This window comes from Mesorhizobium sp. M1406 (genome assembly GCF_040317555.1).
Lineage (GTDB): Bacteria > Pseudomonadota > Alphaproteobacteria > Rhizobiales > Rhizobiaceae > Mesorhizobium.
On the sequence record NZ_JAMYKW010000015.1, the window covers coordinates 1 to 57,333 of the forward strand.

A 57,333-nucleotide genomic window follows, 5' to 3' on the forward strand; every position below is an offset into this window, starting at 1 on the left:
CGGTTTTTCTCCTCCATTTCTAGCTCTCAATAACTCGCTCGGCCCGCCGCTCGCCCCCCCCCCGTTTCTTCCTGCCGTTGACTTGCTATCGCGCCATCAAGACCGGCAGCGACCGAACGTCGATCCTCGACTTGGCGACACCCCCGAAAATCCGCTCAGCGGCGAGCTTCAGATCGCCCTCGCCCTGGCTCGGTCCGGACGCCGCAAACTCCTCGTATCGCTGCGCAAGCGGAAGTGAGAAGGGCTGGTGGGTTCATTGCGCTGAATCAAACATCTTTGGTGCAGCGCCACTTGATCCGCATCAACGTGCTCGCGAACCAAGGTTGTAGGCTTCAGCCAATCAGTCGGGGAAACGCAGATGAAATTTTCGATCGCGCTGGCGCTCGCGGGTTTGGCTTTGAATGCGGCCGCCGCCCAGGAACTGGGCGATGGCGAGGCTGAATACATGAACTCATGTGCCGTCTGCCATGGTCCCGAGGGCAGCGGCGATGGACCGCTCGGCGACGAATTGGTGAAGCGCCCGGCTGACCTCACCCGTCTTTCGAAAGACAACGGCGGCGAGTTCCCCTACTGGCGCGTTTTCGCGGTGATCGATGGCCGCACCATGGTGCCGGAGCATGGCGATCGGGACATGCCGGTCTGGGGTCGCCAATTCCTCCCCGATGACGCCAGGAAATACGGCCCAAACGCTGGAGAGATCGTCACCACGGAACGGATTCATGAGCTGGCTGGTTATGTCCAGACATTGCAGCAATAGCACGCCGGATTGGAAACGCTTGCGCGCGACACCGGCACAAGGAGGCAGACATGATCGTTGAGAACCAGCAAGCCGCTGTCGCGTTTCTGCTCGATCCTGCTTCATATGGCACGACCGAGCCGGTCGAGGCGATCGAAACCCATATCTCGCGTATCTTTCTGATCGGCCGGCGGGCCTACAAGATGAAACGCGCGGTCAAGCTGCCCTATGTGGATTTCTCGGCGCCGGCGCTCAGGCTTGCCGCTTGCGAGAAAGAGGTGGAACTCAACGCGAAGACCGCACCCGGCCTGTATCTGGGGGTGCGTCGCATTACGCGCGAAGCCGACGGCAAACTGGCTTTCGATGGCACCGGCCAAATGGTCGACGCGGCGATCGAGATGGTCCGCTTCGACCAGTCGAAGCTTCTCGATCGTATGACAGCCGCCGGAGAATTGTCGCCGGCGCTGATGACCGCGGTTGCGCGCATGATCGTCGGCTACCACCGTACCGCCCCGACGATCCACCATGGCAGCGGCTCAACCAATCTGGCGAGTGTGCTGGACATCAATGAGGCCGGCTTTGCGACCAGCCATGTTTTCACAAAACCGGAGATCGAGACTTTTGCCGAGGCCTTCCGCACCGCCCTCGCCCGGCATTCCGGATTGCTCGACCGCCGGGAAGCAGCAGGTAAGATCCGCCGGTGCCATGGCGATCTGCATCTGCGCAACATCTGCCTTTTCGACGGCGAGCCCCGCCTCTTCGATTGCATCGAATTCAACGACCAGATTGCAACTGTCGACGTCCTCTACGACCTTGCCTTCCTGTTGATGGACCTTTGGCATCGCGGTTTTCCGCAGCTCGCCAATCTTGTGATGAATCGCTATCTCGATGAGGCTGACGACGAGGACGGGTTCATCCTGCTGCCTTTTTTCATGGCGGTGCGGGCTGCCGTGCGCGCCCATGTCACCGCGACGCAAGTCGAGGAAGGCAGTGTCGATTCCGACACGTTGACTGCCGAGGCGAGATCCTATTTCGACCTTGCCAGAAACTTCCTCCAGGAAGCACCGCCGCGGCTCGTTGCCATCGGCGGCCTCAGCGGTTCCGGCAAGACGACCGTTGCGGAGGCGCTCGCCGCCCATGTCGGCGCGCCGCCCGGCGCCCGCATTGTCGAAAGCGACCGTATCCGCAAGGCCATGCACGGAGTGCCGGCCGAGACCAGGCTGCCGGATAGAGCCTATCGACCAGAGGTCTCCGACCGCGTCTACCGCGAAATGGCGTGGCGGGCCGGCCTGATCCTCGCGGAGGGTGGATCGGTTGTCGCTGATGCCGTGTTTGACAGGCCTGCCGATCGTGACCGTATCGAGAAGGCGGCACGTGACAGGGGCGTGGCTGTCGCCGGATTCTGGCTGGAAGCCGATCCGCTTGTTCTCTGGCAACGGGTCAGCGAGCGCAAGGGGGGTCCTTCAGACGCCACCATCGATATCCTCTCGCGGCAATTGCAGCGAAATGCCACTCAATCTACCTGGCGAAAGGTCGACGCTGGTCGGGGGCCTACCGATATCGTCTCGGAGTTGAGAAGGTTTTCCGATAGCGGTACCTTCGAAACCCTGCGCACAGCCTCCTGACTGCAAGGTGATCGACCTCAACGGAGATCGAGCGTTGTGCCGGCCCGACTTGATCGCGATCACCGGCTTGACGCGTGCCGCCGCACGGGCGGCCGAGATGAATTTGCGCGGATTGGGAATTGCCCGTTGCCGGTGCGCTGCTTCAGGAGGGGATCGACGTAGCGGTCATCCTGAATGCGTTGCGCGCCCTTGGCGATGGACATCTCGGGCGCGCATAGTGGACGATATCAAAATCGGTGAATGGCCATGGCACAGCAGAATCTGGTGGTTTGCGGCAAATGCGGTGGGATCAACCGCCTGCCGCCGGCCCGCAATGCAATGGAGGCGAAATGCGGAAAGTGCGGGACCAGGCTATTTTCGGGGCACCCTGAAGACGTCGACGCCGCGACTTTCGATCGTCAGATCGCGCGCGGCAGCCTGCCCGTTGTCGTCGACGTCTGGGCACCCTGGTGCGGCCCCTGCAAGATGATGGCACCGGCCTATGAAGCGGCGGCAACTGAACTCGAGCCGCATGTTCGCCTGATCAAGCTCAATTCCGAAAATGAGCAGGCTGTCGCCGCAAGGCTCGGAATTCGCAGCATCCCGACCATGATCCTCTTTCATGGCGGGCGCGAAATCGCGCGCACATCCGGCGCAATGACAGCGGGCCAGATTGTCAGGTGGATTCGCGACCGCTTGCCGACGATCACCGCTTGAAAGTCGCCGCGCAATGGAGGGCTGGCAGCTCATTTCGGCGGCTGCGGCGTGCTGGCAAGTTCGGCGCTGGCAGGCATGTTCGATGTCGATATCTCGGTGCTCAGTGCGTTGCGGTGGTCAAGCAGTCGGTCCCCGTCGACACTATCGGTCAGGCCGGCGCTGGGGGCAAATGCGATCGGCCGGCTGTCGCTGGCGGCATTTGCCGGTCCAATCAGGTTCTGGTTGCCGCTGGCCGGCGCGACCCTGGTCGCCGCGCCCGCCGGCTACGGCGCCATGTTGTTGGTCAGCCCTTGATAGAAGCACGGTTGTCGAGCCTCCTTTGATACGGATCAAGGGCCAAGGCCCTCTACCGTTCTATGGGACTCCAATGAAAGGAGTTTGCCATGACAAGTTTGAAGGACCTCACCCCCAACTTCCGCCATGTTCGGTTGCTGCTCGCCCGCGAAAAAGGCCATCCGGAAGGTGATCGCGAGGAGGGCTACGATGTGCTCGCCCCATTGACTGGCGAAGGCCGGCTCGATGCGAAAGAGTGGAAATCGCACAAGGCTTCTTGCCGTGTTCGCCGGTTTCGCAATGGCGAGGAAGATCTGATCGGCCGGCTGAGGCGCAAGCCTGGCGGGCAATGGTATTTCGACTATGCCGAAGGCGATCGCGACGACGAGATCGGCTTTCATCTCGGCGATGAGCGGTTCGTGACCGGCGAATATGTGTCGATCGCGCGCAACGGCACCATGCACACCTACCAGGTGGCACAAGTGGAACGGCCTTGACCCGTTTGGGGCAAACTCCCTGGAGGTAAACCATGTCGCGACGCGTCCTCATCGTAGTCGGCCACCCCGATCCCGCCCCGGACCGACTCTGCCGCGGTCTTGCCCAGGCCTACGGCGAGGGCGCGGAACAGGCAGGACACGCCGTCCGCCGGGTCGATCTGGCAGCAATCGAATTTCCGATGCTGCGCACGATGCGGGATTTCGAACACGGCGTAATCCCGGAGAGCCTCAGGGATGCCGCCGAAGCGATCGTCTGGGCCGAGCACATTGTCTTTGTCTTCCCGCTATGGCTCGGAACGATGCCGGCCATGCTCAAGGCATTTCTGGAGCAGGTAATGCGACCAGGAACAGCCTTTGCGTACCCAGACAAGGGCAGCGGGTTCACCAGGACGCTGCTCCGCGGCCGCTCCGCGCGCGTCCTGGTGACGATGGGCATGCCTTCTGTTCTTTACCGCCTATGGTTCCTCGGACACGGCATCGCCGGCATGCGGCGAAGCATCCTGCATTTTGTCGGCATCAGTCCGGTGCGCGAGACCTTGTTCGGCATGGTCGCTGGCGCCAGCGATGCAAAGCGGGCGAAGTGGATCCGACAGATGCGCACGCTCGGCGAGCGAGCGCTTTAGGCCAGCGATCCTGATACCCGAGCAGCAACGCGACACCACCATTTGCTGCCAAAATCGATTTGACCCGCGTCAAGGCCGCCGGCTCTTTTCCCGGCTTCATTACCACCCATCAGAGCCTTCAAATTTTGGGAGAGCATCATGACTACGGCTGATTTCAACATCCCTGTTCGCAAAGTCGCGACCGCGGCGCCAACGAAACTTCGACTGGGTTCCCTGACCGCATTGGTGATCGGTTCGATGGTCGGCTCCGGCGTGTTCAGCCTGCCGCAGAATATGGCGGCAGGTGCTGGTCCCCTCGCAATCCTGATTGGCTGGGCCATCACCGCGGTCGGCATGCTGGCGCTGGTCTTCGTCTATCAATCGCTTGCAACCCGCAAGCCCGAGCTCGACGCCGGGCCTTACGCCTACGCCAAGGCCGGCTTCGGTCCCTTCATCGGCTTCACCAGCGCGTGGGGCTATTGGATCAGTGCCTGGGTCGGCAACGTCTCCTACGCGGTGATCGTGTTCAGCGCCCTGTCCTACTTCTTTCCCGCGTTCGGCGACGGAAACACCTGGCAGGCGGTGCTCGGCGCATCGATCCTTTTGTGGCTGATCCATATCCTGGTTCTCGCCGGCATCCGGCAGGCGGCGATCATCAACCTCATTGTAACGGTGGCGAAGATCGCTCCGATCGTCTTGTTCGCCGGGGTTGTTGCCGTTGCCTTCAAACTGCAAGTCTGGTCCCTCGACTTCACGGGTCTGGGCAACGCCAGTCTCGGCTCGATCACCGCACAGGTGAAAAGCACAATGCTGGTGACCCTGTGGGTGTTCATCGGCATCGAAGGCGCCAGCGTATTTTCCGGCCGGGCCGAGCGCCGCAAGGACATTGCCATGGCGACAATTCTCGGTTTCTTCACCTGCCTTGCGCTCTACGCTCTGGTGTCGCTGCTGTCGCTCGGCATCCTCAGCCAACCTGAACTCTCCGCGCTGAAGAACCCATCAATGGCGGGCGTATTGGAGGCGGTTGTCGGTCCCTGGGGCGCTATCCTCATCAACATCGCGCTTGTGGTGTCGGTGGTCGGCGCCTTCCTGAGCTGGACGTTGCTTGCAGCCGAAATTCCCCATGTCGCCGCCAAGGACGGGACAATGCCGAAATTCTTCGGCCGGGAAAGCGAGCGTGGCGTGCCCTCGATCTCCCTTCTGATTACCAATCTGCTCGTCCAGGCGTTCCTGCTGATCACACTTTTCGCACAAAGCACTTATCAAGCGCTGTTCTACATCGCGTCGGCCGCAATTCTGGTGCCCTACATCTTTTCCGGAGCCTACGCCGCCAAGCTCGCGCTGACCGGAGAAAGCTACGAGAGCAATGAACAACGCGCCGGTCCGCTTTTCGCGGGGTTGCTGGCAACGGTCTATGGTTTGTGGCTCGTGTACGCAGCGGGACCTGCATACCTGTTCATGTGCGCGATCCTTTATGCGCCCGGCATCATCTTCTACGTGTGGGCGCGCCGCGAAACCGATCAGCGTGTGTTCCATCCTGCCGAAGCAGCCCTCGCCGCAACCCTCATCGCTGTCGCCATCCTCGCCGTCTACGAGATGTGGACCGGCGCCGTCAGCCCGCTGTGAGAGAAGCGGCGCGATGACAAGCCTGGGTGTGCATTCCGAAGTCGGCCGTCTGCGCGAGGTGATGGTCCATCGCCCGGATCTCAGCCTGCGCAGGCTGACACCGGAGAACTGCAAGGCGCTGCTTTTCGACGATGTGCTGTGGGTCAAGCGGGCTCGCCAGGAGCACGATGTCTTCGTCGATGCGTTGCGTGAACGCGGCGTGCTGGTGCATTCCTTCGGGCAACTCCTGGCTGAGACGATGAGCCTGAACAAGGCCCGCGACTGGCTTCTCGACCGCCGGGTGCATCCCGGCGTCGTCGGGCTCGACATGGTCGACGAGATGCGCGGATGGCTCAACGAGATGCCGTCAGAGTTGCTCTCGTCTTACCTTGTCGGCGGCATTGCCCGGGCGGAGCTTCCTTTCGAGCCCAAAGGGCTGACCGGAAGAACGCTGGCCCCCCAGGATTTCGTACTGCCGCCGCTGCCGAACCAGCTTTTTACCCGCGACAGTTCCTGCTGGATCTACGGCTCGGTTTCCGTCAATTCCATGTACTGGCCCGCCAGGCGCCCGGAAGCGGCCAATGTCGAAGCCGTCTACCGCTTCCATCCCCGCTTCCGCGACGGCGGTATTCCTTTCGTCTCACCAGATCTGGGCACTGGTACCAGCCTGGAAGGCGGAGATGTCATGCCGATCGGTGGCGGAACGGTCCTCGTCGGCATGGGGGAGCGTACCACGCCGCAAGCCGTGGGTGACCTTGCGCGCAGCTTGTTCGCTGCCGGTGAAGCGACACGCGTGATTGCCGCCCTGATGCCGCGGGACCGCGGTTTCATGCATCTCGATACCGTCTTCACCTTCTGTGATCGTGACCTTGTCACCGTATACCCGCCGGTGGTGGACCGGTTGCGCACCTTCTCGCTGCGGCCAGGCGACGGAAAAGCGGCGGTCGAGGTCACGGATGAGACGAAACCGTTCACGGCTGTGGTTGCCGAAGCCCTTGGACTGAAGTCGCTGCGGATCATCGCCACCGGCGGCGACCGCTACGAAGCTGAGCGCGAGCAGTGGGATGACGGCAACAATGTCGTTGCGGTCGAGCCCGGCGTGGTCATCGGCTACGACCGCAACGTCTACACCAACACACTCCTGCGCCGCGCCGGAATTGAAGTGATCACGGTCGAAGGCGCCGAGCTTAGCCGCGGCCGCGGCGGCGGTCACTGCATGACCTGTCCGATTGTCCGCGACCCGATTTGACCCGAAAGGAAATCCCCATGGCGATCAATCTTCATGGCCGCTCCGTCCTGACCCTGGACGACCTCACGGCCGACGAGATCCGGTTTCTTCTCAAGCTCGCCGCCGATCTCAAAGCGGCCAAGCTCGCCGGGCACGAGATACCGCGGCTTGTCAGAAAGAATGTCGCCCTGATCTTCGAGAAGGATTCGACGCGCACACGCACGGGTTTCGAGGTGGCGGCCTACGATCAGGGCGCCCACGTCACTTACTTTGGCCCCACCGGCAGCCATATCGGCCACAAGGAATCCATGAAGGACACCGCCCGCGTGCTTGGCCGGATGTACGATGCGATCGAGTATCGCGGCTTTGGCCAGCACCAGGCCGAACTGCTTGCCGCGCACGCCGGCGTGCCGGTCTACAACGGTCTCACCGACGAGGCGCATCCGACGCAGATCCTCGCCGACCTCATGACCATGCGTGAATTCACGCACAAGCACCTGTCGGATATGACCGTCACCTTCGTCGGTGAAGGTCGGGACAATGTCGCGCTGTCGCTGGCACTCGGAGCAGCCAAGGTCGGCATCGACATGCGCATCGCATCGCCGAGGGAGCTTTGGCCGGACGAGGAATTCTGTGCCCATGTCCGGGACCTGGCAGACCGCGGCGGTGGCCGTTTCCGGCTCGACGAGGATGTGGCTGGCTGCGTCCAGGATGCCGATTTCATCTACACCGACGTTTGGATGTCGATGGGCGAGGACAAGTCGGGCTGGGCCGAGCGCATTCGCCTTCTGATGCCCTATCGTGTCACCAGCGAGGTTATGGCTGCCTCCGGCAATCAACACGTCAAGTTCATGCACTGCCTGCCGGCGTTCCACGACACCGATACCGAGATCGGTGCCTTCATTGCGAAGGAATACGGTATCGACTGCATGGAGGTCACCGACGAGGTGTTCGAGTCGGGTGCGTCGATCGTCTTCGACCAGGCCGAAAACCGCATGCACACGATCAAGGCCTTGCTCGTCGCCACGATCGGCAACTGAGATGCGGATCGTCGTTGCGCTCGGCGGAAACGCACTGCTGCGCCGTGGCGAACCCATGACGGCCGGGAACCAGCGTGCCAACATCGTGCGCGCTGCGGCTGTATTGGCGGATCTGATCGGCGAAGGGCACTCGATCATAATAACGCATGGCAACGGACCGCAGGTGGGACTTCTGGCCCTCCAGGCCGCAGCAACTTCAGATGGCCGCACATTTCCACTCGATGTGCTTGGCGCCGAAAGCGCAGGCATGATCGGCTACGTCATTGAGCAGGAACTCGGCAATCTCCTCAAAGAGAGGCTTTTCGCGACCCTGCTGACGCAGGTGAAGGTCGATCCGCACGATCCTGCTTTCGCTCACCCGACGAAGCCTATCGGCCCGGTCTACGACGAGGCAACGGCACGCAAGCTTGCCATCGAACGCCGCTGGCGGATTGCGCCCGATGGCGACAAATGGCGCCGTGTCGTGCCCTCGCCCAGGCCGCTGGAGATCTTGGAAGCTGCTGTGATCTCGTTCCTTGTCGAACGCGGTGTGATCGTCATCTGCACCGGCGGCGGCGGGGTTCCAGTGATAGCCCGGGTAGATGGCAGTCTTTGCGGCGTGGAGGCCGTCGTCGACAAGGATCTGGCAAGCTCGCTTCTTGCGCGTCAATTGAAGGCCGACATGCTGCTGTTGCTGACCGATGTCGACGCCGTCTATGTCGACTACGGAACGGCGACTGCTCGGGCGCTCCGGCGCGTGAGCCCCAAGGAACTATCCGGGAAGAATTTTCCGGCCGGCTCCATGGGACCGAAGGTCAGCGCTGCAATCGAATTCATTGAAGCGACAGGCAAGCCTGCGGCAATCGGCAAGCTTGATGACGCCGTAGAAATTGTGACGGGCGAACGCGGCACCTGGTTCGAAGCCGACGCTCTGCCCTCACCCATCGAGCCTCGGAGGTTTTAGGCAGCCACGACACCGACGACATAATTCTTGCCGTAGGCTTTGGCGCATTTCGGACATGTCGTGTAGAAGAAGTACACGTCACTTGGCTCGGTGTTTCGAGCACGCGCAATCTGCCGCATCTCCTCATCCCAGGTCCTCGCCTGGCTGAACGGGCCCTCGAACACCTTCGTTATGAGGTCTCCAGTCAGCGTAGTGATCTTCTCGCCGGGCACAGGCTTCGAAACCGCAAACAGATGCTCGCTGCTCCAGGGTGAGATGTCCCTGCTGAGCACAATGAACTGATCTTCGTCGGAGGCGCCGGCGTCGTCCATGTGCTTGTTAACGCGCGCGAACACGCTGCCCATATTCATCGGGATGTGCATGACGCTGTGGGTTGTGGCTTTGACAAACCGCTTGTCCTTGAAGTGCAGTTCCTGGCTGTCCCAACCCTCGGGATTGAACTTGGGGCAGCAACCGGTTGTGTTGACACTCGCGTCGTATCGAGGCGTTTCATTCGTCTTCATGGCTGCTCCTCATTTGAACAGCCATCTGACGGGCATTGAGCCCAGCCATCATTGATCCTTGTCAAGACGGCACTGAATCCCGATCGAAGCGCATCAAGGCGGCCACCGCCCTTGTTCCTCGACTACCTTCAATCGGACAACTGAAACCGAGCAAAGGGCCTGTGCAACGACTTTGGTCGAGACGCTGCCGAGGTGACGGCGGATTGCCGACGACGCTCGGGCTCCAACGACGATGTGTCCGACGTCATTGTGCTCGGCGTAGTTGAGGATCGCATCGGCGGGACTGACCGCCTCAAGCACGTGATAGCTGATGCGGTCTTCCGGCAAATGCAGTGGACGAGCCCACTCCTTCATCGCGACGAGCCGCTTCAGGTAAACCGAGCGCCCGGTCTCATCCGCTGCCGGCGTCCCGCCGATGATTTCGGTTTTCAGGACCGTCACGCAGGCCAACCAGGAATCCTCTCGCGAGGCAAGCACGCGGGCGGTTTCGTTGAGAACCTCGCCTGCCAGCGCATCGCCGCCATTGGCCAGATCGACCGCGGCAAGGACAATTGAAGGGCCGGCGTGTGTCCTCGACGAGGTCGACCTACCGACAAGCGATCTGTCATCGGTCTTGCGAAACAGCTTGGCGATGGCGGCCCACAGCCCCTCGTCCCGGGGCTTGCGCTTGGCAATCACCACCTGATCCGGGTTCTTCAGATCGGACAAAACATGCGCCGCCTCGGTATATCGTTGAGACCTGTCGACCTCCATGCATCGCAGGATGATGGCCTCCAGCCACCGCGGAACGGTTTCGTTGATGTCTCGCGGCGGCTTGGGCGCATGATAGAGCCTGCGCTTCATTCCCGCGAAAGTCGCCGGTCGCCCGAACGGCTCCTCGCCCGTAGCCAACTGATAAAGGATGCAACCCAGTGCGAACAAGTCGCTCGCGGGATCGGATCGTTCGCCAAGCACCTGTTCCGGCGCAATATAGGCGGCGGTGCCCATCGGCACCGAGCTTTCCGCGCCGAGAAGATCGGGAAGCTCTGCATGCCAGGCGAGCCCGAAGTCGAGAAGCACCGCGCCGCGCTTGGCGAGAATGATATTCTCGGGTTTGAGATCGAGGTGAACGACCTTCTGCCGGTGCAGGGCGGCGAGTGCCCTGGCGATCTCGGTGCCGATCGTTGCCACCTCGTCCACAGGCAGCGGTGCGTTGCCAACGATACCCGCCATGCCCGAACCGGCCACGAACTCCATGGCTATGTAGGGAACCCGCGCCAGGCTGCCGGATGCCGCGAAACGCGGCACATGCGGTCCCGACAGCCGTTTCAGGATCAGTTCCTCCGCCTCGAAACCGAGGATGACCGAAACATCCCCGCCCGGGTCGAGAAAGGGTATCTTCAGCACAAGCGGGAAATCATAGCGCGGATTGGTCACCCGCCACAGCGATGCCATTCCGCCGGATGGCAACTTTTCGACCAGCTCGAACCCATCGATGACTGTCCCCGCCTCAAATCGTTGCATCAAATATGTCTCCTCGAAGCCTAGCGGCCGATCCTCAGGCGCATGCCAAGCCATCCAGGCAGGCCGGCGGCCTGGATCTTGCGGCCTGTCTCTTCGTGATCATAGGGAACACGCACCATCGTGACCTCGCGCCGCTCCGTGTCGATGAGAACAAAGCATGCCGCCGGGTTGCCGTCGCGCGGTTGACCGACCGCCCCGGCAATCACAAGGTGCCGCCTCAGTTCGGACAATGGCGCCGCCACATTGTCGAGCGGCTGGAAATGCATCGGCCGGCGCACGGGCAGCGTGTAGTAGATGGCCGGAATGTGCGTATGGCCGCAGAAAATGAAACGAGCATCGGTTGAAGCCAGGCAGCGTTCCGCCGCATCCACGTCACGTATATAGGGCCATTTTCCTGGCCGTTCCGCGCTGGCGTGCACATAGAGCCGGTCTTCAGATTGCAGCGAAAGCGGCAACCGCGCCAGGAAATCGAAATGCGCCGGAGCAAGGCATTTGCGGGTCCACTGGACAGCAAACCGCGCATTCTCGGTCATGTCGCGTAGGTTCCGCGCCACCGCCTCATCGTGGTTGCCCATGATGCAGAGCGCGCCTTGCGCCGTCAGATCGGCAGCCCTCTCGACCACGTAGATGGGGTCGGGACCGTAGCCGACCAGATCGCCGAGCAATACCAACTCGTCTGAACCACGTTCGTGAACAACCTCCAGGACCGCGTCGAATGCCTCGCGATTGGCATGGATGTCAGACAGTATTGCAATGCGCATCCAACGTCATCCCAAGCACCGGCGAAACATAGTACGGCGAATACAGCGAGTGATTTGATCCTGCTCAAGGCCCGCGCGCAATCACCGGGAGGGCCTCCGACATAGTGGAATGTGACCTTCGACTGTGCGGACATCGGGTACTGGCGCCATATAATCTCTGCCGGAATATGATGCCAGCAAGGCAGGGCGCCGCGGATCAGAAGACGAGCATCTCCCTGGCCACGGCTTTCTTCATCCGCGGGGATGACAAGCACATCGATCCCTGAATTTCGGGCCTTTACTACTTGTTCGCCATGCAGGTTGCCATCAACATCGATCGCAACGGTGCGCGATCGTTTATTCAGTCGAAGAAATCGGCGTCCTCTTCCCTAAGATACTTCTTCGCGCCCGCGGCATCGATGTCGAGGCCCAATCCTGGAGCTTCGAGCAAGTCGATCATCGAATCCCTCACGATCCGCGTCGGCAGGCCGACAACGATATCCTCCCACCAAGGGTCGGAGGCGCTGGGATATTCGAAGGCGATGTAGTTGGCGGGCAGTGTGGCGCAGACATTGATCAGCGCGCCGAGGCCAAGGAGGCCATTCGCCGTGCCGTGTGGCGCCATCATAATCGAGTGCATGTAGGCATGCTCGGCCACCCATTTGAGCTCGGCTATGCCGCCGATATCGGCGGGGTCCGGACCGATGATGCGGACCGCCTGCGTCTCGATCAGTTCCTTGAAGTTATGACGCAGATAGATCTGCTCTCCCGTGTGGATGGGGGTGGACGTGGATGTCGTGAGTTCGCGGTAGGCCTGCGGATTGACCCAGGGCACGTAATCGCCCGTCAGCATGTCCTCCAGCCACATCAGATTGTATTTCTCGACTGCCCGCGCGAAGCGGATCGCGTCCGGAAGGAACCAGCCAGGGCCACAATCCAGGGCTAGAGAGACCTGGTCGCCGAGCACCTCTTTCATGGCGATGACGCATTCGATCATATGCGCCATGCCGCGCTCGCTTATCTGCCCTTGGTCCATCGCCCCATGATAGGTCGGCGGCTGACGGACGCCATAGTGGAAGTCGGGCACGCTCGTCTTCATGTTGGAGTGGAAGCTGATGCCCTGCTTGACCATGAAGAAGTTCTCGGGCCGCTCCATCATCCATTTGACGTCTGCCGCGTAGTCCTCGGGCTTGTCGCCGGTCCTCTTTTTTCGGATGGAGCCGTTATAGACCCGAACCTTGTCGCGCACCTTGCCGCCGAGCAGCTTGTAGACCGGAACCCCGGCCGCCTTGCCGGCGATGTCCCAGAGAGCGTGCTCGATGGCGCTGACGGCGGCACCGTAGGGCTTGAACGAGCCCCGCTGGCGGATCTTCAGCATGCAGCGTTCGACGTCGGTTGGGTCCTCGCCGATCAACGCCTCACGGAAATGCAGGACCCAGGGCTTGAGATATGGCTTGGTGTATTCAACCTCGCCGAGGCCATGAAGGCCTTCATCGGTGACGATGCGGACGATGGGATGTTTGCCGATGACGGCGCACCGGAGATCGGTGATCTTCATGCTTCCCCTTTCTTGCCTTCCCTCAAAAGGTGGGCCTTCCCTCAAGATGTGAGGCGGTCAGCTCCAGGTCCGGTCCCAGGAATATTCGTCGTCCCAGTGATCGGTCGGCTGCCAGATGCCTTTGATCCCTTCCTGCAGGTGTTGGCTGATGACTTCATCGACCACGTCGTCGATGCCCAGGCCCGGCTTGTCGGGCACGGTGATGAACCCGTCCTTGACCAGCGGCTTGGGCAAGCCCGTGACGATATCGTCCCACCAGTCCACTTCCACGCTGTGATATTCGAGCGCCATGAAGTTTTCCGTGGCCACCGCGACATGCGCGGCGGCCATCGCGGCGATCGGGCTTTCCGCCATGTGAATGGCCATGGCAACGCCATGGTCCTGCGCCGCGTCGCCGATCTTCTTGGTCTCGAGTATGCCGCCTGACGTAAGCAAGTCCGGGTGGATGACCGAGATGCCTGAGTTGAGCAGCGGCTCGAAACCTTCCTTGAGGTAGATGTCCTCACCCGTGCAGATCGGCACGGACGTTGCCTCCTGCAACCGCCGATACTGCTCGGCGTACTGCCAGGGGATCACGTCCTCGAGCCAGGCCGGTGCGTATTTCTCGATCCGCCGGGCGAGACGGATGCCGTCCTGCAGCGAGACGTGGCCGACATGGTCGATGGCGAGCGGGATCTCGTAGCCGATCACCTCGCGGACCTCGTGGATATACTGATCGAGCAGGTCGATGCCCTTTTCGGTGAAGTGAAGGCCGGTGAAGGGATGCGGCACGTTCTGCGCGTCGTAGGCGAGATTGCGAGCCTTGCGCTCTTCGAGGGATGCGCCACGGCCGCGCGGGTTGGCGTAAAACCCTTCGAGCGCGCCGGCGGGAGCGGCCACGGCGCCCGGGACATGGGCGATCTGCATCAAGCCAAGGTCCATCTTGAGGAAGGTGAAACCGCGGTTCATGCGCTCCTTGAGGCGCTTTCCGGTTTCAGTGCCGCTCGGTTTCTCGGCATCGGTATCGCAATAGACGCGCACGTGATCGCGAAACTTGCCGCCAAGCATCTGGTAGATGGGGACGCCATAGGCCTTGCCCGCGAGATCCCACAGCGCGATCTCGACTGCCGAGACACCACCACCCTGCCGCCCATGGCCCCCAAATTGCTTGATGCGGCGGAACAGTCGGTCAATGTCACAGGGATTCTCGCCCAGCAACCGGCTCTTGAGCATCAGCGCATAGGTCGCGCTGGCGCCGTCGCGCACTTCGCCCAGGCCGACTATGCCCTGGTTGGTGTAGATCTTGAGCAGCGCCGAGGTGAACGGCGCGCCGACGATTTCGGCTACCCGCATGTCGGTGATGCAAAGGTCGGACGGCTTGGAGTTGGTGTTCACCCGGTTGAGCGTTTCGTCGGCGCTGCCTGTATTTGGCATGGCTTATCCTCGTTCTGGTCGGCGGGCTTGTTAGCCACATGCCCGCACAGGTCGTTGCTAGCCCAATTCAATCTCATGGGCCTGCAGGTAGTCGCGGTCCATCTCGATACCGAGACCAGGCTTCGACGACAGCTTGAGGCTGCCGTTCGACACGTCGAGTGGTTTGTCGATGAGATGATCGTATTTGCCCAGGTTCCACTCTGACGTTTCGAGCTTGTAGAAATTGGGAACGGTCATCATCACCTGCGCTCCCGCGACCACGTTGATCGGCCCTGCGGCGTCATGTGGCGAGACCGGGATGTAGTAGGCTTCGCACAGGGCGGAAATCTTCTTGAGTTCGGTAATGCCGCCGGTCCAGGTAACGTCCGGCATGATGTAGTCAGCGAGCCTGTTCTCGAGCACCGGGACGAAATCCCACTTCGTATGGCCGCGCTCTCCCCACGAGATGGCTGTGCTGACCTTCTCGCGCACCTGCTTGAGGGCGTTAAGGCTCTCGGGCGGACAGGGTTCCTCAAACCAGTCGATCTGTCCGGCTTCCTCGAGACTCCGACAGAGGCGAATGGCGGTGGGAACGTCGAAGCGGCCATGCGCGTCGACAAGAATGTCGATATCGGGCCCCGCCGTTTCGCGGATCAAAGCCGTGAGTTCGGCGGCTTCGCGTTCGTCCTTGCGGTTCATGCCGCCATCGAGGTAGCCGTCCCGCTGTTCGCGGGATAGGCCGTCGGCGCTGCGACCCTGGTGGGGGAATGGATCGAACTTGAGCGCGGTGTGTCCGGACTCGACGATATCCAGAATCTCGCGGACCACGGCTTCCTTGCTGGTGAATTTGGCCTGGTTGGGATGGGTGTAGAGCGCTATTTCATCGCGCACCGGTCCGCCCAGCAGCTCGTATATCGGCTTACCAAGGACTTTGCCCCGGATGTCCCAGAGGGCGATGTCGATGGCGCTCACGCATTCGACGGCGGCGCCGCGGCTGCCCATGTAGGTGAAGCTGCGGAAAATCTTGTGCCAGAGATGCTCGATACGCGCTGGATCCTCGCCTGTCACGGCGACACCGATCTGCCGCAGGATCGTGCAAAGGGCGCGGTTGGCGAGCCTTGTGGTGGTGGTGATCTCTCCCCAGCCACTCACCCCTTCGTCGGTCGTCACCTCGACGAACAGGAACTCCCCCCAATAGGATGCATCGGACCTGATCAGCCACGGCCGAACGCTCGTGATTTTCATCTCAATTTGCCTCGATTGAAATAGTCAGGCCACGATGTTTTGGACTGGGCATCTATCCAGCCCGAGCGGCGTTGCGCGCACGCATCTGTTCGAGAACGTGCCGGCCGGAACCCTCGACGTGGCGGGAAACGAGTTCGGCCGCCTTGTCGGCTTCTCCCGCCTTTACGAGCGCGATGAGTTCGCGGTGTTCACGCATGATGGCGGCCCGCCGCGCGAGCGTGAAATTGAAACGCCGGCTCACGGCTCGCAGCACTTCGCGATGCTTCCACCAAAGCTCGGCGGCATGGCGGTTATAGTGACGCTGGTACATCACCGTGTGGAAGGCGGTATCCAACTCACTGTGCCGGAAAGTGTCGGCGAAGTTGTTTTCTTCAATCAGGCCTTGGAGACGTTCGAGTTCGGCGATGTCCTCGCCGGTAGCCATATTGACAAACCATCGCGTCAGGGCTGGCTCGATCAGGACACCGATCTCGTAGATATCCCGGACAAAATCCTGATCTATGGGGCGGACGCGCGCCCCGCGGTTGGCGACAAAGGTGACAAAGCCCTCCCCACGCAACAGCTGCAGCGCCTCGCGCACGGGGTTGGTCGAGGTGCCATGACGCCGGGCGAGATCGGTGACCACAAGCCGTTCGTTGGCGGCAAGCCGTCCCTCGATGATGTCTTCCCTGATCCGTTCATAAAGCGAGGCGCCCTCGCTGGAGGCCCCGATGGGATCAATCCCCGCAGGCGGCATGGCTTTGAAATCGCTTGTTTCGGCCAAGGCCGGCTCTCCAAATTAATACACATCTTGCCCGATATCACACACGGCTTTCGCAAACAATGTACGATCCGGTGCGTTGACAGGCAATCTATGATCTGAAAACGTACTAAGTGATCGATGGGGTACATAGAGCCGAGACGACTCCCCGCGGTCGACAAGCAACGACCGCTTTGCCTCGGCCCAAGAGCGGCATGGGAGAACCAGGAGGATACCTATGACGAGGATTACACTCGGCAGTGCGGTCCTGCGCGGCACTGTCGTCCCTGTGCTGGTAGCATCGCTGATGTCCACATCGGCGCTGGGCGCGCCACCGGTCGACCTGAGCAAGTGGTCGCCCGAATATGTGCGCTCCATCGCGGGCACACAGGATTTCGACACGGCGGCCGATTGCGCCAAGGTCACCCCGCTCGACTACAAGGGGCGACTGACTTTCTGGTATCAGGGCGTGTTCGAGGGCGACCCCGACCTCCTGCGCCAATACTACAAGGACTTCTTTGAGACCTTCCGCAAGACCTATCCGAACATCCAGCTCGAGGATCAAGCCCTCACCTATAACGACCTTCTCGACAAGTTCCGCACGGCGCTCCTGGGCAACGCCGCGCCGATGGCGGTGCGCCTGCAAATCCTGGGTGGTACCGAGTTCGCCTCAAAGGGTTACTTGGAGCCGCTCAAGCCCGAGGATGTGGGGTACTCGGCCGAGGATTTCTGGCCCGGCGCCATGAAGGCCGTGACCTGGGAGGGCGTGACCTACGGCATCCCGACCAACAACGAGACGATGGCGTTCATCTGGAACGCCGACATCTTCAAGCGTGCGGGGCTCGATCCGGACAAGGCTCCGGCAACTTGGGACGACGTCGTCAAGTATTCCAAGCAGATCCATGACAAGCTCGGCATTGCCGGCTACGGCCTCGTGGCTCGCAAGAACGCAGGCAACACGCCGTATCGCTTCATGCCACAGCTGTGGGCCTATGGCGGCGGTGTTTTCGATGAAGCGGCGGTGAACCCGACTTATGATAAGGTCGAGCTCGATAGCCCGCAGAGCAAGGCGGCGCTGCAAGCCTCGTACGACATGTATGTTCGCGACAAGTCGGTTCCGGTCTCGGCGCTCACGAACCAGCAGGCCGATAACCAGCCACTGTTCGTCGCCGGCCAGCTCGGCATGATGATCTCGCACCCGTCCGACTACAATGTGATGCTGGACCTGCAAAAGAAGGCGACGGGCACCGACAAGGACAAGGCCCAGACCGTCATCGACAACATGCGCTACGGCCTCATTCCGACTGGCCCCGACGGCAAGCGCGCCGTCGTGTTCGGCGGCTCGAACATTCATATCCTGAAGCCCGAATATGTCGAGGGCGGCAAGGTGGACGAGCCGGCCGCGAAGGCTATCATCTGCATGTGGACCAGCCCGGAGTGGTCGTTGAAGATGGCTTACGCCGGCTCGAACCCCGGCAACCTCAACGGCTTCAAGACCAAATGGATGAAGGAGCGTCTGGACAAGATCAAGTTCCTCGATGTCACGACCTCGATGCTGCCATACGGCATCCCGTTCCCCGCGCTGCCGCAGTCCCCCGAGATCATGAACATCATAATCCCGGATATGCTGCAGAATGCCCTGACCGGAGCGATGACCGTCGACCAAGCGGCGGAGGACGCGGCCAAAAAGGTAAAGGACTTGATGGGCGGACTCTAGTCCGAGCCTGACCCGCGACCTGACCGGCTGCGCCGATCGTGCAGCCGGTTCGTTCCGAAGAATAAGGGCACGCCACAGTGATGATCGTGACCGGCAAGGCCGAGGCTCGCCGAAGATTGCAACCCGTTAGGGCCGGCGTGCCGCGGAAGATATGGGAGCATCGCGCTGACTACGCGTATGTGCTCCCTGCAATCGCCGTAATGCTCATCGTCATTGCCTATCCGATCTACTACACGATCGAGCTGTCCTTCTTCAAGACGCCGCCTGGCCTGCAGCTCCGCGACAAGAGCTTCGTCGGCTTCGATAACTACACGGCCATCCTCACCAGCGAGGTGTTCTGGAAGGTCACCTGGAACACGCTGATCTGGACACTGGGATCCACATTCATTTCCTTTGCACTGGGGTTTGGCGCCGCGCTGGCGCTTCACCGCGACTTTATCGGCCGTGGTGTCCTGCGCGCCATCCTGATCATTCCGTGGGTCATCAGCGCGGTTGCCGCCTCCTATATCTGGAAGTGGATCTATCATTCGGACTTCGGAATCATCGGCGCGGTGCTGGTCGGCCTCGGATTGGCGGACCGGCCGCCGAACTTCATCGACAACGTCAACACGGTGCTGCCCTCGCTGATCGTCGTCAATATCTGGCGCGAGTTTCCGTTCGCCATGATCATGATGATGGCCGGTCTGCAGACAGTCCCCGAGCAGTTGCTGCGCGCAGCGGAAGTCGACGGGGCCAATGCATGGCAGCGCTTCTGGCACGTCACCTTCCCGCACTTGCGCAACGTCTCGACGGTGACGATCCTGCTGCTTGCAGTCGCCAACTTCAATTCCTTCATCATTCCTTGGATCATGACGGGAGGCGGGCCATCGAACGCGTCGCATATCTGGATCACGCACATTTATGAGCTCGCCTTCGGCCGCCAGCGCTGGGGCGTCGCTTCGGCCTATTCGGTGCTCTTGTTCCTCATCCTGATGGCGCTCGGCTATTTCTATGTCCGCGCGTTGAGCGGCAACGAAGAAAAAGAGGGGAACTCATGAGCGCGACCGCCGAGTCAGCTCCTCGAGGCCAGACCCGTCGCCGCATGCGCGTCGACGGATGGCGATGGGCCGGGCGCATGTTCCTCGTGTTCATGCTGCTTTACACTGCGGCGCCGATGATCTGGATGCTGATCACCTCGATCAAGTCCGGATTCGCGGCGACCCAATTTCCGCCTCAATGGTGGCCGGACGAGCCTACCCTCGCTAGCTACCAGAAGCTGCTCGATCCGCAGAGCAGCGTCGGCCAGGACTTTCTCCGCTTCTTCTGGAACAGCCTGTTCGTATCGACCGTCACGACAGTCCTTTCGGTGATCGTGGCTGTTCCTGCAGCTTACGCGTTTTCGCGCTTCCGTTTCCCCGGCCGGAACTTCCTGTTCTTCGCCGTGCTGCTGCGCAACATGTTCCCGGCGGTGATCTTTCTCGTGCCGCTCTTCATCCTGATGCGCATGCTTGGGCTGGTGAACACACATGGCTCGCTTATCCTCACCTACCTCACCTTCGGCCTGCCGCTGGCAATCTGGCTGCTCAAGGGCTTCTACGACAACATCCCGGTCCAGCTCGAGCAGGCGGCGCGCATCGATGGCGCAACGCGCTTCCAGGCCTTCATCCTGATCGTGATGCCTCTCTCGACGCCCGGCATCATCGCCACCGCGATCTATTCCTTCATCGGCGCGTGGAACGAGTACATCTACGCCTACACCTTCCTCTCCAAGAACGACCAATTGACCCTGCCGGTCGGCATCCAGCGTTTCTTCTCGGAAAATACGACGGACTTTCCAGGCCTGATGGCGGCCAGCTTCATGATGAGCGTGCCCGTCGTGGTGCTGTTCCTCATCCTGCAACGATACTTCGTACGCGCCCTTACAGAAGGCGCGGTCAAGCACTAGGGAGTTGCCGATGGCCCACGTGGTCCTCAAAGATCTCGTCAAGACCTATGGCGGCTTCAAAGCTGTCAACGACGTTTCGCTGACCGTCAATGACGGCGAGTTCGTTGCGCTTGTCGGCCCTTCAGGCTGCGGCAAGACAACCACGCTCAATCTCGTCGCGGGGCTGATCCCGATCACATCGGGCGACATCGTCATCGGGGAACGGTTGGTCAACGATCTCGACCCTAAGGACCGGGACATCGCAATGGTGTTCCAGAACTACGCGCTCTATCCGCAAAAGTCGGTCTACAAGAACCTGGCGTTCCCGCTGCAGATGCGCAAACTGCCCCGGGACGAGATCGACAGGAAGGTCAAGGAAGCGGCGCGAGTGCTCGACATGACGCACCTGCTCGAGCGCAAGCCGCGCGAACTTTCGGGTGGGCAGCAGCAGCGTGTGGCGCTCGGCCGCGCCCTCGTCCGCGACCCGGCGGTGTTCCTCATGGATGAGCCGCTCTCCAACCTCGATGCCAAACTGCGCGTGCAGATGCGGTCGGAGATCAAGCGCTTCCACCAGGATCTCAAGGCGACGATCATTTATGTGACGCACGACCAGCTCGAAGCCGTGACCATGGCCGATAAGATGGCGGTGATGAACGGCGGCTACCTGCTACAATACGATTCACCGGCGCAGGTCTTTGCCCATCCGGTGAACATGTTCGTCGCCAGCTTCATCGGCAGTCCGGCGATGAGCCTTATTCCGCTGGAGGCGTCGACGGCAAACGGCAACACTGTGTTGATCGGCGCGGAGGGCTGGAGCCTCGAGCTGTCTCAACTGAACGCGCGCAAGGTCCAGGGCGCGACCAGCAAGAAAATCGTACTCGGAGCGCGACACTCGACGATCAAGCTGCACAAGAGCACAGTCCCCGGTGCCATTCCGGCCAAGGCCTATACGGTGGAACCAACAGGGGACGTGACCTTCGTACAGGCGTTCCTCTCCGGCGCCATCGTCAACATCAGCGTGTCCCCCAATATCGCCGTCGCACCTGACGAGCAGATCTGGCTCGAGTTCGACCAGGAGCGGATGCATCTGTTCGACGGCGAAACCGAAATGGCCCTCAGGGCCGACTGAGACAGGGCGGATGCGTGTGGAACGTGGGCGTGGATGACTACGAAGCTTAAGATCACCGCGATCAAGCCCTATCCAGTGTGGGTAGGAACGCGCAACCAGATGCTGGTCAAGGTCGAGACCGATCAAGGCATCTTCGGCTGGGGAGAGAGCGGGTTGAGCGGTCGCGAGAAGGCCGTGGCCGGCGCGGTCGAGCATTATCGCGAGTTCCTCATCGGTCGCGATCCCATGCGGATCGGGCGGATCTGGCAGGAAGCCTATCGCAGCCAATACTTCGAGGGCGGGCGGGTCCTGCAGGCGGCGATTTCCGCCATCGACATCGCCCTGCATGACATCAAGGGCAAGGCGCTGGAAGTGCCGGTCTACGAGCTGCTAGGCGGCAAACAGCGCGACCGCATCCCCACCTTCGCCTCGACCGGCGACGAGGCCGAGGGCGATATCGCCATCGAACGAGCCCGCGAACTGCGCGCACAGGGGTGGCAGGCGGTCCGCTTCTTCCCCGTCGGGCAGAACAGCAGGGACATCTTCGAGCCCCGCGAGTCGATCGGCGCTACCGCGAAGATGCTAAACAAGGCGCGCGAGGCGCTGGGCGACGAGGTCGTCCTCGGCCTCGACTATCATCATCGGCTGTCGGTGGCAGAGGCGGTGAGCTTCTGCAACAAGCTCGGCCGCGGCGTGCTTGATTTCCTCGAGGAGCCGATACGGGACGAGACGCCGGAGGCCTACGAATCCCTGCGCACGATGACCGACATCCCCTTTGCCATCGGCGAGGAATTTGCCAGCAAGTGGCAGTTCCTGCCCTACATCGAGCGCGGCATCCACCAGTTCAACCGGCTCGATGTTTGCAATGTCGGCGGGCTTACCGAGGCGATGAAAGTCGCTGGCTGGAGCGAGGCCCACTATGTGGACCTGATGCCGCACAATCCCCTTGGTCCAGTTTGCACGGCCGCGAGCGTGCATCTCGCCGCCGCGGTACCCAACTTCGCGTGGCTCGAGACGAGGGCGCCCGAAATAAAGCTGGGCTTCGACAATTCCGACTTCTTCCCCGTGCAGCCCCGGCTCGACGGGACCGATTATCCGGTCAGCGAGATGCCGGGGCTCGGCGTCGAGGTCAATGAAGAAGCGGTCAAGGCGGAGAGTTCGCGTTTCTGGGAAGCGCCTCACCTTAGGCGCCGCGACGGTTCTGTCACGAACTGGTAGTTTGCTTCAACGGAGTCCACAATGACGCATTCCCTCGACATCACGCGGCCGCCTAAAGATCTGATCGACGCGCTCAAGGAGATCGGCGCCGCGACCGTTGCCGGCACACTTGGCCACATGGGCTTCCGCAACCCGCACATGATCGGTCCGATGGCACAGAACCACGGGAAATCGATCGTCGGGCCGGCGCTGACACTGCAGTTCATGCCGCAGCGGCCGGACCTGTTCACCGAGGGCGAATATGCCGATCCGGAGACGCAACTGCACCGGCACGTGCTCTATCACGCGCAAGAGGGCGATGTGGTCGTGGTCGACGCGCGCGGCGACATGAGCTCGGGTGTCTTCGGCGATATGATGTCGACATATTTCAAGGGCAGAGGCGGCGCGGGCATCGTCATCGATGGATGCATGCGCGACCGGCCCAATGTCGAAAAGCTCGATCTGCCCCTATGGCTGCGCGGCTGGACGCCAAATTATCATGTGCAGACCAGCATCTATCCGAATGCCGTCAACGTTCCGATTGCCTGCGGCGGTGTCACGGTGATCCCCGGCGACATCATCGTCGCCGACGACGACGGGGTGGTGGTGCTTCCCGTCGCAATGGCCGCGCAGGTAATCGAAGAATCCCAGAAGCATCACGACTGGGAGGAGTTCTCACGAATGAAGCTATTGGAGGGCGGTCCGCTGCAGCGCTACTATCCGCTGCATGACGATGCCCGCGGCGAATATGAAGAGTGGCGCAAAACCAATCGCCTGATGGATTGACGTGGAATCACCAGGGCACGGGCGCCAGTTTGCGGCAGGATTTTCGTTCGCGGATTAGCGGAGGTCAGCATGAACGCGGAGAGAAAGCCTGTCTACGACCCCCAGCAACTGGAGCCCTTGCTGATTTCGCGGCAGCACGCGGGCGACGTCGACGGCATGATCGCTCTGTTCGAACCCGATGCGGTGATCGACCGCGGTGGCGGACGGTTGCTGCGCGGCAGGGAGGCCATTCGCGGCTACTATGTCGAGATCGTCGCGTCAGGACGAAAGTTTGCCGTGGGCGAGCAGCAGCCGGCGCTCATTTGCGGCGATCTCGCGCTTACATCGACCCGACTTCCCGACGGTGACGTGACCAGCGAGGTAGCCCGGCGGCAAGGCGATGGCAGTTGGCTTTGGGTAATCGATCGTTATTCCGTGACTTGAGATAAGGCATTGGCTCTGGGCCAGCTCGTCTGGCTTGCCTCCTCGCCGGAGGCGCATAACAGACCCTGCCACGGCCATCACGGGGCGCAGCTTCGAGGTCAACAGATCCGGCGCCTACCGCCTCAACGCCTGGACGTTTTCCGTGTTTTCGCCACCGATCGGCAGCGCCATGTCGTCGTCCAGCAGACGGGTGATGCGGGCAAATCCGGCAAAAGCCTTCCTCGCTTCCTCGGCCGACATGTTGCCGGACAGCGCAGCGGAGCAGCAATTCAAGGCGCACTGGTAAACCGGTCCGCGCCGCCCTGTTGGCCACTTGCGCAAGAACACCATCGCTTCGGCAACGCTGTCGATTTCCTGAACTGGGTATCCCAGCCCGGGCGCAAGGCGCACGGGCGTGAAGAAATGCAAGCGATCCATAAGTTTCCTCCCGGCCGATCGCCTCCGCTCGATCGAACCCCATTAAACTCCCGAATAGGCATTTGGTTCCAGAAAAAAAGATGATCCCGCATAAAAAAGCTTGGTGGCGAGAAACGGGCAGACTTCGGCCCGCGTTTCTCGCGACAAAATCGGCGAAATTCGAATCGCCGTGGAGGCATCCCGGCAGCAGCTTACTCCTGCCGATAAGCGCGGTTCTTATTGAATATCTTTAAGGCCAAAGCCGGCAAATAGGTTGCTTGTCGGTTCCCCTGCGTCAGGCTTACCCTGCACGCGGCCAACGCGTGAGGGCGCGTGCTGCAAAAGGGGAACATTGCAATGACAATACAGGGTGCTTCACCTGATCTGTACAACGAGGATCTGGCGCCAGCCAAAATTCGAAACTGGGGACCATTCTCGATCTTCAACGTCTGGACGTCGGACGTTCACAGCCTCTGGGGCTACTATCTGGCCGCCAGCCTGTTTCTGTTCTGTGGCGGTTTCGTCAATTTCCTCATCGCCATCGGCATCGGCTCGCTGATCATCTACGCGCTGATGAACATGGTCGGCTATGCCGGCGTGAAAACCGGCGTGCCCTACCCCGTGCTTGCCCGCGCCTCTTTCGGCATCTGGGGCGCCAACATACCGGCACTGGTGCGCGCGGTGGTCGCCTGCTTCTGGTATGGCGCGCAGACCGCCGCCGCCTCCGGCGCGATCGTGGCGCTGCTGATCCGCTCGCAATGGTTTGCCGATTTCAACGCCAACACGCATTTCCTCGGCCATACCGGCCTGGAGGTGATCTGCTTCGTGGTCATCTGGGCGCTGCAACTGCTGATCATCCAGAACGGCATGGAGACGGTGCGTCGCTTCCAGGATTGGGCAGGACCGGCAGTCTGGGTGATGATGCTGATCCTGGCGATCTATCTCTGCGTCAAATCCGGGAGATTTGCCTTCACCAGCGACATCCCCATGGACGTGCTGCTGGACAAGACCAAGGATGCGGGCGTGCCCGGCACGCCGGGATCGTGGACGTCGCTGTTTGCGGTGGCGGCGATCTGGGTCACCTATTTCTCGGCGCTTTATCTCAATTTCTGCGATTTCGCCCGTTACGCGCCGGACAAGGCATCGCTGCGCAAGGGCAACATCTGGGGCTTGCCGATCAACCTGATCCTGTTCTCGCTGGTCGCCGGCGTCACCACCATTGCCGCCTTTGACGTCTATGGCGAAGTGCTGCTGCATCCCGACCAGATCTCGGCGAAATTCGACAGCTGGTTCCTGGCGGCGCTCGCAGCCTTGACCTTTGCGGTTGCAACCCTCGGCATCAACGTGGTGGCGAACTTCGTCTCGCCGGCCTTCGACTTCTCCAACGTCTTTCCCAGGCAGATCGACTTCAAGAAGGGCGGCTATATCGCGGCCGTGATCGCCCTGCTGCTCTATCCCTTCGCGCCATGGGAAGGCAGTGCCGCTTCCTTTGTCAACGTCATCGGCGCGACGATGGGGCCGATCTTCGGCGTGATGATGGTCGACTACTACCTGATCCGGAAGGGTGAGGTCGACGTCGAGGCGCTCTATCGCGAGGACGGCGAGTTCCGCTTCCAAGGCGGCTGGCACGTCAACGCCTTCATCGCCGCCGGCATCGGCGCCATCTTCTCGTCGATCCTGCCGAACTTCACGAACTGGCTGCCGTCCTGGTGGGGCGTCTATGGGTGGTTCTTCGGCGTGGCGATCGCCGGCATCATCTACTACGTCCTGCGCACCGCCGCTTTGAGCGCCGGAGCGAAGACGGCAAAGGCTTGAAATGAGGCAGTAGGTGCTAGGGAGCAGAGAACCGCTTCCCTACTGCCTACTGCCTACTGCCTACTGCCTACTGCCTACTGCCTATTGTCCACCATCTCGGCCAGTTTGCGCACCGTGTTCCAGTTGCGCGATGTACCGATGCCCAGACGCTTGTGGCTGGTTGCCGTCAGAAGCCGTGAACTGGCGCGCGAGAAGACAATCCAGATATCGCCGCCGACGGCCTGCATCTTTTCGTCCTTGCCGACATAGGATTTGAGCGCCGCGATGGCTTCGTCGGGCACGGGCTGGCGCATCACCCGCACCGCCACCTGATCCGCGGTCGCATTCGATTCGTCCGGAAACGGATTGCCGGCGGCAACCTTCAGCCAATCGTTTGCGGTGCGCACGATGATTTCGACATGCTTGCCAAAGGCTTTTTCGAAGGCTGCCTCAAGCCGCTTTTCGAGCGTGGCGATCGAGGTCTTTTCACTCTCGAAGACCAGATTACCAGTCGCCACCAGCGTGCGCGGGTTCTTCAGCCCGAGTTCTTCGACCATCGCCTTGAGGTCGGCCATGACGACCCGTCGCCCCTCGCCCAGGATGATGCTGTAAAGCAGCGCGATGTAGGTCTGCATCGTCCCGCCGGCCTAGAGCATGATGCCGAAAAGTGTGAAGCGGTTTTCTCGGACAAACGGGCACCGTTTGTCCAGACATCATGCTCTATCTCTTTGATTTAGAGCTACACCAACCGGCTCTGCTCCACCGCCGCCTCGATGAAGCTGGCGAACAGCGGATGCGGGTCGAGCGGCCGGCTTTTCAGTTCCGGATGATACTGCACGCCGATGAACCAGGGATGATCGGGATACTCGACCGTTTCCGGCAGCACGCCGTCGGGCGACATGCCGGCAAACACCAGGCCGCAATCCTCCAGCCGTTCCTTGTAGTCGACATTGACCTCGTAGCGGTGGCGATGACGCTCGGAAATCTGCGTGTCGCCATAGATCTCTGCAATCTTCGAGCCCTTGGCGAGCTCGGCCTGATAGGCACCGAGCCGCATCGTACCGCCGAGGTCGCCGGTCTCGCGGCGTTTCTCCAGCATGTTGCCTTTCAGCCATTCGGTCATCAGGCCGACGACCGGTTCCTCGGTCGGACCGAACTCGGTCGATGACGCATGCTCGACGCCGGCGAGCGACCGGGCCGCCTCGATGCAGGCCATCTGCATGCCGAAGCAGATGCCGAAATACGGCACTTTTCGCTCACGTGCGAACTTCGCCGCCAGGATCTTGCCTTCCGAGCCGCGCTCGCCAAAGCCGCCTGGCACCAGGATGCCATGCACCTTTTCCAGCCAGGGCGTCGGATCCTCTTTTTCGAAGATTTCTGATTCGATCCAGTCGAGCTTGACCTTGACGTGGTTGGCCAGGCCGCCATGCGACAGCGCCTCGATCAGCGATTTGTAGGCATCCTTGAGGCCGGTATATTTGCCGACAACGGCGATGGTGACCTCGCCTTCCGGATTGTGGATGCGGTTGGACACCGCCTGCCAGGGCTCCATGCGCGGCTTCGGCGCCGGATCGATGCCGAAGGCGGCCAACACTTCCGAATCGAGCCCTTCCTTGTGGTAGGCCATCGGCACATCGTAGATATGCGGCACGTCGAGCGCCTGGATCACCGCACTCTCGCGCACATTGCAGAACAGCGACAGTTTTCTTCGCTCTTCCTTGGGAATGGCGCGGTCGGCGCGGACCAGCAGGATGTCGGGCGCGATACCGATGCCGCGCAGTTCCTTGACCGAATGCTGGGTCGGCTTGGTCTTCAGCTCGCCGGCCGTCGGGATGTAGGGCATGAGCGTCAGATGGACGTAGACGGCATTGTTGCGCGGCAGGTCGTTGCCGAGTTGGCGGATCGCTTCCAGGAACGGCATCGCCTCGATGTCGCCGACCGTGCCGCCGATCTCGCACAGCACGAAATCATAGTCGTCATTGCCGTTGAGGACGAAGTTCTTGATCTCGTCGGTGACGTGCGGAATGACCTGCACGGTGGCGCCGAGATAATCGCCCCGCCGCTCGCGCTCGATGATGTTCTTGTAGATCCGGCCGGTGGTGATGTTGTCCTGCTGATTGGCGGAGCGCCCTGTGAAGCGCTCGTAATGGCCAAGATCAAGATCGGTTTCCGCACCATCGTCGGTGACGAAAACCTCGCCATGCTGGTACGGTGACATCGTGCCCGGATCGACATTGAGATAGGGATCGAGTTTTTTTATGCGTGCGCGATAGCCTCGCGCCTGCAGGAGAGCCCCAAGGGCCGCTGCGGCTATGCCTTTTCCAAGTGAGGAAACCACGCCGCCTGTGATGAATACATATCGCGCCATGGGAGTCATCGCTTAACGCGGCCGGATTGATTCCGCCAGAGAAAAAACCACCGCGAAGGTTTTTTCCCAAGAAGGCGCTTGGGTCGTGAACAAGCAAAACAAAAGGGCCGGCTGAGCCGGCCCTTTCGGCAGGATGACGAAAACGTCAGATGATGACGACCTTGGTGCCCACCCTGACGCGGCTGTAGAGGTCCATGACGTGCTCGTTGATCATCCGGAAGCAGCCATTCGAGGCGCTGGTTCCGATCGACTGCGGCGCGATGGTGCCGTGGATGCGCAGATGCGTGTCCTTCTTGCCGTCATAGAGATAGATGGCGCGCGCGCCGAGCGGATTCTGGCCACCGCCAGGCATGCCGTCCTTGTACTGGCCGTAATGCTTCGGCTCGCGCTTCTGCATGTCCAGCGTCGGGATCCAGCGCGGCCATTCCTGCTTGTCGCCGACCGCGACCGTGCCCTTGAACTGCAGGCCTTCGCGGCCGACCGCGATGGCGTAGCGGCGCGCGGTGGAGGACGATTCGACGAGGTAGAGGCGGCGCGCGCTGGTGTCGATGACGATGGTGCCCGCGGCGTAGCCGCTGAATTCCACGTCCTGCGGCACGAATTCCGGCTTCACCTTGAACAGCTTCTTGGCTTCCCTCTTGGCGAGAGCCTGGTCAAGAGCCCGCGTCTCGGGGAGATATGAAATCGACGAAGAGGACGAGGTGCCGCCGAAGAGGCCGGCGAACAGACCGCCGCTGCTCGGCTGCTTCTGGCCGATAACCTCACTGCGCAGCTCGCCATTGTTGCCGGTCAAGGCAACGTTCATCGCCTCCGCCGGAAGCGGCTCGGCCGATTGGATCGGTTCGATTGGCTCGATGATCTTGGCAGCCTGCTTCTTGGCCAGCTTGGCATCGGCCACCTCGGTTGCCGGCGCGCTCTTGCCCTTCTTGGCCAGGAACGCCTGACGTTCAGCGTCGGCCTTGGCCTTGGCCGCCTCGCGCATCGCCAGTTTCCTGGCTTCGAGCGCCTTGGCTTTGGCGGCTTCCTTGTCGGCAACGATCTTGGCCTCGATCTTCTTGATCTGGGCTAGATCGTCCGGTGTCGGGTTTTTCTTCTTCTTGAGAAGCTTCAATTGCGTCGCATCACTTTTGACGGCGACGTTGATGGCGGAGGTTGTTTCAACCGAAGGCTGTGCGGCCATATTGGCCAGAACGCCAGCGAAAGCGGGGGAACTCACGCCGAGTACGGCGCAAAGTCCAAGGAAAATGAAGCTGCGAAGCTGCATGGCGAAGATCCGATCGTTCTATGCTTGTTGCCCACGGCGTCGCCCAGCGCCCCCCAAGGGCGCCGGAAATGCCGCGCGCAATCTATAGTCGAATAAGCGCGGGGGCCTCAAGCGCGAGGCCGCGCCTCATCCCATCGAATCTTCGTGATCTTGCTGCATTTGCCGCGACTGTGTTCAAACGACCACAGATCGCGGCTTCAGGCGCCGAGGACTACTGGTTCGGAACCTGCGGGGTCGCCGGCGCGGCGGGAGCGGCGCCATTGGTTGCCGGCGGCGTCGAACCGTCGGCAGGCGCCTTGGCCGGGGCAGTCGCCGGAGCCGCGGCGTCGTTGCCGGATGGCGGCGTGGTGGTGCCTGCGGGCGCCGGGGTGGTCGTGCCGGGCAATTGGTTGAGCACACCCTTGCCTGCACCGTCCGATGTCGCCGGCACGCGGTCGAGGATGTCGATCGGCTTCTCGCCATAGCGGGCGACTATCGACAGTGTCAGTGACGTGGCGAAGAAAGCAGCCGCCAGTATCGCCGTCGCACGCGTCAGCGCATTGGCGGCACCTCGCGCGGTCATGAAGCCGGATCCGCCACCGATGCCAAGGCCGCCGCCTTCGGAACGCTGCAGCAGCACCACGCCGACAAGGGCGAGCACGACCATGAGATGGATGACGATCAGTACGGTTTCCATAGTTTATCCTGGCAAGGCCTTGCCCGGCCGCGGACACGACCGGTGAATTGGAGGCGGCTCAATACAATGCTTTGATGGCATTTCCAAGCCCGTGGCCGGAATATGGGAAGCAACGCCTTCTTTGCAACGATTTCCAGCGCCGGGAGCCCCATCCGGCGTGGCGAATATCTTCAACCGATATTGCGATAAGCCTCGGCGATGGCAAGAAAATCCGCCGCCTTCAGGCTGGCGCCGCCGACCAGCGCGCCGTCGACATTCCTGACCCCGAGCAGTTCGACCGCGTTGGAAGGCTTGACCGAGCCGCCATAGAGGATGCGCACCTTCGCCGCGACGCTGCCGAGCTTTTCCGACAGCTTTTCGCGGATATGTGCGTGTGCTTCGGCCACATCGGCGGCGGTTGGCGTCAGGCCGGTGCCGATCGCCCATACCGGCTCATAGGCAATGATGGTGTTGGACGGGGTGGCGCTTGGCGGCACCGATCCGTCGACCTGCCGCCACAGCACGTCGAGCGTGGCGCCCGCTTCACGCTGCTGCTGGGTCTCGCCAATGCAAATGATCGCCACGAGTCCGGCACGCCAGGCGGCGGAGGCCTTGGCCTGGACCGTCGCGTCATCCTCGCCGCGCTGCTCACGGCACTCGGAATGGCCGACGATGACGTGGCTGGCGCCGGCATCCCTAAGCATTTCCGCCGAGATGCAGCCGGTGTAGGCGCCGCTCTCCCTGGTGTGGCAATCCTCACCGCCGGCATGCACCGGTGTGCGCGACAGGATCTCAGCGGCGTGGGCAAGCAGGGTTGCCGGAACGCAGACCAGCGCTTCGGTCTCGGCATCGAGCCCACTCATGAAACCGTTGCCGATCATCCTGAGCTCGTTGAGCGAGGCACTGGTGCCGTTCATTTTCCAGTTGCCGGCGACAAGCGGGCGAATTCCTGGCGTCATGGTTTGCTTCTCCGGGCGATATCGGGCTCTGGCCCTCACTACCAAAATCAGCCCACAAAGCAATCGACAGTGGACCGGAAGGGCGCTATTGCGCTTGTTTCAGACTCGGCGCATGCGAAATTGCGCATAAATCGGAAGTAACGATGCTTGGTGTATTGAGAAGCGCGGCGGGTACCTGGGTCGCGAAGACGCTGCTTTCGCTGCTGGTGGTCAGTTTCGCCGCCTGGGGCATTTCCGGGCGGCTGATGGGCGGTTTCGCCGGCCATGATTCGGTCATAACCGCTGGCGGCACCAAGGTGTCGATCAATGAATACCGTCTCGCCTATGATCGGCAGCTCGCCGTTATGTCGCAACAGTTCGGCCAGCGTCTCAGCCACGAACAGGCAAAGGCGCTCGGCGTCGACAACCAGGTTCTGGCGCAGCTCGTCTCGGGCGCGGTCCTCGACGAACAGGCCCGCAAGCTTGGTCTCGGCCTGTCCAGGGACCGGCTGGCCGAGCTGACGCGCGAAGACCCGGCGTTCAAGGGCCCGGGCGGCCAGTTCGACCGCAGAACGTTCGAATACATGCTGCGGCAGATCGGCATGCGGCCGGAGGACTATCTGAAGAACCGTGCCCAGGTGGCGGTCCGCCAGCAGATCGTCGAGGCGGTCTCTGATGGTCTGAAAGCTCCGGATACCTTCTTCAAGGCTGTCGCGCTCTATCGCGGCGAAGACCGCACCATCGAGTATCTGACGCTGCCCAAGGCACTGGTCGAGCCGATCGAGGCGCCGTCCGACAGCGTGCTTTCCACCTATTTCGAAGCCAACAAGAAGACATACGCCGCACCCGAATACCGCAAATTCTCCTATGTCCGCCTCGAACCGGTCGACATCATGGATACGACCGCCGTCACCGACCAACAGGTCAGCGACGACTACAACAAGAACAAGGCGCGCTACACCTCGCCGGAACTGCGCACCATCGAGCAGCTTGTGTTCAAGACGCCGGATGCGGCCAAGGCCGCGCTCGATTCGCTTAAGACCGGTGCAACATTCGACAAGCTCGTCACGGCGGAAGGCAAAACCCCGGCCGACACGCTGCTCGGCACACTGGCCAAGGACAAGATCGCCGACAAGGCGGTCGCCGACGCGGCCTTCGCGCTCAATACCAATGAAGTCAGCCAGGTTGTGCAAGGTGCCTTCGGTCCGGTGTTGCTGCGCGTTACCGAGATCAAGCCCGAGGTGGTGAAGCCGCTCGCCGAAGTGTCCGACCAGATCCGCAAGGACCTGGCGCTGGGCGAGGCAAGCCGCATCCTTCTGGACGTGCGTGACAATTACGAAGACGCCCGCGCAGCCGGCGGTTCGCTGGCCGATGCTGCTACCAAGCTGAAGCTGAAGATCGTCACCATCGACGCCATCGACCGCAGCGGCCTGCGGCCCGACGGAAGCATCGTCAAGGACCTGCCGCAATCACCGGAGTTGATCAAGGCTGTCTTCGACGCGGAACCCAACACCGAAAACGATGCCTTGACCACGGCGGATAACGGCTTCGTTTTCTATGAGGTGGCCTCCATTACGCCAGCTCGTGACCGGACGCTGGACGAGGTTCGTCAGAAAGTCGTCGCGGACTGGACCGCGGCGGAGACGACCAAGCGGCTGGCCGCCAAGGCTGACGAGCTCGAAAAGCGGCTCAAGGCCGGCGCCACGCTCGACGTCATCGCCGGCGAACTGAAGCTGGAAAAACAGACCAAGCGCGGCGTCAAGCGGGAGGCCGACGATGTCGATTTCGGCAAGGAAGGCGCGGCAGCGATGTTCGGCGTCGGCGAAGGCGGCACCGGCTTGATCCCCTCGCCCACCGGCGACGGGCAGATCCTGTACAAGGTCGCCGAAGTGTTCGAGCCCGCAGGAGCCGATGCCAGCTCGGTGCCGGACGATGCGCGGAAATCCTTCACTTCCGGCATGTCTGACGATCTGCTCGACCAGTTGGTGGCGCAGTTGCAGACGCAGTATGACGTTCGCGTCGACCAGGCCGCAGTCGCCCAAGCCTCGACAAGATGAGCGCGCTGAAAACCCATATCGCCAAGGTCGCGACCGGAAGCGCGCTCTCCTTCGAGGAAGCGCGCGAGGCCTTCGACATCATCATGTCGGGCGACGCCACCCCCGGCCAGATCGGCGGCTTCCTGATGGCGCTGCGCGTGCGCGGCGAAACGGTGAGCGAGATTTCGGGCGCCGTCGCCACCATGCGGGCCAAGATGTTGCGCGTCGAAGCGCCGGACGGCGCCATCGATATCGTCGGCACGGGTGGCGACAATTCCCACAGCGTCAACATTTCGACGGCATCGGCTTTTGTGATTGCCGGCAGCGGTGTGCCGGTTGCCAAGCACGGCAATCGCGGCCTGTCGTCGCTGACAGGAGCCGCCGACGTGCTGGTTGCACTCGGCGTCAAGATCGACATCTCGCCCGAATTCATCGGCCGCTGCATCCACGAGGCCGGCGTCGGCTTCATGTTCGCGCCTGCGCACCATCCGGCGATGAAGCATGTAGGCCCGACCCGCGTCGAGCTCGGCACCCGCACCATATTCAACCTGCTTGGGCCCCTCTCCAATCCGGCCGGCGTCAAGCGGCAGATGGTCGGCGTGTTCCTGCCGGAATGGATCCTGCCGGTGGCCGAGACACTGAAGGCGCTGGGCGCCGAGCATGCCTGGGTTGCCCATGGCGACGGCTATGACGAGATCACCACCACCGGCGAGACACAGGTCGCCGAACTGATCGGCGGCGAGATACGCAGCTTCACCTTGACCCCTGAAGCGGTTGGGTTGGCGCGCCACACCAAGGATGAGTTGCGCGGCGGCGACGCGGACTACAACGCCAAGGCATTGCGCGATATGCTGGGTGGCGCTGCCGGCGCCTATCGCGACACCGTGCTGATGAATGCCGGCGCCGGACTGGTCGTGGCGGGCAAGGTGACGACGCTTGGCGACGGCATCGTGACGGCGGCGCAAGCCATCGACAGCGGCCGGGCGCTGCAAGTGCTCGACAGGCTGGTCGAGATTTCGAACGGATAGAGCGTGTCTGACATTCTTCGCAAGATCGAGGCCTACAAGCGCGACGAGATCGCAGCGGCAAAGGCGCGTGTGCCGCTCGCCGAAATCAAGGCGCGCGCGAAGGACGCGGACGCGCCCCGCGGCTTTCTCGCCGCACTCGAGGCGAAGCGCAGATCCGGCGCCTTCGCGCTGATCGCCGAGATCAAGAAGGCAAGCCCATCCAAGGGTCTGATCCGCGCCGATTTCGATCCGCCAGCGTTGGCGCGAGCTTATGCGAAAGGCGGCGCCGCCTGTCTTTCGGTGCTGACCGACGCGCCGTCTTTCCAGGGCGCGCCGGAATTTCTCACCAGGGCGCGAGCCGCCGTCGCCCTGCCCGCGCTGCGCAAGGATTTCCTGTTCGATCCGTATCAGGTCTACGAAGCCCGCGCCTGGGGCGCGGACGCCATCCTCATCATCATGGCCAGCGTCGACGACGCCTTGGCCAGCGACCTCGAATCGACGGCGTTCGAACTCGGCATGGATGCGTTGGTCGAAGTGCATGACGAGGCCGAGACGCAGCGCGCGCTAAAGCTGTCGTCGCGGCTGATCGGGATCAACAACCGCAATCTGCGCACGTTCGAGACTAACCTCGATACCTCAGTGCGGCTGGCGACGATGGTGCCGGCCGACCGCTTGCTGGTCAGCGAGAGCGGAATTTTCTCGCATGATGATTGCCTCAGGCTTCGAAAGAGCGACATCGGCACCTTTCTGGTCGGCGAGAGCCTGATGCGGCAACAGGATGTCACCGCGGCCACGCGCCTGCTGCTGACGGGCAAGGCAGCGGCCGAGGTGGTCTGACGATGACGGCCGCCCTCACCCATATCGGCGCCCAGGGCGAGGCCAATATGGTCGATGTCGGAGACAAGGCGGAGACGACACGCACGGCGATCGCCGAGGGCTTTGTCGCGATGCGACCCGAGACGCTGAAGACGATTCTCGCCGGCAACGCCAAGAAAGGCGACGTGCTCGGCACCGCGCGCATCGCCGGCATCATGGCGGCGAAGAAGACGCATGAGCTGATCCCGCTCTGCCATCCGCTGCTTCTGACCAAGGTCTCCGTCGACATCGAGCCGGACCATGCTCTGCCCGGCCTGAAGGTCACCGCACTGGCGCGCGTCACCGGCAAGACGGGCGTCGAGATGGAAGCGCTGACCGCCGCTTCGGTGGCCTGCCTGACCATATATGACATGGCCAAGGCGGTGGACCGCGCCATGGTCATCTCCGGCATCCGGCTGGTCGAAAAGACCGGCGGCAAGTCGGGCTCGTACAAGGCAGGCGGCTGATGGCGCTTGTACCAATCGCCGACGCGCTCGAGCGCCTGCTCGAGGGTGCAGGGCCTTTGGCTGGCGAAAGCGTTCCCCTGTTCGAGGCGGCGGATCGCGTGCTGGCGGCACCGGTTGTTGCGCTGCGTACCCAGCCGCCCTTCAACGCCTCCGCCATGGATGGCTACGCAGTGCGCGCTATCGATGTGGCGTCGGTGCCGTCGCGACTTTCGGTGATCGGCAAGGCGCCGGCCGGGCGCGGCTTTGACGGCAGGGTCGGCAAGGCGCAGGCCGTGCGCATCTTCACCGGCGCACCAGTGCCCGAAGGCGCCGACACCATCGTCATCCAGGAGAATGTCCGGGATCTCGGCGGCGGCGACATCGAAGTGATCGAACCCACCGCCGAAGGGCGCAATATCCGCCGCCTCGGCCTCGACTTTTCAAAAGGCGACGTGCTGCTGGAAAAAGGCCGCGTGCTCGACCCGGCGGCGCTGTCGCTGGCGGCATCGGCAAATCATCCACGGGTCAGCGTGGTGAAACGGCCGCTGGTCGCCATCATCGCCACCGGCGACGAATTGTTGCCGCCCGGCAGCGAACTCGGACCGGACCAGATCATCTCATCCAATGCCTATGGCGTTGCCGCGACAGCACAATCGGTCGGCGCCCGCGCGCTTGATCTCGGCATAGCCGCCGACCGCAAGGATGCGATTGCAGCCTTGGTGAAAAAGGCGGTCACTGCCGGCGCGGACGTCATCGTCACGCTTGGTGGCGCCTCGGTCGGTGATCACGACCTGATCCATGACGTTCTGACCGGCGAAGGCATGAAGCTCGGCTTCTGGAAGATCGCCATGCGCCCCGGCAAGCCGCTGATGTTCGGCCGCCTCGGCGATATCAGGTGCATAGGCCTGCCCGGCAACCCGGTCGCGAGCCTGGTCTGCTCGCAGCTCTTCCTGAAGCCGTTGCTGGCACAGCTCGGTGGCCGCGACCATCGCCAGGATATACGCCCGGCACGATTGGGCGTCGCTATGCCGGCCAATGATCTGCGCCAGGACTATGTGCGGGCGGTGGTCAGGGAAGATGACGGCGCGCTGGTGGCGACCCCGTTCGGCATCCAGGACTCCTCGATGCTGAAAATGCTGGCCGACGCCAACGGGCTGATCGTGCGGGCGCCGTTTGCCGCCGCAGCCGCTGCGGGCGAGGCCTGCAGCGTGCTGATGCTGCGCTGAAGAACCGCCGGACAAGCCATTAATAGTAATATCGAAAACGATCTCGGTGCTATTCCGCGATCAAGGTCAGTGTCAGCGGATGCGCTGGATCGGCAAGGCCGTCGACAATGCTGTAATGATGCCGGTCGGGTTCGACCACGGTGCTGGTGGTGGCGCCAAGACCTGTCCAGATGTTGGCGAGCAGCGCGTTCTGGCGCAGGAATTCGGCGCGCTCGCCACCACCCGCCCAGCAAGTGATGCGCGCACCATCCATTGGCCGCAGCAGCGCCGGACTTTCAGCCGATGCCTCCTCTTCGTCGATTGCCAGTGCCTTGTTCATCCCGGTGCGCATGATCGGACGCAGGTCGTGGAGGCCTGAAATCGAAACGACGTGGCGTATGCGCCGCGCCACATCGGCCGCCAGAGGCGTGGTTGTCGTTATCATGCGGGTGGCGAGATGGCCGCCGGCCGAATGTCCGGTCAGCATCAGCGGCCCGTCGACCATCGCCGCGGCCTTGCCGACAGCCGCCCCGATCTCCTGGACTATGCCGGCAATGCGTATGTCAGGGCATAGCGTGTAGGACGGCATCGCCACGGCAAAGCCGCTGCTGACCGCGCCATTGGCGAGGTGCGACCACAAACTCTTGTCGGTCTCCAGCCAATAACCGCCATGGATGACCACCACCAGCCCCTTGGGCGCGGCATTGGGAAGGAAAAGATCGAGCCGATTGCGCCGCCCGTCACCATAGGCGATGTCGAGCCGTGCCCGGCCCTCCACCGAGAGCGCATCACGAAATGCTTGCGCTGGCTCCGCCCACGCGGCCGGCCAGCGGTCGCTGCCGGCGATGTTCGCGCCATTGGCATAGGCATCGTCCCAATCGACAATGTGACGTTCGAACATCTGTGCCCTCCCCAGAACGGCATCGCTTGTGACCTAGCAATGACCACCGCCACGCCATGCGTCAATGCTCCGGAACAAAACATTTTAGGCTTGAAACAAATTTCGACTGGTGCGATCCTGCCATGACGAACAGCCGACAAAATGGGAGGTCTGCTGTGCTGCCCTGCCCCGCTGATGCTCATCCTTTCTCGGTGGCATCGTCGAGCAGGCACGATTGGTGGCGCGAAGCCTCCCGCGAAGGACAGGAACTTCAAATCCACCACACCGGCCAGGCGCCTCGCGCACCGGCCAGGCAGCAGACGGGATAGCGGCGACATGCTTGGGCCTTCAGCGCATATCGACACGTTCACGCGCGATCACTTGCCGCCGCCGGAGCAATGGCCGGACTTCCTGCTCGAAGGTTTCGACTATCCCGAACGCCTCAACGCCGGCGTCGAACTGACCGACAGGCTGGTCGAGAAGGGCCTCGGTGACCACACCGCGCTGATCGGCAATGGCCGCCGCCGCACCTACAAGGAACTGTCCGACTGGACGAACAGGCTGGCCCATGCGCTGGTCGAGAATTATGGCATCAGGCCAGGCAACCGGGTGCTGATCCGTTCGGCCAACAACCCCGCCATGGTCGCCTGCTGGCTGGCCGCCACCAAGGCCGGCGCCGTGGTCGTCAACACCATGCCGATGCTGCGCGCCGGCGAACTCGCCAAGATCGTCGACAAGGCGGAAATCACCATCGCGCTCTGCGACACCAGGCTGATGGACGAGATGACCGCCTGCGCCAAGGACAGCGCGTTCCTCAAACAGGTCATCGGCTTCGATGGCACCGCCAACCATGATGCCGAACTCGATCGTGCCGCTCTCGACAAGCCGGTTATCTTCACCGCCGTCGACACCGGCCGCGACGATGTCGCTCTGCTCGGCTTCACCTCGGGCACGACAGGCGTGCCGAAAGCGACGATGCATTTCCACCGCGACCTCCTGATCATCGCCGACGCCTATGCCCGCGAAATCCTCCAGGTGACGCCGGACGATATCTTTGTCGGTTCGCCGCCGCTCGCCTTCACCTTCGGCCTTGGCGGGCTCGCCATCTTCCCGCTGCGCTTCGGTGCGGCGGCGACGCTGCTGGAACAGGCGACGCCACCCAACATGATCCACATTATCGAGACCTACAGGGCGACGATCTCCTTCACCGCGCCGACCGCGTATCGCGCCATGCTGAAGGCCATGGATGAAGGGGCCGATTTGTCGTCGCTGCGCGTCGCCGTTTCGGCCGGTGAAACCTTGCCCGCACCGGTTTTCGAGGAGTGGACGCAAAAGACCGGCAAGCCGATTCTCGACGGCATCGGCGCCACCGAAATGCTGCACATCTTCATCTCCAATCGCCTCATCGACATGAAGCCCGCTTCGACCGGCAAGCCGGTGGGCGGCTACGAGGCGCGCATCGTCGACGACGAGATGCGCGAGGTGCCGCGCGGCACAACCGGCAGGCTGGCGGTGCGAGGCCCGACCGGCTGCCGCTACATGGCCGATGACAGGCAGAAAGAATACGTGCGCGACGGCTGGAACCTCACCGGCGACACCTTCACCCAGGACGAAGACGGCTTCTTCCATTTCGCCGCACGCTCCGACGACATGATCGTCAGCGCCGGCTACAACATTGCCGGGCCCGAAGTCGAGGCAGCACTCCTGTCGCATCCTGACGTCGCCGAATGCGCGGTGATCGGCGCGGACGATGCCGAACGCGGCCAGATCGTCGAGGCGCATGTCGTGCTGGTGCAGGGCGTGGCGCCTGACGCGTTGACCACCAAGCGCCTGCAGGATCACGTCAAGGCAACGATCGCGCCCTATAAATACCCGCGGTCGGTGAAATTCATCGCCGCTCTGCCCAAGACCCAGACCGGCAAGATCCAACGCTTCCGGCTGCGCACGGAGAAAATCAATTGAGCGAACCATACGATCCGGCGTCCGAAGGCGCACAGATGTCGTTCAACGAGCGCATGTCCTACAGCGACTATCTGCATCTGGAGAAGGTGCTGGAGGCCCAGACGCCGCTGTCGTCAGCGCATGACGAGATGCTGTTCATCATCCAGCACCAGACCTCGGAACTGTGGATGAAACTCGCCCTGCACGAGATTGGTGCCGCGATCCGCTCGATCCGCGCCGATCGCCTCGAGCCGAGCTTCAAGATGCTGTCGCGCGTCGCCCGCATTTTCGAACAACTGAACAACGCCTGGGACGTGCTGCGGACGATGACGCCCAGCGAATACACCGAGTTCCGCGACGCGCTCGGCCAGTCATCAGGCTTCCAGTCCTGGCAGTATCGCGCCATCGAGTTCATGGCCGGCAACCGCAACCTCGCCATGCTCGGGCCGCACAAGCACCGGCCAGACCTCAGCGGAAAGCTGGAGGCGATCCTGGCGGAGCCGTCGCTCTACGACGAAGCGCTGCTGCTCTTGGCGCGCAACGGATTCGACATCGGCGCTGATGCCAAGCGCACGGACTGGCGTGAGACGCGAGCCGAGAATGAAGAGGTTCTGGTCGCCTGGCAGACCATTTACCGCGACCCGCAGCGCTACTGGATGTTCTACGAACTGGCCGAGAAGCTGGTCGACTTCGAGGACTATTTCCGCCGTTGGCGTTTCAATCATGTCACCACGGTCGAGCGCATCATCGGCCTGAAACGCGGCACCGGCGGCACGTCGGGTGCTTCGTACCTGAAGAAGATGCTCGAGATCGTGCTGTTCCCGGAGCTGTGGACGGTCCGCACACGGCTCTGACATCATCGAAATGAGAACAGGCACACCGAGGGGACGCGCTTGCAGCGGGAACCCTTCGCGAACAACCGAGGACTGAACGACCATGAGTGGAATTCCTGATCTCGCTGCGATCGAAGCGATGGATGCCACGGATCCGCTGCGTGCCATGCGCGATCGTTTCATTTTGCCAGAGGGGGTGATCTATCTCGACGGCAATTCACTTGGGGCGGCATCACATGCCGTTTTCGGCGAGTTGCAGCAAGCGGCGACCCAGGAATGGGCCCAGGATCTCATCCGGGCCTGGAATACAGCCGGATGGTTCGAGATGCCGATCGAACTCGGCGATCAGCTTGGACGCCTGATCGGAGCCGCGGCCGGCCAGACCGTCGTCTGCGACACGACGTCGACCAACATCTACAAGGTGTTGCATGCGGCGATGGAGATGCGGCCCGGCCGGTTGGCCATCGTCGCCGAGGGTGACAGTTTTCCCACCGACCTGTACATCGCCGAAGGCGTGGCCTCGACCCGGGATGGCGCCTTGCTGCGCCTCGCGGGCGTCGACGCGCCAACCATCGAGGAGCTGATCGACGAAAGCGTCGCGGTGGTGCTGGTCAACCACGTCAATTACAAATCCGGTGAACTGCGCGACATGACGGCGCTGACGCGCAAGGCCCATGCGGCCGGAGCGCTGATCGTCTGGGATCTCTGCCACACCGCGGGCGCTCTGCCGGTCGAGCTCGATCATGCAAATGCTGATTTCGCTGTCGGCTGCACCTACAAATACCTCAACGGCGGTCCGGGCGCGCCAGCCTTCATCTATGCCGCCCAGCGCCACCACGGCGAGATCAGCCAGCCACTCAGCGGCTGGTGGGGGCATGCGAGGCCCTTTGCCTTCGAACGGGGTTATGTTGCCGGCACCGGTATCCGCCGCTTTCTGTGCGGCACGCAGCCGGTCCTGTCGATGCGGGCGCTCAAAGGTGCGCTCGCCATCTGGAACGACGTCGACATGGCGGCATTGCGAAAGAAAAGCGTCGCGCTGACCGAACTGTTCATCCAGCTCGTCGAAGCGAAGTGCGGCGCCTATGGTCTCACGCTGGAGAGCACCCGAGATGCGACCAAGCGCGGCAGCCAGGTGTCGTTCCTTCACGATCAGGGCTATCAAATCATGCGGGCGCTGATCGAGCGCGGCGTGATCGGTGACTTCCGCGCGCCGTCAGCCATCCGTTTCGGATTTACGCCGCTCTATGTCGGCTACAAGGACGTGTGGCTGGCGGTCGAGGTGCTGGAAGACATTCTGCGCACGAGTGCATGGAAGGACCAGCGTTTCGCCGTCAAGGAGGCCGTAACCTGACGCGGCCGTCCCGACGATCTGTCGTCGCGTCTTGCCCCCAGGTCGGATGACGGAGGACGAATTTTTCGGCTCGCGAATGCGTTCGCCGCTGGTAGCCAGCGCAGGCTGCAATAGATTAACCAAGGTTGGCATTTTGGCTTCGTTTCGTTCACGGCAAACGAACGCCCGGAAAGCTGGAAATGCGCCCGTCGCGGATCCATGGGCAGCTCATGCCAGGCTTGAGCCAAGGTGGGCCACAGCCCATTAACCATAACAATTTCAATGCCGGCAAGCGCATTGTGACGGCATACAGTCGTCGACGAGGCCCGCTGGCGAGCGCCAATAATTTCGACCCCCTTAATAAATTCATTAAACTTTAAACAGTTGCGGAACACAACTGGAACAGATAGTGTTTGTTCTGGGTTTGTTTTTCCGATTCTGGTTTCAGGTACCTGGGGGCCGCCATGCTGACGCGCAAGCAACACGAACTGCTGATGTTCATCCATGAACGCCTGAAGGAAAGCGGCATTCCGCCATCCTTCGACGAGATGAAGGAGGCGCTCGACCTTGCCTCCAAATCCGGGATTCATCGTTTGATCACGGCACTGGAAGAGCGCGGCTTCATTCGCCGGCTGCCCAACCGGGCACGCGCGCTGGAAGTGCTGCGGCTGCCGGACTCGATCGCACCCGGCCTCAACGCGGCAAAGAAGTTTTCTCCAAGCGTCATCCAGGGCAGTCTTGGTCAGGCCAGTCTCGGCCAGGGCGGCCTTGGCCGGCAGATCAGGCCAGCGTCTTCGCGGATGTCTTCAGCAGGCAATGACGACGACGTGGTCGCCGCCGTGTCGATCCCCGTGATGGGGCGCATCGCCGCCGGTGTGCCGATCGATGCCATCCAGCACCAGACGCATTCGATCTCGGTGCCGCCAGACATGATCATGGGCGGCGAGCACTATGCGCTGGAGGTCAAGGGCGACTCGATGATCGAGGCCGGCATCTTCGACGGCGACACCGTCATCATCCGCAATGCCGATACGGCGAGCCCTGGCGAGATCATCGTGGCGCTGGTGGATGAAGAGGAAGCGACGCTGAAGCGGTTCCGCCGCAAGGGCGCCTCGATTGCTCTCGAAGCCGCCAATCCGGCCTATGAAACCCGTATTTTCGGGCCAGACAGGGTCAAGGTGCAGGGCAAGCTCGTTGGCCTGATCCGCCGCTACTAAGGCAGCTGCGGTTCAACGACTGGCTTCTCGGGTCTCTTGAAGGGCGGCAGTCCCCTCGCCTCGCGTGAAAACTTGCGTTGCGCGTGCCAGGGCCGATATGGCCTGTCCACGGCGAAGCTGATTGTCGCCGGCGCGGTCGCCGATTGGCGATCGAAGAAGACGGCAGCACTGCCTTTGCGGGCCAGTTGCCGTTTGGTGATAACGAGAACCAGCGGGTTGTGACAGGCGTCATAGGCCGTCGCGTCATTGATGACGATCAGGTCGGCGAAACCACAGGCTTTCCAGGTGTCTTTTCGGTCCTCGACATAGGCAATGAACGCGCCGGACGGATGCCTGGCGACGCAAACGCCTGAAGTGCAATAGAACGGTGCTCCCGGCGGCATTTCAGCCGCATCCGCGACGTCGAATTGACCGTCGCCTTCGTCGAACACCTCCGGCACGATGATGCTTTCGGATGTCAGCGCACGCTTCCAGTTGTCGACGGTGAATTCGTTCGGCCTGGCCCGGCTGACCGCGAGTTCGCCGCCGCCGATCGGCAACGCGACCAGCCTTGCGTCCTCCGAGATCAGCACGTCGGGTGCGCGCGTGTCCGAGACCGTCAGCAGGCCGGCAAGCGCGAAAGGAAGAGCTGCCAGCCGCAGCCATGTCGTCGCCATCGTCGCGATGACAAGGGCAATCGCCACCAGGAGGACAGACTGCCGCGAAATCAAGCCGATTGCGTCGACTGGCGAACGCTCGGAAATCCATCCGGACATTGCGATCATCGCCGTCAGGCCTTTGCCCATTACATAAAGAAAGGGGCCGTCGGCGCCGAATGGCATCGCCAGTGCGCTGAGGACTGCGAAAGGCATGACGACCAGTGATACGATCGGCATGATCGCCAGATTGGCGAACAGGCTGAGCGGCGACACACGCTGAAAATGCCAGATGGCAAACAGCGCCGTGGCGCCGCCGGCGATGATGGAAGTCATGGAAAGGCCGCCTGCCGCCAGCAGGAATTTTCGCGTCAGGAAACCAGGCAGCGACCGCTTTGGCGGCGGTGGTCTCGTCTTTCCCGCACGATGCTCCGACCAGCCGGCATAGGCGCCGACCAGCGCCGCGGTTGCGGCGAAGGACATCTGGAAACTCGGGCCGACCACTTCATGCGGCGACACCACGATGACGGCGATCGCTGAAACTGCTAGATTGCGCATGGTGAGTGCCGCCCGATCGAACAGCACGGCAATCAGCATCACTGCCAGCATTATGAAGCTGCGCTCGGCGGCGACGACGATGCCTGAGATGACGAGATAGGCGGCGATCGAGAACAGTGCCGCGACGGCGGCGTATTTCTTGACCGGACGACGCGCGGAAAAGTCCGGAAACAAGGCGAAGGCGCCGCGCAGCAGCCCCATGATGGTGCCGGCGACGAGCGCCATATGCAGTCCGGAAATGGAGATGATGTGGTAGATGCCGGTACGCCGCATCGCTTCGTTGATGTCATCGGGAATGCCGGCGCGCACGCCGACGATCAGCGCCGCCGCGATCTCGCCCTCGGCGCCACCGACGCTGCCCCTGATGTGGTCGGCAATCGCTTCACGGGCTTTTTCTATCCCCGAGGAAAGGCGGTCCGATAGCGGCATGTCGCCGTCATCGGTGACGACAAGTTTTGGATTGCCGAGAAAGAACCCGCTGCCGCCGATGCCGGCGAAATAGCTGTCGAAGGAGAAGTCGTAGCTGTCCGGCCGCACAGGCCCGGTCGGCGGCAACAGCTTGGCATATCCAGTGATCAGGGAGCCGGCGATCACGTCCGCCGGGATCTTTCGCGCCGAAAGTCGCACCCGCTCCGGCGCATAGCGCAGTTTCGGCCTTGCGGTCGATGTGACGTCGATGGTCAGCCGGATACGACCGCTCTCCATCCGGTCGAGCGAAACGACGCGGCCGGTCACTTGCGTCGAGATTTCCGAGCCCAGCATCTGCGTTCCCGCCCGCCATGTCTCGACCTTTGCGGCGAGCAGGCCGAACGCGCACAAAAGTGCCGCCATGAAGCACAGATGGGTTTTCGGCCAGGAACGCGAGACCAGCGCAAACAGCCCCGCCAAGATGACAACTGCGACAGGCTTTGCGAAGCCAGGTTCCGCCGCCAGCGAAAAATAGCCGATCGCCCCGCTCGCCAGGCAGACCGGCACCAGCAGGAAGGCCACGCCTCGGTCGAGTTCCAGGCCCGCCGCCATGGTCACGCCATGGCGCAGGCGCGGCAGCGAAATCCGGCCGATTTGCCGGCGCACGCGCACGATCCTGCTGGCTTCGGCAGCTGGAACCGGGGCGGGGGCATCCGTTTGCAACGGCGCCTTGCCGGGATCCGGCACGAGGGGCGATGGCGGCGGCAATGAAGCCGGCAGCGGCGCTGCAAACAGGGACCGTTCGCTGACGCCAATGACAGCGTCCTCGCCCTGATCCGAGCCCCAGCCTCGTCCAGCCATCGGGTCTGCCCCTTGCGCCCTCGACACCCTATGCTACATGAACGCCGGGCGCGCGAAAGTCCGCGTAGCCGCACCCCGCTTCAGATGGTTTCCGAGAGTTCCATGTCCGACAAGGTCGTCACCCGTTTTGCCCCCTCGCCCACCGGCTACCTGCATATAGGCGGCGCGCGCACGGCGCTGTTCAACTGGCTGTATGCAAGGCACACCGGCGGCACGATGCTGCTGCGCATCGAGGACACCGATCGCGAGCGCTCCAACGATGCCGCGACCGCTGCCATTCTCGACGGGCTTTCCTGGCTTGGCCTCAGCTGGGACGGCGAGCCGGTGTCGCAGTTCGAGCGTGCGCCGCGCCACCGTGAGGTGGCCGAGGAACTCGTGCGCATGGGCAAGGCCTATTATTGCTATGCCACGCCAGCCGAACTGGAGGCGATGCGCGAGGCCGCCAGAGCCAAGGGCCTGCCGCCCCGCTATGATGGCCGCTGGCGTGACCGTGACCCCTCAGAGGCGCCCGCGGGTGCCAAGGGCGCCATTCGCATCAAGGCGCCGACCGAGGGCGAGACGGTGGTGCACGACCGCGTCCAGGGCGAGGTGCGCTTTCCCAACAAGGATCTCGACGATTTCATCATCCTGCGTTCGGACGGCAATCCGACCTACATGCATGCCGTCGTCGTCGACGATCATGACATGGGCGTCACCCATATCATCCGCGGCGACGATCATCTGACCAACGCCGCGCGCCAGACCGTGATCTACAACGCCATGGGCTGGGCCGTGCCCTCGATGTCGCATATTCCGCTGATCCACGGCGCCGACGGCGCCAAGCTGTCGAAGCGGCACGGCGCCCTCGGCGTCGAGGCCTATCGCGCCATGGGTTATCTGCCCGAGGCGTTGCTGAACTACTTGGCGCGCCTCGGCTGGAGCCATGGCGACGACGAGATCATGTCGATCAAGGACATGATTTCCTGGTTCGACATCGGTGATGTCAACAAAAGCGCGGCTCGCTTTGACTTCGCCAAGCTGGAGGCGATCAACGGCGCGCATATGCGCCGCATGAGCGACGCCGAACTGCTCGATATCTTCATCGCCACCCTGCCCTATCTCGAAGGCGGCCCGGCGATGGCCGCGCGCCTGAACGACAGCAACAAGGCGCAGCTGCTGGCCGCGTTGCCGGGCCTGAAGGAGCGCGCCAAGACGCTGGTCGAACTCGTCGATGGCGCGGCGTTCCTGTTTGCCACGCGGCCGCTGCCGATCGACGACAAGGCGGCCCTTTTGCTCAATGACGATGCCCGCAAGATCCTGCGCGGCGCTCACGAAGCTTTGAACGGGCTTACAAGCGACTGGACGGCCGCCTCGGCGGAGGCCGCGATCCGCGAGGTAGCAGTGGCCGGCGGCCACAAGCTCGGCGCCGTGGCCCAGCCTTTGCGCGCCGCTTTGACCGGCAAGAGCACCTCGCCGGGCGTGTTCGATGTGCTTGCCGTGCTCGGCCGCGAGGAAAGCCTGGCGCGCATAGCAGATCAAATCGATTAGGAGCAAACTGGCCCAAGAAGATTGGCATTGAAAGGCGGGTTTCGCAGTGCAACATTAGGCCTTGGCCCAATCTGGCACGCACCTCCTGAAATGCGGTGGCGAATACGCGCATTGCGGTGATCTCAACGTGTCGCACTGCAGAATTTTGCCTTTGCCGGCATGAGGAAACAAGAAGGAGTTTGCAATGACCGACGCTGCGAAAAAGCTGGACTTGGGCGGCAAGAGCCAGGAGGCCACGGCAACCCTTGCATTCGCCGGCAAGACCCATGAATTCAAGGTGCGAAGCGGTTCTGTAGGGCCTGATGTCATCGACATCGCTTCGCTCTACACCACCACCGGGGCCTTCACCTACGATCCCGGCTTCACCTCGACCGCAAGCTGCGAGTCAGAAATCACCTTCATCGACGGCGACGCCGGCATCCTCTTGCACCGCGGCTATCCGATCGACCAGTTGGCCGAACACGGCGATTTCCTCGAGGTCTGCTACCTCCTGCTCTACGGTGAATTGCCGACCAAGGCGCAGAAGGACGATTTCGACTACCGCGTGACGCGCCACACCATGGTGCACGAACAGATGTCGCGCTTCTTCACCGGCTTCCGCCGCGACGCGCACCCGATGGCGGTGATGTGCGGCGTGGTCGGCGCGCTGTCGGCCTTCTATCACGATTCCACCGACATCTCCGACCCGTACCAGCGCATGGTGGCGTCGATGCGGCTGATCGCCAAGATGCCGACGATCGCGGCGATGGCCTACAAATACCACATCGGCCAGCCCTTTATTTACCCGAAGAATGAGCTGAATTTCGCCGCCAACTTCCTGCACATGTGCTTTGCCGTGCCGTGCGAGGAGTACAAGATCAACCCGGTGCTGGCGCGCGCCATGGAGCGCATCTTCATCCTGCACGCCGATCACGAGCAGAACGCCTCGACCTCGACCGTTCGTCTCGCCGGCTCTTCGGGTGCCAACCCGTTCGCCTGCATCGCCGCCGGCATCGCTTGCCTGTGGGGGCCGGCACATGGCGGCGCCAATGAAGCGGCGCTCAACATGCTGGGCGAGATCGGCCATGTCGACCACATCCCGGAGTTCATCGCCCGCGCCAAGGACAAGAACGACCCGTTCCGGCTGATGGGCTTCGGCCACCGCGTCTACAAGAACTACGATCCGCGCGCCAAGATCATGCAGAAGACGGCGCACGAGGTTCTGGGTGAGCTCGGCATCAAGGACGATCCGCTGCTCGACATCGCCATGGAACTGGAAAAGATCGCGCTGACCGATCCCTATTTCATCGAGAAGAAGCTCTACCCGAACGTCGATTTCTATTCCGGCATCACGCTGAAGGCGCTGGGCTTCCCCACCACCATGTTCACCGTTCTGTTCGCGGTCGCCCGCACCGTCGGCTGGATCGCGCAGTGGAAAGAGATGATCGAGGACCCACGCCAGAAGATCGGCCGCCCGCGGCAGCTCTATACCGGTGCGCCCGAGCGCGACTACGTGCCGATCGCCAAGCGGTGATGAGAGCGAGTAGGGAATAGCCAATAGCGAATAGGGAGTTTTATATAGGCCGAGGCGGTGAGAACCGCCTTCTTCCTATTCGCTATTCGCTATTCGCTATTCGCTATTCGCTCTCTTGATATACCGCATCACCACCTGTGCGGCGATCTCGCCGGAGGGCATGTCGGTCGCCATGCGCCGCGTGATCTCGGCAAAGCCTTGCTTCTGCCAGGCGCGCATGCCGCTGTCGGCGAACAAGGCTTCCAATTGGCGGGCCAGATTGTTCGGCTTGACGTACTCATTGTAGAATTCCGGGATCAACGCTCGATCCGAGATCAGATTGGGCAGCAGTGCCGACCAGACAGAAACCAGATACGGCGCTACGACGCGCGCGACCGGGTCGAGCCGGTAGCAAGAAATCATAGGCACACCCGCCAGCGCCAGTTCCAGCGATACCGTCCCGGATGCGATGAGCGCGGCATCGGCCTTGCCGAAAGCCTGCCATTTGCGTTGCGGATCGACGATGATCTCGGGCTTTTCATCCCAACGGTTGACCGAGGATTTGACGAGGTCGGCGACATGCGGAACCGTCGGCAGCAGCAGGCGCAGGCGATGCCCCCGCGCGCGCAGCATCGATACCGTCTCGCCGAACGGGTCGAGCAGGCGCCGCACCTCACCGCGCCGCGAACCGGGCAGGACAAGCAGCGTCTTCACGCGTTCCGCGGCAAGGTCGCGCGGCAGGTCCTGCGCCTTGGCCGCGGCGAGAACGCCCGCATCATGCGTCAAGCGATGCCCGACATAGGTGCCCTGCGGGCCGCCCAGCCGCTCGAGCTCCTTCACCTCGAATGGCAGGATGCAGAGGATATGGTCGACATAGGGCTTCATCGCCGCCGCCCTGCCCGGCCGCCACGCCCAGACGCTCGGGCAGACATAGTGGATGATCGGGATCGATGGATTGGCCGCCCGCACCTTCTTGGCGACGCGCAACGAAAAGTCCGGGCTGTCGATGGTGACGAGGCAGTCCGGCTTTTCGTCCGCAACGGTCTTGGCCAGTTGGCTGATCCGCCGCATCAGGCGCGGCAGGTCGCGCAGGATGGCGCTGAAACCCATCAGGGCGATCTCGCCGGCATCGAATGGCGAGACCAGCCCCAGTGCCTGCAAATGGCGGCCGCCGAGGCCGACGAGTTGTACCTCGCGCCCGGTAGCCTGCTTGAGCGAACGCACGATGTCGGCGCCGAGCAGATCGCCGGACTCCTCGCCGGCCACGATCGCGATCTTCAATGCCCTGTCAGCCATTGTGTGGCTCCGTCGCCGCAGGCAGGCCAATGATGAACAGGCCGAGTGCGTTGGCGCGTGCGATGGTTTCCGGGCCTTCGAGAACCAGCGAACGTCCCGCCTCCACGGCAATGCCGGCAAGCCCGGCCGCATGCACGGCGCCGACCGTGCGTGGGCCGATGGACGGAAGATCCGCGCGCAGTTCCTGACCGGGCTTGGCGCACTTGACCAGCACACCGCGGGTCTTGCCGGCAATACGGCCGTGGCCACGCAGCAGCTTCGCACGGTCGAGCAGTCCCGCTGTTCCCTCGATGCCTTCCAGTGCGATGGTACGGCCGCCGACCGCGATGGCCGCCTGGCCAATATCCAGCGCCCCTATGGCCTTTGCCGCGGCAAGGCCGGCCTCGATGTCGCGCCAGTCGGATTTCCTTGGCGCGGCTTTCGTCAGGACGCCTTCGGCGGCGACAAGGTTCGGCACGATTTCGTGGGCGCCGACAACCTTTATTCCTCGCGCTTCGAGGCCCCGCGCCAGGACCTTCAGCAGGCCATCGTCGCCACTCGCCAGCGCCGCGACAACAACCGGTATCACCGCGAGCAGGCCGAGACTTGGACGCAGCCGTGTCAGTCTTGGCCTGCGCTTGATCTCGCCTGCAAGCACCAGATGGGTGATACGGTGCCGCCGCAGCAATGGTATCAGCGAGCCGATACCTTCCAGGGCGAGGCTTTCATGCTCGTAATGGGAGAGGCCCGCGATGCGGTCGACCTCGCCTTCCATCAGGATGACGAAGGGCGGATAACCTTGTTCAGCCGAGCCGGCCGCGACCTCGACCGGCAGGCTGCCGCCGCCGGCGATGATGCCGACCCTGGAGCCTGGCGGGAGATCAAGACGCGCTGCCGCTGTCTCAGTCTTCGTCATCGACATCGTCGCCATCGCCACCCTTGAGCGACGGCACAGCGTAGTGCCGCTTGCCGCGACTGGTGATGAAATCGATGATCTTCATGGCGGTCGGCGACGACACGAACTCCGCCTTGGCGAATTCGATGTTCTCGCCGACGGTGCGGGAACGATCGAAGATCATCCTGTAGGCCTTGCGCAGCACATGGATTTCGGATCTCGGCAGGCCGGAGCGCTTCAGGCCGATGATGTTGAGTCCGCGCAGGCTGGCGCGGTTGCCGACCGCGATTGCAAAGGGAATGACGTCGCCGACGACCGCCGAGCAGCCGCCCAGAAAGGCGTTGTCGCCGATGCGGACAAACTGATGCACGGCGGTCAGGCCGCCGATATAGACGTTGTTGCCGACCTCGCAATGGCCGCCCAATGTCGCGCCGTTGGCGAACGTCGCGTTGTTGCCGACGACGCAATCATGGGCGATGTGGGCGTAGGCAAGGAAATTGCCATTGTCGCCGACTGTCGTCTCGCCGCGGCTGGAATCGGTGCCGAGATGCATGGTCACGCCTTCGCGGATCGTGCAGTTCTTGCCGATGACCAGGGTGGTGCGGCCGCCCTTGTGCTTGGTGTTCTGTGGCGGCGCGCCCAATGTCGCCATTGGATAGACCTTGGTCGAGGCGCCGATTGAGGTCGCGCCCATCACCGAGACATGACTGACCAGTTCGACGCCGTCGCCGATCACCACATCGGCGCTGACGTGGCAGAACGGCCCGATGCGCACACCTTGGCCGATTTGGGCGCCTTCCTCCACAACGGAGGAAGCATGGATGGATGTCTTGATTTTCATAAGCATTATCGTCAGTCGCTGGTGACCATCATGGCTGAAATCTCGGCCTCGGCCGCCTTGGCGCCGTCGACCATGGCTTCACAAGCGAATTTGAGCAGGTTGCCGCGTTTCTTGATTTTCTTGACATGGATCTTCAACTGGTCGCCGGGGACGACCGGTTTGCGGAATTTAGCGTTGTCGATGGTCAGGAAATAGACCAGCGACGGCTTTTCAGTGCCCAGGCTGCGGATGCAGATGGCGCCGGCCGTCTGCGCCATCGCCTCGACGATGAGCACACCCGGCATGACCGGCTGCTCGGGGAAATGGCCCTGAAAATGCGGCTCGTTTATGGTCACGTTCTTGATGCCGATGGCGGACTCGTCGCCGTCGATCTCGACGATGCGATCGATCATCAGGAACGGATAGCGGTGCGGCAGGAGCTTCATCAGCCCCATGATGTCGACCGCTTCCAGCGTCGTCGACGCGATCATGTCAGCCATTGCCTCCCTCGCCCTGTTTGCGGGTCCTGGCGAGCTTGCGCAGCATGGCTATCTCCCGCATGGCTTCCGCCATCGGCTGTGCCGGATAACCGCCCCAGATCTCGCCTGCAGGGACATTGCTCATAAATCCACTTCTGGCGGCAAGCTTGGCCCCTGTCCCGATGGTCAGGTGATCCGCAAGCCCGACGCCGCCGCCCATGGTGACATTATCACCCACGACCACGGACCCAGAAATACCCGAAAGCCCGGCTATTATGCAATTGCGGCCGATGCGGACGTTATGGGCGATCTGCACGAGATTGTCGATCTTGGTGCCCTGGCCGATGATCGTGTCGGACATGGCGCCGCGATCGACGGTGGTGTTGGAGCCGATCTCGACATCGTCCTGAATGACGACGCGGCCGATCTGCGGCACGCGTTCGGGGCCCTTGGCGCCGCCGACGAAGCCAAAACCATCCTGGCCGATGCTGGCACCGCCATGGATGATGACGCGGTTGCCGATCAAGGCATACTGGATGCTGGCGCCCGGACCGACATAGCCGTCGCGTCCGATCTGGCAGGATTGTCCGATGACCGCATTGGGCGCGATGACGGTACCGCTGCCGATCGAAGCACCCGGCCCGATGACCGCGCCGGCCTCGATGACGGCACCGGCTTCGACATGCGCGGTCGCATCGACATGAGCATGCGGCGAGACACCGGTTTCACTGGTCATCGGCCCTGGCGTCGCCGCCCTCGGAAACAACAGGCGTCCGACAAAGGCGAAGGCCTGTTGCGGGCGCGGATGAACCAGAACGGCGACGCCCGCCGGCGCCTTGCCGGCAAATTCCGCCGGGCACAGGACCGCGGCCGCCCGCAGCGACGGCATCAGCGCGGAATTGCGCTTGCCGTCGACAAAGACGAGCGCATTCTCGCCGCCCTCGCTGGCCGGCGCGAGCGCCTCGATCGAAATATCGGAGTGGCCGGAATCGACAAGCACCGAGCCGGTCAGATTCGCGACTTCGCCCGCCGTATACCGGCGTGATGGCGCGAAGAACACCGGATCGGTCATTCCAGAAGCTATATCCAGCTAGGTCGGACATTTCTCCCGGACCTGAAAGACCCGGGAGCATCGTTGGCCGCCGATCAGAAGCGGGTCGATATGCCGAAGTTGAATTCCTGCACGTCGTCGGACGCTTCCTTCTTGACCGGGATCGCATAGTCGATACGGATCGGACCGAACGGCGATGCCCACATCAGGCCGACACCGACCGAAGCACGCAGTTTCATGTCAGTCGAGGTCTGAGTAGCGATGCTCTCGCTGATCTTGCTGCCGTAGAGCGTTGCGGCATCAGCGAACACAGCGCCGCGCAAACCAAAGCTTTCCGGAATGACCGGCATCGGGAACTGGGCTTCCGCCGAGGCATTGAAATACGTCGTGCCGCCGAGATGGTCACCCGTAAGACTATCCGCCGGGCCAATACCACCGTACTCAAAACCGCGGATCATGCGGTCGGTGCTCTGGAATTGGTCGAAGATGCGCAAACCACCATCGCCGCCGTACCCCTCGACATGACCTGCGCCAGCCGAGACGAGACCAACCAGATCGAATTGCTCCGAGAGCGTCTGATAGATGCTGCCGCGACCAGTAACCTTCACATACTTGGCATCGCCGCCGACGCCGGCAAATTCGGCCGTCGTGGTGGCGTAGATACCTTCATGCGGGTTCTTCATATCGTCGATGGTGTTGTAGACCAGCCCCAGGCTGATCGACGATTTGATCCAGGGGCTTTCATCGATACCCTGGAGGATCGCCTTGGAAATATCGCAGGTGCCATCAGGCTCTGCATCACTGGTGGGACCGCAATCGTCGTCCAACTTATATTTCTCTTGCGAAATATTGTACGCCAGCTGGGTCGAAATGCTATCGGTGATCGGCAAGCCGAACCGTATCGTAGCGCCCGTGGTGTCGCTGTCGTAGTTGTTACTATATTCCCTGGTCTGTTTGAAGATGTCGAAGCCAGCGGCAATGCGCCGTCCGAGGAAATAGGGTTCGGTGAAGGACAGGCTGTAGTCGCGCGAATTCTTGCCGCCGCCGGCCGAGAGCTTGATGAACTGGCCACGGCCGAGGAAGTTGCGCTCGGTGATCGATCCTTCGACGGACGGGCCGGCCGTGTCCCCGCCGGTCGAATAACCGGCGCCGACCGAGAATTCACCGGTCGACTTTTCGACGACGTCGACCACCAGCACGACCTGGTCGGGCTGCGAGCCCGGCACTGTCGAGATGTCGACTTTTTCAAAGTAATTGAGAGCTTCCAGGCGCTTCTTCGCGCGCTGGATGAGCACTTGGTTGAAGGCGTCACCTTCGCTGACATCGAACTCGCGACGAATGACATAGTCACGCGTGCGGTCGTTGCCGCGGATCTCGATGCGCTCGATATAGGCCTTGGTGCCCTGGTCGATCGTGTAGACCACCGAGATGGTGTGGTTCTCGAAATTGCGGTCGCCGCGCGGCGTCACCTGCGCGAAGGCGTAGCCGGAGCCGGCCACCTTCTCGGTCAGCGCGATGATGGAATCCTCGACGTCCTTGGCGTTGTAGACGTCGCCCTTGCGGGTCTCGACCACCGATTCCAGCGATTTGCTGTCGACTTCAGGGATCGTGCTTTCGACGCTGACGTCACCGAATGTATAGCGGTCGCCTTCCTGGACGGTGATGGTGACCGTGTACTTGTTCGTCGCACTGTCGAGTTCGCCGACAGCGGATACGACCTGGAAATCGGCGTAACCATGATTGTAATAGAAGCGGCGCAGCAGCTCCTGGTCGGCGCGCAGCTTGTCGTCGTCATAGACGTCGTCGCGCAGGACGAAGGAAAGCCAGGATGAACGCTTGGTGTTGATGACATCCGACAGGCGGCGGCTCGAATAGGCGCTGTTGCCGACGAAATTAATCGCCGCGATCTGCGTACGGTCGCCTTCGGTAATGTTGAAGACCACGTTCACGCGGTTGTCGCCAAGCTGCATGACCTGCGTGGTCACGGTCACATCGTCGCGACCAATGCGTTTGTAGGCAGCCTTGATCGATTCGACATCGGCATCGAGCGTTGCCTGCGAGAAAGTCCCGCGCGGCTTCAGCTGCACCGCCGCAGCAAGCGCATTGTCCTTGAGCTTCTTGTTGTTCTGGAACAGCACCTGGTTGACGACCTGGTACTCGGCAACCTTGACCACCAGCGTCGAGCCGACCTGGTTGATCTGCACATCCGAGAACAGGCCGGTGCCGAACAGCGCCTTGACCGCACTGTCGATATCGGAACTGGAGAAGGCCTTGCCCGGCTTGATGGTGATGTAATTGCGGATGGTCTCGGCGTCGATACGCTGGTTGCCGCTGACTTCGACTCTACTGACGACAGCGGCTTCGGCCGCCGATGTGGCAACGAACTGCACTGCGAGCGCGCCTGGCACGACAAGAGCCGCGGACAGGGTCACCGCGGAAGCGGCGCTCAGAAACTTGGATGCTGCCTTCATCGGGCTTAATAACCTTTTCTCGTAGTCCCCACGGCGAGAAAACCGGACGTGCGGTAATTTCCCCTACCGTATTAACCGGATTTTCCCTACACGCAAGGCTTCTGGTTAATTTGTATTTACTTAACCCTGCGGCGTGGCTTTCGCGTCACTCATATCCCCGTGCATGGTAAACGGCGTCTCAACATCGCCCATGCGGAGGCCGAATTTCTTCATGATTTCAGCATCCAAACAGATCGTTCCAGAAAACGAAACCCATGAAGCACAGCACCAGAAGCAACCCGGCCCGATAGGCCATTTCCATCATCCGTTCCGACACGGGACGGCGAATGACGGCCTCCACCCCGTAGAACAACAGATGGCCGCCGTCGAGGGGGGGAATCGGCAAAAGGTTGAGAAACCCGATGCCAACCGACAGCAGTGCAACCAGCTGCACGAGCCATTCGAATCCTAGTTTCGCCGCCTTGCCGGCCATGTCGGCGATCTTCACCGGGCCACCCAGCTGACATTTGTCCTCGCGCCCGACGACAAAGCGCTGCAGGAACTGGCCGGTGCGCTGGATGACGTGTCCGGTTTCCTCGACCGCCGCCGCAACCGCCCCGACCGGCGTGTACGTTATGAGCCGCGGCTGGCCGAGTTCCTTGTTGTTGACGACACCGATCACGGCGACCTTGACCTTGTTGCCGAGCGCGTCTTCCTGTTCCATCAGCCGCGGCGCCGCGGTCACCGTGACCTCCTTGCCGTCGCGCAGCATGACAAAGGTGATGATGTCGTCGGCGCGGCCCGAGACCAGGCGCTGGACGTCGCCAAAGGTTTCGACCTTGTTGCCGTCGACGCTGACGAATCGATCGCCGGGCAGGATGCCGGCCTTCGCCGCCGGGCTGTCGGCCGTCACCTCGGCCACCATGGGCTCCGCGACATAACGGCCATAGGCGGTGAACAGCACGGCAAAGACGACGATCGTCAGCAGGAAATTGAACAGCGGTCCGGCCGCGACGGTTGCCGCGCGCTTCCAGATCGGCTGCGTGTGAAAGGCGACCTTGCGCTCCTCCTCCGTCAGCGTTCCGAGTTCTTCCGACGTGGGCTGGCTCGAGGTGGCGTTCATGTCGCCGACGAATTTGACATAGCCGCCAAGCGGTATCGCGCACAGTTTCCAGCGCGTGCCGTGGCTGTCGTTGAAGCCGAAGAGTTCGGGACCGAAGCCGATCGAGAAGGCCTTGACGCCGATGCCGCACCAGCGCCCGACAAGGTAATGGCCCATTTCATGGACGAACACGACCACGGTCAGCACGAAGAGGAATGGCACCAGCGTGCCGAGGACAAAGCCTTCTGTGCTGAGAAGCGCGTGAAGAATCTCGTTCAAGACAAACCCTCAAATTCTGCCACGGCGCGGATTGCGCCGTGACTGTGACACCAATCCGGGCGAATCCAAGGCGCGCCGCGCATTGGGCCTGAAATGACACCGCTCAAACGGGAAACAAACCCTGCGCCGGATGATCGGCGGTCGCCGAAATCCAGCCAATGACGTATAGGGCGAAAGCCGCCGCGACAAGCCCGTCGACACGATCCATGACGCCGCCATGGCCCGGGATCAGCGCACCCGAATCCTTGCGGCCGTGGCGGCGTTTGACCCAGGATTC

General features: G+C 62.2%; 53 protein-coding genes and 1 pseudogene (1 of these 54 only partly in view). 30 read left to right on the plus strand and 24 right to left on the minus strand.

Annotated elements, in window-relative coordinates:
* The 3 genes from NKH03_RS15000 to NKH03_RS15010 form a co-directional block, all read left to right on the plus strand.
* On the plus strand, positions 1-238 hold a 238-nt coding region (locus NKH03_RS15000; protein ID WP_352968968.1), incomplete at its 5' end, for a hypothetical protein.
* A gap of 120 nt (positions 239-358) precedes the next feature.
* Positions 359-757 (plus strand): c-type cytochrome, encoded by a 399-nt coding sequence (locus NKH03_RS15005; RefSeq protein WP_352968969.1) that lies wholly within the window; start codon positions 359-361, stop codon positions 755-757.
* Between the two features lie 50 nt (positions 758-807).
* On the plus strand, positions 808-2,361 hold the full coding sequence (locus NKH03_RS15010) for a bifunctional aminoglycoside phosphotransferase/ATP-binding protein (protein WP_352968970.1): 1,554 nt from the start codon (positions 808-810) through the stop codon (positions 2,359-2,361).
* Positions 2,362-2,397: 36 nt separating this feature from the next.
* On the opposite strand, the pseudogene NKH03_RS15015 reads toward NKH03_RS15010, so the two are convergent.
* A pseudogene (locus NKH03_RS15015) lies at positions 2,398-2,481 on the minus strand (hypothetical protein); the annotation flags it as partial.
* A gap of 126 nt (positions 2,482-2,607) precedes the next feature.
* On the opposite strand from NKH03_RS15015, the gene trxC reads away from it, so the two are divergent.
* The 8 genes from trxC to arcC all read left to right on the plus strand — a co-directional run bounded on the left by trxC (position 2,608) and on the right by arcC (position 9,245).
* Positions 2,608-3,057 (plus strand): thioredoxin TrxC, encoded by a 450-nt coding sequence (gene trxC / locus NKH03_RS15020; RefSeq protein ID WP_352871221.1) that lies wholly within the window; start codon positions 2,608-2,610, stop codon positions 3,055-3,057.
* A 75-nt stretch (positions 3,058-3,132) separates the two neighbouring features.
* On the plus strand, positions 3,133-3,351 hold the full coding sequence (locus NKH03_RS15025) for a hypothetical protein (RefSeq protein WP_352968971.1): 219 nt from the start codon (positions 3,133-3,135) through the stop codon (positions 3,349-3,351).
* An 89-nt stretch (positions 3,352-3,440) separates the two neighbouring features.
* Positions 3,441-3,827 (plus strand): hypothetical protein, encoded by a 387-nt coding sequence (locus NKH03_RS15030; protein ID WP_352871218.1) that lies wholly within the window; start codon positions 3,441-3,443, stop codon positions 3,825-3,827.
* Between the two features lie 32 nt (positions 3,828-3,859).
* Positions 3,860-4,450 (plus strand): NAD(P)H-dependent oxidoreductase, encoded by a 591-nt coding sequence (locus NKH03_RS15035; protein WP_352968972.1) that lies wholly within the window; start codon positions 3,860-3,862, stop codon positions 4,448-4,450.
* 138 nt (positions 4,451-4,588) lie between these two features.
* Positions 4,589-6,055: an arginine-ornithine antiporter gene (gene arcD / locus NKH03_RS15040; protein ID WP_352968973.1), complete on the plus strand. Its 1,467-nt coding sequence runs from the start codon at positions 4,589-4,591 to the stop codon at positions 6,053-6,055.
* 13 nt (positions 6,056-6,068) lie between these two features.
* Positions 6,069-7,283, plus strand: coding sequence for an arginine deiminase (locus tag NKH03_RS15045; protein ID WP_352968974.1), 1,215 nt, complete (start codon positions 6,069-6,071; stop codon positions 7,281-7,283).
* A 17-nt stretch (positions 7,284-7,300) separates the two neighbouring features.
* Positions 7,301-8,302 (plus strand): ornithine carbamoyltransferase, encoded by a 1,002-nt coding sequence (gene argF / locus NKH03_RS15050; RefSeq protein WP_352968975.1) that lies wholly within the window; start codon positions 7,301-7,303, stop codon positions 8,300-8,302.
* 1 nt (position 8,303) lies between these two features.
* Positions 8,304-9,245, plus strand: a complete 942-nt coding sequence (gene arcC, locus NKH03_RS15055) for a carbamate kinase (protein WP_352968977.1) — start codon at positions 8,304-8,306, stop codon at positions 9,243-9,245.
* Here arcC and NKH03_RS15060 read toward each other — a convergent pair.
* From NKH03_RS15060 to NKH03_RS15090, 7 genes are all read right to left on the minus strand, one after another.
* Entirely contained in the window at positions 9,242-9,748 is a 507-nt protein-coding gene (locus NKH03_RS15060) for a hydrolase (protein WP_352968979.1), read from the minus strand. The two genes, arcC and NKH03_RS15060, sit on opposite strands and share 4 nt — an antisense overlap.
* 93 nt (positions 9,749-9,841) lie before the next feature.
* Positions 9,842-11,251 (minus strand): protein kinase domain-containing protein, encoded by a 1,410-nt coding sequence (locus tag NKH03_RS15065; RefSeq protein WP_352968980.1) that lies wholly within the window; start codon positions 11,249-11,251, stop codon positions 9,842-9,844.
* 20 nt (positions 11,252-11,271) lie between these two features.
* Entirely contained in the window at positions 11,272-12,012 is a 741-nt protein-coding gene (locus NKH03_RS15070) for a metallophosphoesterase family protein (RefSeq protein ID WP_352882293.1), read from the minus strand.
* A 340-nt stretch (positions 12,013-12,352) separates the two neighbouring features.
* Entirely contained in the window at positions 12,353-13,549 is a 1,197-nt protein-coding gene (locus tag NKH03_RS15075) for a mandelate racemase/muconate lactonizing enzyme family protein (RefSeq protein WP_352968981.1), read from the minus strand.
* 57 nt (positions 13,550-13,606) lie between these two features.
* Complete coding sequence (locus tag NKH03_RS15080) at positions 13,607-14,962, minus strand: mandelate racemase/muconate lactonizing enzyme family protein (RefSeq protein ID WP_352968983.1); 1,356 nt, start codon at positions 14,960-14,962, stop codon at positions 13,607-13,609.
* A 57-nt stretch (positions 14,963-15,019) separates the two neighbouring features.
* A complete protein-coding gene (locus tag NKH03_RS15085; protein WP_352968984.1) occupies positions 15,020-16,186 on the minus strand; it encodes a mandelate racemase/muconate lactonizing enzyme family protein in 1,167 nt (388 codons plus the stop codon).
* A gap of 52 nt (positions 16,187-16,238) precedes the next feature.
* Entirely contained in the window at positions 16,239-16,949 is a 711-nt protein-coding gene (locus NKH03_RS15090; protein WP_352871200.1) for a GntR family transcriptional regulator, read from the minus strand.
* 214 nt (positions 16,950-17,163) lie between these two features.
* Here NKH03_RS15090 and NKH03_RS15095 point away from each other — a divergent pair, with 214 nt between their 5' ends.
* The 7 genes from NKH03_RS15095 (at position 17,164) to NKH03_RS15125 (ending at position 24,059) form a co-directional block, all read left to right on the plus strand.
* Entirely contained in the window at positions 17,164-18,642 is a 1,479-nt protein-coding gene (locus tag NKH03_RS15095) for an ABC transporter substrate-binding protein (RefSeq protein ID WP_352882299.1), read from the plus strand.
* Between the two features lie 77 nt (positions 18,643-18,719).
* On the plus strand, positions 18,720-19,679 hold the full coding sequence (locus tag NKH03_RS15100) for a carbohydrate ABC transporter permease (protein ID WP_352968986.1): 960 nt from the start codon (positions 18,720-18,722) through the stop codon (positions 19,677-19,679).
* On the plus strand, positions 19,676-20,566 hold the full coding sequence (locus NKH03_RS15105; protein WP_352882304.1) for a carbohydrate ABC transporter permease: 891 nt from the start codon (positions 19,676-19,678) through the stop codon (positions 20,564-20,566). Before NKH03_RS15100 ends, NKH03_RS15105 begins: the two co-directional genes overlap by 4 nt.
* Before the next feature lie 10 nt (positions 20,567-20,576).
* Entirely contained in the window at positions 20,577-21,674 is a 1,098-nt protein-coding gene (locus NKH03_RS15110) for an ABC transporter ATP-binding protein (protein ID WP_352882306.1), read from the plus strand.
* A gap of 33 nt (positions 21,675-21,707) precedes the next feature.
* A complete protein-coding gene (locus tag NKH03_RS15115; RefSeq protein ID WP_352882309.1) occupies positions 21,708-22,871 on the plus strand; it encodes a mandelate racemase/muconate lactonizing enzyme family protein in 1,164 nt (387 codons plus the stop codon).
* Between the two features lie 21 nt (positions 22,872-22,892).
* On the plus strand, positions 22,893-23,636 hold the full coding sequence (locus NKH03_RS15120; protein WP_352968988.1) for a ribonuclease activity regulator RraA: 744 nt from the start codon (positions 22,893-22,895) through the stop codon (positions 23,634-23,636).
* A gap of 69 nt (positions 23,637-23,705) precedes the next feature.
* The gene (locus tag NKH03_RS15125) at positions 23,706-24,059 is read left to right on the plus strand and encodes a YybH family protein (protein WP_352968989.1); all 354 of its coding nucleotides are present in this window, start codon (positions 23,706-23,708) and stop codon (positions 24,057-24,059) included.
* Positions 24,060-24,173: 114 nt separating this feature from the next.
* Here the strand turns inward: NKH03_RS15125 and NKH03_RS15130 are convergent, their stop codons facing one another.
* On the minus strand, positions 24,174-24,476 hold the full coding sequence (locus NKH03_RS15130; RefSeq protein ID WP_352871185.1) for a DUF982 domain-containing protein: 303 nt from the start codon (positions 24,474-24,476) through the stop codon (positions 24,174-24,176).
* Between the two features lie 336 nt (positions 24,477-24,812).
* Here NKH03_RS15130 and NKH03_RS15135 point away from each other — a divergent pair, with 336 nt between their 5' ends.
* A complete protein-coding gene (locus NKH03_RS15135; protein ID WP_352968990.1) occupies positions 24,813-26,270 on the plus strand; it encodes an NCS1 family nucleobase:cation symporter-1 in 1,458 nt (485 codons plus the stop codon).
* Positions 26,271-26,344: 74 nt separating this feature from the next.
* On the opposite strand, the gene NKH03_RS15140 is transcribed toward NKH03_RS15135, so the two are convergent.
* The 5 genes from NKH03_RS15140 to tpiA form a co-directional block, all read right to left on the minus strand.
* Positions 26,345-26,884, minus strand: a complete 540-nt coding sequence (locus tag NKH03_RS15140) for a DUF1697 domain-containing protein (RefSeq protein ID WP_352968991.1) — start codon at positions 26,882-26,884, stop codon at positions 26,345-26,347.
* A 104-nt stretch (positions 26,885-26,988) separates the two neighbouring features.
* Complete coding sequence (pyrG, locus tag NKH03_RS15145) at positions 26,989-28,626, minus strand: CTP synthase (protein ID WP_013531733.1); 1,638 nt, start codon at positions 28,624-28,626, stop codon at positions 26,989-26,991.
* Positions 28,627-28,762: 136 nt separating this feature from the next.
* Positions 28,763-29,881 (minus strand): L,D-transpeptidase, encoded by a 1,119-nt coding sequence (locus NKH03_RS15150; RefSeq protein WP_352871180.1) that lies wholly within the window; start codon positions 29,879-29,881, stop codon positions 28,763-28,765.
* A 211-nt stretch (positions 29,882-30,092) separates the two neighbouring features.
* A complete protein-coding gene (gene secG, locus NKH03_RS15155; protein WP_352968992.1) occupies positions 30,093-30,557 on the minus strand; it encodes a preprotein translocase subunit SecG in 465 nt (154 codons plus the stop codon).
* A gap of 170 nt (positions 30,558-30,727) precedes the next feature.
* Positions 30,728-31,495, minus strand: a complete 768-nt coding sequence (gene tpiA / locus NKH03_RS15160) for a triose-phosphate isomerase (protein ID WP_352968994.1) — start codon at positions 31,493-31,495, stop codon at positions 30,728-30,730.
* A gap of 143 nt (positions 31,496-31,638) precedes the next feature.
* On the opposite strand from tpiA, the gene NKH03_RS15165 reads away from it, so the two are divergent.
* From NKH03_RS15165 to NKH03_RS15185, 5 genes are read left to right on the plus strand one after another with little or no spacing between them, the layout of a single operon-like run.
* Positions 31,639-33,531, plus strand: coding sequence for a SurA N-terminal domain-containing protein (locus NKH03_RS15165; RefSeq protein WP_352968996.1), 1,893 nt, complete (start codon positions 31,639-31,641; stop codon positions 33,529-33,531).
* Positions 33,528-34,538, plus strand: coding sequence for an anthranilate phosphoribosyltransferase (gene trpD / locus NKH03_RS15170; RefSeq protein WP_352968997.1), 1,011 nt, complete (start codon positions 33,528-33,530; stop codon positions 34,536-34,538). Before NKH03_RS15165 ends, trpD begins: the two co-directional genes overlap by 4 nt.
* Positions 34,539-34,541: 3 nt before the next feature.
* Positions 34,542-35,354 carry an indole-3-glycerol phosphate synthase TrpC gene (gene trpC, locus NKH03_RS15175; RefSeq protein ID WP_352871171.1) on the plus strand — a complete coding sequence of 271 codons (813 nt, stop codon included), beginning with the start codon at positions 34,542-34,544 and terminating at the stop codon, positions 35,352-35,354.
* Between the two features lie 2 nt (positions 35,355-35,356).
* The gene (gene moaC, locus NKH03_RS15180) at positions 35,357-35,839 is read left to right on the plus strand and encodes a cyclic pyranopterin monophosphate synthase MoaC (RefSeq protein ID WP_352968998.1); all 483 of its coding nucleotides are present in this window, start codon (positions 35,357-35,359) and stop codon (positions 35,837-35,839) included.
* Complete coding sequence (locus NKH03_RS15185; RefSeq protein ID WP_352968999.1) at positions 35,839-37,044, plus strand: molybdopterin molybdotransferase MoeA; 1,206 nt, start codon at positions 35,839-35,841, stop codon at positions 37,042-37,044. Before moaC ends, NKH03_RS15185 begins: the two co-directional genes overlap by 1 nt.
* Before the next feature lie 49 nt (positions 37,045-37,093).
* On the opposite strand, the gene NKH03_RS15190 is transcribed toward NKH03_RS15185, so the two are convergent.
* Complete coding sequence (locus tag NKH03_RS15190) at positions 37,094-37,924, minus strand: hormone-sensitive lipase (RefSeq protein WP_352969001.1); 831 nt, start codon at positions 37,922-37,924, stop codon at positions 37,094-37,096.
* 315 nt (positions 37,925-38,239) lie between these two features.
* Here NKH03_RS15190 and NKH03_RS15195 point away from each other — a divergent pair, with 315 nt between their 5' ends.
* The 4 genes from NKH03_RS15195 (at position 38,240) to lexA (ending at position 43,224) form a co-directional block, all read left to right on the plus strand.
* Entirely contained in the window at positions 38,240-39,865 is a 1,626-nt protein-coding gene (locus NKH03_RS15195) for an AMP-binding protein (protein WP_352969002.1), read from the plus strand.
* Positions 39,862-40,698 carry a tryptophan 2,3-dioxygenase gene (gene kynA, locus NKH03_RS15200; protein WP_352969003.1) on the plus strand — a complete coding sequence of 279 codons (837 nt, stop codon included), beginning with the start codon at positions 39,862-39,864 and terminating at the stop codon, positions 40,696-40,698. The genes NKH03_RS15195 and kynA overlap by 4 nt, the downstream gene beginning before the upstream one ends.
* A gap of 82 nt (positions 40,699-40,780) precedes the next feature.
* Positions 40,781-42,028 carry a kynureninase gene (gene kynU / locus NKH03_RS15205; protein ID WP_352969004.1) on the plus strand — a complete coding sequence of 416 codons (1,248 nt, stop codon included), beginning with the start codon at positions 40,781-40,783 and terminating at the stop codon, positions 42,026-42,028.
* Positions 42,029-42,471: 443 nt separating this feature from the next.
* Positions 42,472-43,224: a transcriptional repressor LexA gene (gene lexA, locus NKH03_RS15210; RefSeq protein ID WP_352871159.1), complete on the plus strand. Its 753-nt coding sequence runs from the start codon at positions 42,472-42,474 to the stop codon at positions 43,222-43,224.
* On the opposite strand, the gene NKH03_RS15215 is transcribed toward lexA, so the two are convergent.
* Entirely contained in the window at positions 43,221-45,686 is a 2,466-nt protein-coding gene (locus tag NKH03_RS15215; protein ID WP_352969005.1) for a ComEC/Rec2 family competence protein, read from the minus strand. The genes lexA and NKH03_RS15215 overlap by 4 nt on opposite strands.
* A gap of 102 nt (positions 45,687-45,788) precedes the next feature.
* Here NKH03_RS15215 and gltX point away from each other — a divergent pair, with 102 nt between their 5' ends.
* Both gltX and gltA read left to right on the plus strand, forming a co-directional pair.
* A complete protein-coding gene (gltX, locus tag NKH03_RS15220; protein WP_352969006.1) occupies positions 45,789-47,213 on the plus strand; it encodes a glutamate--tRNA ligase in 1,425 nt (474 codons plus the stop codon).
* Between the two features lie 184 nt (positions 47,214-47,397).
* Complete coding sequence (gltA, locus tag NKH03_RS15225) at positions 47,398-48,726, plus strand: citrate synthase (RefSeq protein ID WP_352871153.1); 1,329 nt, start codon at positions 47,398-47,400, stop codon at positions 48,724-48,726.
* A 96-nt stretch (positions 48,727-48,822) separates the two neighbouring features.
* On the opposite strand, the gene lpxB is transcribed toward gltA, so the two are convergent.
* The 8 genes from lpxB to NKH03_RS15265 form a co-directional block, all read right to left on the minus strand.
* Positions 48,823-50,001 carry a lipid-A-disaccharide synthase gene (gene lpxB / locus NKH03_RS15230; protein ID WP_352969008.1) on the minus strand — a complete coding sequence of 393 codons (1,179 nt, stop codon included), beginning with the start codon at positions 49,999-50,001 and terminating at the stop codon, positions 48,823-48,825.
* Complete coding sequence (locus NKH03_RS15235; RefSeq protein ID WP_352969010.1) at positions 49,994-50,911, minus strand: LpxI family protein; 918 nt, start codon at positions 50,909-50,911, stop codon at positions 49,994-49,996. The genes lpxB and NKH03_RS15235 overlap by 8 nt, the downstream gene beginning before the upstream one ends.
* Positions 50,883-51,716, minus strand: coding sequence for an acyl-ACP--UDP-N-acetylglucosamine O-acyltransferase (lpxA, locus tag NKH03_RS15240; protein WP_352969012.1), 834 nt, complete (start codon positions 51,714-51,716; stop codon positions 50,883-50,885). The genes NKH03_RS15235 and lpxA overlap by 29 nt, the downstream gene beginning before the upstream one ends.
* 11 nt (positions 51,717-51,727) lie before the next feature.
* On the minus strand, positions 51,728-52,195 hold the full coding sequence (gene fabZ / locus NKH03_RS15245) for a 3-hydroxyacyl-ACP dehydratase FabZ (protein ID WP_352871147.1): 468 nt from the start codon (positions 52,193-52,195) through the stop codon (positions 51,728-51,730).
* A complete protein-coding gene (gene lpxD / locus NKH03_RS15250; RefSeq protein WP_352969013.1) occupies positions 52,188-53,246 on the minus strand; it encodes a UDP-3-O-(3-hydroxymyristoyl)glucosamine N-acyltransferase in 1,059 nt (352 codons plus the stop codon). Before lpxD ends, fabZ begins: the two co-directional genes overlap by 8 nt.
* 74 nt (positions 53,247-53,320) lie before the next feature.
* Positions 53,321-55,696, minus strand: a complete 2,376-nt coding sequence (bamA, locus tag NKH03_RS15255; RefSeq protein ID WP_352871143.1) for an outer membrane protein assembly factor BamA — start codon at positions 55,694-55,696, stop codon at positions 53,321-53,323.
* Positions 55,697-55,913: 217 nt separating this feature from the next.
* Complete coding sequence (gene rseP, locus NKH03_RS15260) at positions 55,914-57,056, minus strand: RIP metalloprotease RseP (protein WP_352969015.1); 1,143 nt, start codon at positions 57,054-57,056, stop codon at positions 55,914-55,916.
* 103 nt (positions 57,057-57,159) lie between these two features.
* Positions 57,160-57,333, minus strand: partial view of a phosphatidate cytidylyltransferase gene (locus NKH03_RS15265; protein ID WP_352969016.1) — the final stretch only. 642 nt of this gene lie beyond the right edge of the window; 174 of the gene's 816 nt are visible here — the last part of the coding sequence; its start codon lies off the right edge, out of view; the stop codon is at positions 57,160-57,162.

What these genes read in the sequence shown, in the direction of transcription:
- NKH03_RS15005 (WP_352968969.1), top strand. Translation starts at nt 359, where the DNA reads ATGAAATTTTCGATCGCGCTGGCGCTCGCGGGTTTGGCTTTGAATGCG.
- NKH03_RS15010 (WP_352968970.1), top strand. Translation starts at nt 808, where the DNA reads ATGATCGTTGAGAACCAGCAAGCCGCTGTCGCGTTTCTGCTCGATCCT.
- trxC (WP_352871221.1), top strand. Translation starts at nt 2,608, where the DNA reads ATGGCACAGCAGAATCTGGTGGTTTGCGGCAAATGCGGTGGGATCAAC.
- NKH03_RS15025 (WP_352968971.1), top strand. Translation starts at nt 3,133, where the DNA reads ATGTTCGATGTCGATATCTCGGTGCTCAGTGCGTTGCGGTGGTCAAGC.
- NKH03_RS15030 (WP_352871218.1), top strand. Translation starts at nt 3,441, where the DNA reads ATGACAAGTTTGAAGGACCTCACCCCCAACTTCCGCCATGTTCGGTTG.
- NKH03_RS15035 (WP_352968972.1), top strand. Translation starts at nt 3,860, where the DNA reads ATGTCGCGACGCGTCCTCATCGTAGTCGGCCACCCCGATCCCGCCCCG.
- arcD (WP_352968973.1), top strand. Translation starts at nt 4,589, where the DNA reads ATGACTACGGCTGATTTCAACATCCCTGTTCGCAAAGTCGCGACCGCG.
- NKH03_RS15045 (WP_352968974.1), top strand. Translation starts at nt 6,069, where the DNA reads ATGACAAGCCTGGGTGTGCATTCCGAAGTCGGCCGTCTGCGCGAGGTG.
- argF (WP_352968975.1), top strand. Translation starts at nt 7,301, where the DNA reads ATGGCGATCAATCTTCATGGCCGCTCCGTCCTGACCCTGGACGACCTC.
- arcC (WP_352968977.1), top strand. Translation starts at nt 8,304, where the DNA reads ATGCGGATCGTCGTTGCGCTCGGCGGAAACGCACTGCTGCGCCGTGGC.
- NKH03_RS15060 (WP_352968979.1), bottom strand. Translation starts at nt 9,748, where the DNA reads ATGAAGACGAATGAAACGCCTCGATACGACGCGAGTGTCAACACAACC.
- NKH03_RS15065 (WP_352968980.1), bottom strand. Translation starts at nt 11,251, where the DNA reads ATGCAACGATTTGAGGCGGGGACAGTCATCGATGGGTTCGAGCTGGTC.
- NKH03_RS15070 (WP_352882293.1), bottom strand. Translation starts at nt 12,012, where the DNA reads ATGCGCATTGCAATACTGTCTGACATCCATGCCAATCGCGAGGCATTC.
- NKH03_RS15075 (WP_352968981.1), bottom strand. Translation starts at nt 13,549, where the DNA reads ATGAAGATCACCGATCTCCGGTGCGCCGTCATCGGCAAACATCCCATC.
- NKH03_RS15080 (WP_352968983.1), bottom strand. Translation starts at nt 14,962, where the DNA reads ATGCCAAATACAGGCAGCGCCGACGAAACGCTCAACCGGGTGAACACC.
- NKH03_RS15085 (WP_352968984.1), bottom strand. Translation starts at nt 16,186, where the DNA reads ATGAAAATCACGAGCGTTCGGCCGTGGCTGATCAGGTCCGATGCATCC.
- NKH03_RS15095 (WP_352882299.1), top strand. Translation starts at nt 17,164, where the DNA reads ATGACGAGGATTACACTCGGCAGTGCGGTCCTGCGCGGCACTGTCGTC.
- NKH03_RS15105 (WP_352882304.1), top strand. Translation starts at nt 19,676, where the DNA reads ATGAGCGCGACCGCCGAGTCAGCTCCTCGAGGCCAGACCCGTCGCCGC.
- NKH03_RS15110 (WP_352882306.1), top strand. Translation starts at nt 20,577, where the DNA reads ATGGCCCACGTGGTCCTCAAAGATCTCGTCAAGACCTATGGCGGCTTC.
- NKH03_RS15115 (WP_352882309.1), top strand. Translation starts at nt 21,708, where the DNA reads ATGACTACGAAGCTTAAGATCACCGCGATCAAGCCCTATCCAGTGTGG.
- NKH03_RS15120 (WP_352968988.1), top strand. Translation starts at nt 22,893, where the DNA reads ATGACGCATTCCCTCGACATCACGCGGCCGCCTAAAGATCTGATCGAC.
- NKH03_RS15125 (WP_352968989.1), top strand. Translation starts at nt 23,706, where the DNA reads ATGAACGCGGAGAGAAAGCCTGTCTACGACCCCCAGCAACTGGAGCCC.
- NKH03_RS15130 (WP_352871185.1), bottom strand. Translation starts at nt 24,476, where the DNA reads ATGGATCGCTTGCATTTCTTCACGCCCGTGCGCCTTGCGCCCGGGCTG.
- NKH03_RS15135 (WP_352968990.1), top strand. Translation starts at nt 24,813, where the DNA reads ATGACAATACAGGGTGCTTCACCTGATCTGTACAACGAGGATCTGGCG.
- NKH03_RS15140 (WP_352968991.1), bottom strand. Translation starts at nt 26,884, where the DNA reads ATGCAGACCTACATCGCGCTGCTTTACAGCATCATCCTGGGCGAGGGG.
- pyrG (WP_013531733.1), bottom strand. Translation starts at nt 28,626, where the DNA reads ATGACTCCCATGGCGCGATATGTATTCATCACAGGCGGCGTGGTTTCC.
- NKH03_RS15150 (WP_352871180.1), bottom strand. Translation starts at nt 29,881, where the DNA reads ATGCAGCTTCGCAGCTTCATTTTCCTTGGACTTTGCGCCGTACTCGGC.
- secG (WP_352968992.1), bottom strand. Translation starts at nt 30,557, where the DNA reads ATGGAAACCGTACTGATCGTCATCCATCTCATGGTCGTGCTCGCCCTT.
- tpiA (WP_352968994.1), bottom strand. Translation starts at nt 31,495, where the DNA reads ATGACGCCAGGAATTCGCCCGCTTGTCGCCGGCAACTGGAAAATGAAC.
- NKH03_RS15165 (WP_352968996.1), top strand. Translation starts at nt 31,639, where the DNA reads ATGCTTGGTGTATTGAGAAGCGCGGCGGGTACCTGGGTCGCGAAGACG.
- trpD (WP_352968997.1), top strand. Translation starts at nt 33,528, where the DNA reads ATGAGCGCGCTGAAAACCCATATCGCCAAGGTCGCGACCGGAAGCGCG.
- moaC (WP_352968998.1), top strand. Translation starts at nt 35,357, where the DNA reads ATGACGGCCGCCCTCACCCATATCGGCGCCCAGGGCGAGGCCAATATG.
- NKH03_RS15185 (WP_352968999.1), top strand. Translation starts at nt 35,839, where the DNA reads ATGGCGCTTGTACCAATCGCCGACGCGCTCGAGCGCCTGCTCGAGGGT.
- NKH03_RS15190 (WP_352969001.1), bottom strand. Translation starts at nt 37,924, where the DNA reads ATGTTCGAACGTCACATTGTCGATTGGGACGATGCCTATGCCAATGGC.
- NKH03_RS15195 (WP_352969002.1), top strand. Translation starts at nt 38,240, where the DNA reads ATGCTTGGGCCTTCAGCGCATATCGACACGTTCACGCGCGATCACTTG.
- kynU (WP_352969004.1), top strand. Translation starts at nt 40,781, where the DNA reads ATGAGTGGAATTCCTGATCTCGCTGCGATCGAAGCGATGGATGCCACG.
- lexA (WP_352871159.1), top strand. Translation starts at nt 42,472, where the DNA reads ATGCTGACGCGCAAGCAACACGAACTGCTGATGTTCATCCATGAACGC.
- NKH03_RS15215 (WP_352969005.1), bottom strand. Translation starts at nt 45,686, where the DNA reads ATGGCTGGACGAGGCTGGGGCTCGGATCAGGGCGAGGACGCTGTCATT.
- gltX (WP_352969006.1), top strand. Translation starts at nt 45,789, where the DNA reads ATGTCCGACAAGGTCGTCACCCGTTTTGCCCCCTCGCCCACCGGCTAC.
- gltA (WP_352871153.1), top strand. Translation starts at nt 47,398, where the DNA reads ATGACCGACGCTGCGAAAAAGCTGGACTTGGGCGGCAAGAGCCAGGAG.
- lpxB (WP_352969008.1), bottom strand. Translation starts at nt 50,001, where the DNA reads ATGGCTGACAGGGCATTGAAGATCGCGATCGTGGCCGGCGAGGAGTCC.
- NKH03_RS15235 (WP_352969010.1), bottom strand. Translation starts at nt 50,911, where the DNA reads ATGGCGACGATGTCGATGACGAAGACTGAGACAGCGGCAGCGCGTCTT.
- lpxA (WP_352969012.1), bottom strand. Translation starts at nt 51,716, where the DNA reads ATGAAAATCAAGACATCCATCCATGCTTCCTCCGTTGTGGAGGAAGGC.
- fabZ (WP_352871147.1), bottom strand. Translation starts at nt 52,195, where the DNA reads ATGGCTGACATGATCGCGTCGACGACGCTGGAAGCGGTCGACATCATG.
- lpxD (WP_352969013.1), bottom strand. Translation starts at nt 53,246, where the DNA reads ATGACCGATCCGGTGTTCTTCGCGCCATCACGCCGGTATACGGCGGGC.
- bamA (WP_352871143.1), bottom strand. Translation starts at nt 55,696, where the DNA reads ATGAAGGCAGCATCCAAGTTTCTGAGCGCCGCTTCCGCGGTGACCCTG.